Here is a 57,671-nt window from a genome sequence, read left to right on the forward strand (position 1 = left end):
ATAATCGTAAAAATTAACATTTTTAGGACTTTAACCTGAGAATGATTACTCTTTAAAATCAATACTTTTTCAAGGTCAGAAAACGGAAAAATCATTTGTATTTTGAACTTACATTTTCTGATTTAGTTACAATTTCTTGAATTACAGTATCTAATTCTTCGCTGGAAACAATTATACTGTCTATTAAAAATTCCTTTTCTTCTTCACTATTTTTATTCTCTTTAAGTAAGTTGGTTATAGCTAATATTCTGGATAAAGGGGTTCTAACCACATGCGATTGTATCCAAGTAATTTCTTTTAAAACGGCATTTTGAGTTTCAATTTTAGAAGTATGCTGGATATTGTTTTTAAAACTTTCCTCAAGGCCATTAAATAATTTAGGAACTAAGGAACAAATTAAAAAGCTGAGGAAGATTAAATTGGAAAAAACAGCGAAGAGTTCGTTGGTTTTAAACGTTACCAGATGTGAGGGTGTTAATTCAAGGTAATAAAGACTGATATATAAAATGGAGATGTATAAATTGATGAGTGCTGGTGTAAATTGATTTTTAAAGGTGTAAATAAAAGTAGATAAAAAACAGGCAGCTAGTAAATAGAGTGTACTATTTAAACCAACAAAATAGATAAGTGAAAAACTTAAGGTATAGACTGTTCCAATAAATAAGAGTTTACGTTTTTTAATCTTAATTCCTTTTTTAATACCAATGAACAATGCCATAGTAACGGATAGTAAATCAATCCAAACCATAGCATAGAGTTTGGCATCAATAGCCCAAATTACAGATGGGACTAGGGCAATAACACTTAGAGGGATGATGTAAACAATAGTATTGGCAAACATGTCATCGCGCCAAAATTTTAAATCCTTCTTTTCTTCAGAAGAAATTAAAACATTCTGTCTAACTACGGATATGTATTTATTCCATAAATTCATAACAAAACTATATTTATGGTAGGAAATATTGTAAATATAGAAAAAAAATGAATTAAAAGCGTTTTTTAAGTAGGAATTTTTAGATTAACGGATTTGCTCTATAAACAGTGATTTTGCCGATTAAATTCTTTTTATTAAAATAAAACTTCGAATAGATTAAGTCTAAAAAATGAATTAATTTTACACTATAATAATTAAAACCATTACAATGGATTGGATAACTGCTAAAGAATACGAAGATATCACTTATAAAAAATGCAACGGTGTTGCTAGAATTGCTTTCAATAGACCAGATGTTCGAAATGCCTTTCGACCTAAAACTACTTCAGAACTTTTAGATGCTTTTCATGATGCCCAAGAAGATACTTCGATAGGTGTTGTCTTGCTTTCTGCTGAAGGACCAAGTACTAAAGATGGAATTTGGTCGTTTTGTAGTGGAGGGGATCAAAAAGCACGTGGACATCAAGGATATGTAGGTGAAGATGGTTATCATCGTTTGAATATTTTAGACGTTCAAAGATTAATCCGTTTTATGCCAAAAGCAGTTATTGCTGTGGTTCCAGGATGGGCTGTAGGAGGAGGTCATAGTTTGCATGTAGTGTGTGATATGACTCTGGCTAGTAAAGAACACGCTATCTTTAAACAAACCGATGCTGATGTTACTAGTTTTGATGGAGGTTATGGATCGGCGTATTTAGCTAAAATGGTCGGGCAGAAAAAAGCCAGAGAAATTTTCTTCTTAGGACGTAATTATTCCGCTCAAGAAGCTTTTGAGATGGGAATGGTGAATGCAGTTGTTCCTCATGACGAATTAGAAGCTACCGCTTACGAATGGGCTCAGGAAATATTAGCAAAATCACCTACTTCAATCAAAATGCTAAAATTTGCCATGAATCTTACTGATGATGGTATGGTTGGGCAACAAGTTTTTGCTGGAGAAGCCACACGATTAGCTTACATGACAGAAGAGGCTAAAGAGGGAAGAAATGCATTCTTAGAAAAAAGAAAACCAAATTTTGAAAAGAAATGGTTACCTTAATTCAGTAAGCAGAATGCAGTTTTAAGTAAGCAGTGACTGAACTGATTATTAAACGAATCGATTTTTAAATTTTGTGCCTTTGTGGCAAGAAAAAAGAATATATGAAACACTGGATTGAAGCCGCGAGATTGCGCACTTTACCTTTATCGGTATCAGGAATTATAGTAGGAAGTATGTATGCTTTGGCTAATCCTACCGATGCAATATTAACACCAACAGAAGTATTTAATTGGAGACTTTTTGGTTTTGCGATTCTTACAACCTTAGGATTGCAAATTCTTTCCAATTTTGCCAATGATTATGGCGATGGTATGAAAGGAACAGATAATGAAGACCGAATAGGACCTAAACGTGCTATCCAAAGTGGTGTTATTTCGCCAACTGCTATGAAACGCGCTATTGTAATCACCTCGTTTTTGACTTTGCTTTCGGCAATTGCATTAATTTATTATGCTTTTGGATACGAGCATTTGTACTATTCAATTTTTTATTTGGTATTAGGAATTTTAGCGATTTTATCGGCTATTCGTTATACAGTTGGGAACACAGCTTATGGATATCGCGGATATGGCGATTTGTTTGTTTTTATTTTCTTTGGCTTAGTTAGTACTTTAGGCGTTAATTTTTTGTATTCAAAAGAGGCAGAGCCTTTGCTTATTTTGCCAGCAATGGCTGTAGGTTTTCTAAGTGTTGGGGTTTTAAATCTAAACAATATGCGAGATGAAGCCTCGGACAAAAAAGCGGGTAAAAATACCATTGTGGTCAAAATTGGAGGAGAAAAAGCTAAAAAGTACCACTATTTTTTAGTTGGTGGCGCAATGTTTTTAGTGTTCCTTTTTTCAGTTTTATTTGATTTATATGCTGATCCTTATCCAGGGCAAATTAATTTTGATTTATATCTTTTTCTTGTAGCTTATATCCCTTTAATTAAACATTTAATAAGGGTTTCAAAAAATAAAGAGCCTAGAGATTTAGATCCAGAATTAAAAAAGTTAGCCTTAAGTACTTTTGCGCTTTCGGTATTGTTGTCATTGTGTATGATTTACTTTTTCTCAGATATTATTGTTAATGCCTTTTTAGGCGGAAGATAAATTACAGTTTGCAGTTTTTAGTTTATGGTTAATAGTTATTAGTTAAATTATTCAATAAAAGAATATTTGTTTAAAAAATTAATTTTTAAAAATCTGCATAAATCTGCGTGCAAATATAAAATATAAAAAATATGAAAATAACCTATTACGGACACGCTGCTTTAGGGATTAAAGTAGGTGGAAAACACATTATTGTTGATCCTTTTATTTCGGCAAATCCATTAGCGGAACATATAGATATTAATGAATTAAAAGCCGATTATATTTTGATCACGCACGCACATGGAGATCATGTTTTGGATGTAGAAGCTATTGCGCAACGAACAGGAGCAGTTATCGTTTCTAATGCTGAAATTGCGGGTCATTATGCAGCCAAAGGTTTTCAGGCACATCCAATGAATCACGGTGGAAGTTGGAATTTCGACTTCGGAAAAGTAAAATATGTTAATGCGGTGCATTCTAGTTCGTTTCCTGATGGAACTTATGGGGGAAATCCAGGTGGTTTTGTAATTGAAGGCGAACATAAAAACATTTACATTGCTGGCGATACTGCTTTGACTATGGATATGAAATTGATTCCTATGCGAACCAAACTCGATTTGGCTATTTTCCCTATCGGAGACAATTTTACGATGGATGTTAAAGACGCTATTTTAGCTTCTGATTTTGTGGAATGCGATAAGGTATTAGGCTATCACTATGATACCTTTGGCTATATCAAAATTGATCATAAAGCGGCAATTCAGGCCTTTTTTGATAAAGGAAAAGACTTAATGCTGCTTGAAATAGGTGATAGCATCGAATTGTAATTTTTTTTAGGAGCTATTTCCAGATGGAAGTGAAAATCCTCTGGTGGCGAACCACGCCACCAGAGGATTTTCACTTCCATCTGGGCTAGTTTTGTATCGTTAATAAACTATATTTAGTGAAAAAAATAATTTTTGTGCTATTCGTTAGCATTTTTTGTCAGAGTGTTTTTGCTCAAAAAACCGGTTATTGGGACAAGGAAAGAGCAACCTATAAAGAAATTATGGTTTCGGCACGAGACCGAATTGTTGTAGAAACCGATGATTTTCCTGCAGGAACCACCGAATTAATTTACAGAATTACATTGCTTGATGATAATCAAAAAATGGCTGGAAGTCTGGTTTCTGTTTTGAAATCCATTCCGGACCCAACAGGGATTAGTCAGGGTTCGGCAGGAGCTGTTTTTTTGATGTCTAAAATCTCAGGAGATGATAAATGCAAATATGCTATTTTTTCCAAAAGTGATTTGGCTAAAAATTACGGAACCACAGGCGAAACTGTCGATGCTTGTTTGGTGCAAAATACCGCCATTAGTAAAGATGCTAAGCGACTTTCTATTGATAAATCGGCTTGTTTGAAATCCAATGCTACTAAATTGTATTTTGGTTTCGAAAGCTCGAATTGGATTATGAAACAAAAAATAGTGCTAGAAGTAGTGCCGTGGGTGGATGCAAAATTAAGTAGAGGATGGACACTTGAAAATAGAAAAAACATCATCAGTCAGTGTAAGACTTCGGCTTTAGCTCGAAAAATGGCTAATTCGGATGATTTTTGCGTTTGTATTGCCGAGAAAATCCAAAAACAATATACTTTTCAGGAATTCCAAAAACTTTTGCCTATGGAACAAACTAAGGCGTATAAGGATTTTGGAGCGAGTTGTTTTGAAGAAACCGGAATTGCTAAAACGATTTTTAATGATTTAAGAACGAAAGCTTCAGTTAATGTTCAAAAAGGAGATTTTGGTGCGGCTATTAAAAATTACAATGAAATAGTAAATCAAGGTAAAGCAACGGCTACGGATTATGCTAATTTAGGGAATGCATATTTATTGACGAAGCAATATGCTAAAGCAATCAAAGCGCTAAAAGAAGGCGAAAAAAAGGATGATACCGAATTGTTAGTCAAAATGAATTTAGCGCATGCTTATTTGTTAAATGGCGAATTTGCCAAAGCAAAAAGTATTTACAAAGAATACCAAAATCAAAATGTAACCGAAAGTTTAAGTTGGACTCAAAAAATCAAAGATGATTTTCAAGCTTTTGCGAAAGCGGGAATCCAAAATGATAATTTCGAAAAGGTTTTGAAGTTGATTAAATAATTATCTTAAACCATTAAGGAATTAAGTTTAGTTAAGGTTTTTGCTTAATTATCTTAAAATCTTAATGGTTTATTATTTATTAATTGTTAGTTCGAGCGTTGTAGGGAACGATATTAACCTTAGCGAAAAACTTTGCATCCTTTGCGGTAAAATATAATAAATGAAAGCAACATACCATAAATGCATCCTCAATTTTAAACGCCCATCCGGCACTTCTCGTGGTGTTATGAATGAAAAAGAAACCTGGTTTCTTGTTCTGGAAAAGGACGGAAAGCGAGGAATAGGAGAGTGCGGAATCTTAAGAGGATTAAGTGCTGATGACCGACCAGATTATGAGGAAAAACTACAATGGACTTGTGCTAATATTCATTTGGGCAAAGACGTGCTTTGGGAAGCATTGATTGAATTTCCCTCGATACAGTTTGGAGTCGAAATGGCTTTTCTATCCTTAGCAAGTGAAACACCTTTCTTGCTCTTTCCGTCAGCCTTCACTAATGGGGAGAAATCAATCGATATTAACGGTTTGATTTGGATGGGTGAGGCTGCTTTTATGAAGGAACAAATCGAGGAAAAATTAGCTCAGGGATTTGGTTGTGTCAAACTTAAAATTGGCGCCATAGATTTCGAAAAAGAACTGGAATTACTGCGTTATATTCGTCAATATTTTACTCCGGAGCAGGTTGAAATTAGGGTAGATGCTAATGGTGCTTTTGGTTTAGATGAAGCTTTAGATAAATTAAATAAATTATCTGGATTTCAATTACATAGTATAGAACAGCCTATTCAAAAAAACAATACTGACAGGATGTCAGAACTATGTAAAACTACGCCCTTTCCTATTGCTTTGGATGAAGAATTGATTGGTGTATTTTCATTGGAAGAAAAAGAACAATTACTGCAAGAAATCAAACCGCAATACATCATTTTAAAGCCAAGTTTTGTAGGTGGTTTTAAAGGAACTCAAGAGTGGATTGTCTTAGCGGAGAAATACAAAATAGGCTGGTGGATAACCTCGGCTTTAGAGAGCAATATTGGGCTAAATGCCATTGCGCAATGGACGTATACTTTGCAAAATCCGATGCCTCAGGGTTTAGGAACTGGAGCGCTTTATACTAATAATTTTGATTGCCCACTGGAAGTTTCAGCAGGGCAATTATGGTATAAAACAAATAAAATTTGGGATTTTGATTTTGAACAATTAGTTGTTTTATAGATTTTTACTTAGCTTAGTTGTAGTTATAATTGAACAGAAGTGATTTTAATTATCAAGCTGTATTTAAATGAATACTAAAAGTACTACCTAATCCAAGTTCGCTTTCAACACCAATAGTTCCATTTTGAGCTTCAATAAATTCCTTAGAAATAGCGAGTCCTAATCCTGTACCTGATTTATGACTGCCCGGAATTTGGAAGTATTTTTCAAAGATTTTGTTTTTATAGTGGCTATCAATTCCTTTTCCTGTGTCGATTACTTGAAAGATAATTTGATTGTTTTTTTGTTTTAATGCAACTATAATTTTACTGTTTTCAGAAGAATAGGTAATTGCGTTAGTTAAAAAATTGATTAACACCCAACTTGTTTTTTCTTTGTCGGCTTTGACTAAGGGTAAATTGGCTTCTGCGACAATGCTTATTTCAATTTGCTTTTGTTCGGCCTTTGTTTTGACGGCTTTAGTTGCATGGCTAACGATTTCGTAGGGATTGCTTTTCTCAATATTTAATTGGATTTTACCTGTTTCTACTTGGGATAATTCTAATAATTCCCCCGTAATTTTTAGTAATCGCTGACTATCGTCTTTAATACTTTCAATAAGTTGTTTTTGGTCTTCATTGATACCGCCTGTGTTTGGGTTTTCAAGTAATTGCAAACTCATTTTTATAGAGGAAATTGGCGTTTTTAATTCATGAGAAACCGTTGCTATAAAGTTGGTTTTCGCAAAGTCCAATTCTTTAAAAAAAGTAATATTGCGCAATATGATTACATTCCCAATTTCAATGGCTTTCTCTTCGCCTGTGGGAGTAATGGTAATATTTACCTGCTCTTTTTCGAAATAGCTTTCTTTCGAATCGGCATAAATTTTTATTGGGTTTTTTGAATTTTCTGTATTATTCAAAACAAGTGAACGCATCAAATCATTGGTTTGAGCAATTTCTATAGCTACTTTCCCAATACTATCTTCTTTTTTTAATCCTAAGATTTTCAGTGCTTCATCGTTGATGAATAGAATGATTCCTTCATTATCCAAACCAATAATAGGGTCGTGCATATTATTGATTAAGGTTTCCAAACGTTTTTTTTCAAAAGATAATTTATACAAGTTACTGTTGTGGTATTCTTGAAGTTTTTCGGCCATGGTATTGAATGATTTGGCTAAATCTCCAAACTCATTATGATGCCAAAAATGGACTCTTTCCGAGTAGTTTTTATTTGCGATTTCTTTAATACTGGCGGTTAATTCTTTGATGGGATTGGCTATGTTATTGGGCAAATTGACTAATAAGTTAAAAGCGATTAAAAAACACAAAGAGCCTACTACAGCAATAGTAAAATTAGCGGTTTCGGCGGTTTGTTTGGCAATATCACTTTTTACTTTAATGGCATTCATATTGAGCTTCATAATCTCAAAAATTGTTTGCCTGATTCGCGCTTTAATGGTTTCGCTGTTTTGGTTTTCTTTCAGTATATTAAAATCAGATTGTAATTTTTGAGTAACATGATCTTCATTTACTTCCGTAATATTGGCCATTTGTTTTTTGAGGTTCAATTCAAAAATAGCCACTGCTTTTTCTTTTTGTATAGGCATAGCATCCAAAGAAAGTAGCATGTTGCGTGAGTATTCCAGCGTATTATAATTGGCCGTTAGAATGTTTCCAGTATCTTTTTTAATTGAAAATACAGAGTAGGAACTAACCAAGGAAAGGATGAATATTAAAAGAAACAATAAGCCAACGCCTAAATTTAATTTGGTTTTAATTCTCATATGAAGAAAGTATTACAAGATCAACATTTGATTTCGCCAGCTTATTTAATAGCTTTCTGAAAATTGTTGTTGACAAAATTACCTTAAATAAACTAAAATGTGGTTTTCCAATACAAACAGTTGTGATGTTTTTTTGAGCAACGATTTTTAGAATTGCTTCACTGATGTTTGTATCCTCAACTTTGATGACTTCTGCTCCTAATTGAGTGGCTAATTTGAAATTATTGATAAGATGACGTTGTTTGTCTAATGCTATTTTATCGGAACTTTCTCTTGGTGTTTCTACATACAATACATACCAGCTCCCGTTGTAATAACTAGCTAATCGTGCTGCTTTTCGTATGACCACTTTTGCTGTTTTGTCATTGCTACTTATGCAGGACAATAGTTTTTCCTGTCTTAGCGTATGTTGTTGTGTTATTTCTGTTTCAACTTTTCGAACTACTTGGCTCGCAACCTCTTTTAGTGCTAATTCTCGTAATTGTAAAATTTGATCGGCTTTGAAAAAGTTCGTTAAAGCCGTTTGAATTTTGTCTGAAGAATAGATTTTACCTTCCTTCAGGCGATTGATTAAGTCTTCGGAACTCAAATCGATATTGACAACTTCATCAGCTAATCGTAAAACTTTATCCGGAATGCGTTCTTGTACGTCAATACCGGTAATTCGTTTGACTACAGGATTCAAACTTTCTATGTGCTGAATGTTGACCGCCGAAATGACATTGATTCCCGCTTCCAGAATTTCAAGAACATCTTGCCATCTTTTTTCATTTTTACTCCCTTCAATGTTGGTATGCGCTAACTCATCAACGATGACTACTTCTGGATGCAAATTGATAATGTTTTGCACATCCATTTCCTCTAAATTTTTTCCTTTGTAAAAAATATTCCTTCTGGCAATAATGGGCAGTCCAGCCAATAATTCCTGAGTTTCTTTTCGAGAATGGGTTTCAACATACCCAATCTGAATGTCGATTCCGTTTTTTAAAAGTGTATGCGCTTCCTGTAGCATACGATAGGTTTTGCCTACACCAGCACTCATGCCAATATAAATTTTGAATTTTCCTTTTCGTGATTTTTTTATTAAATCAAGAAAGTACTGTACATTATTTTCTTTGTCAGGATTCATCAAACAAAAGGAGTTAGCGTTGTTTAAAAGTGATTTAGATGATTTTTTTGGCTGTTTTTCTTATAATGAAATAGCAAGTGAAGTCGTTACAAAGGTATTATTGTCAGTTGGATGATTGTTTTTCATAAATAAGTTATCGGTACTTGACAAATTTCGGGCTTCCAATCGGAACATAACATTAGCTGCTACAAGATAATCAAAGTTCAATGAAAAGCCTTTGGTTTGAAAGCCATTTGCTGTTTCCGTAGTAATGATTACCCCGTTTTTATCAGAGTAATATTCGCCCCGAGCAGCAATCTGAATTTTAGGAGTTAGTTGCTGTTGTAAAATAACAATTGGAGTAAACCAAGTAAAATATCGATTACTGTTTTTATACTGTTGCTCAAATCCTATATCGAAACCTGCAGTTAAATTGGTTTTTGTTGATAGCTTAAATTGGCCGTAAAAATTATTAAAATACCGCCATTTTTTGATTTCTTCCGGAAATTCATTTCCTATGTAGGTACTCCAATTTAAATTAGTCTTTTCAGAAGGTTTATAACTAATTTGGGTTCCAAAAGCCGCCGTTTGATTCGAATCTACTTTTTGAATGCGCTGCCAGCCGTTTAAATACATAGCGGCTATATACCACTTTTCCGATTTTGAAACGTAGCCAATTTTGATACCGGATTCGTAATAGGGAGAGTTTTCGGCAAGAATACTTCTTGTTAACGTGGGACAATCTTTCCCAATAGCGCTTTCAAAACCAATATGAGCGGGCATGATTCCAAAATCAAGCCATAAATTTTGTGAGGGTGAAATTTTAATTCCCACATTGGCTTCATAAACATTTTTAAGTAAATCAGCTTCATTGGCTAAATTATATTGCGCATAAGTTCCAGTCATCAAAGCTAGATTAGCGCGAACATTTTCTGTGTTATAATTCACTTTTCCTAAGCCAAGGTTCAAGTTAACTTCATTCGAGCGATTGTAATTGTAAAGAAATCCTGGTCGGGTATGATTGTTTGGTTTTGCAAAATCATAGCTGTAATAAACATCTATATACGCCGAAAATTGTAATGGTTTTTGTGTATCTTGAGCTTGCGCTATTATCATATGGAATCCAATAACAGCACTAAGAATTATTTTTTTCATATCTAATAAGTGGGAGAATTAACCCTAAGTTCATTTGTTTTTTTGAAGCTATTTCCCGCTATTCGCTGCAATCTTTTGTGGGGAACGCCCCCACAAAAGGATTTTCGCTTCTATCGGGGCTAGGAAATACAATAGGATAAGTAAAATGATTTTGAAACGTATTCATTTTTTGCAAATAGGAATACTCTATTTTTATAAGTCATTAAGTGCGTCGAGAGCAACATTCAATTCCAATACATTAATAATTTCTGGACCCGCAATAGGGGATTCAATTTTAGACAATACTAAATTGGTCAGTTTAGCTTCGTCAATTTGTCTTGCTTTCGCAATTCTTTTTACTTGAATCAAAGCAGCTTGTGGGGAAATATTAGGATCTAATCCGCTTCCAGAAGCAGTGACCATTTCGCTAGGAATGTCTTTTTTTTCTAAATAGGGATGAAGCCTTAAAAAGTGGTTTATTCGTTGTTGCACTAGGGCTAAATAGGTTTCATTAGTTGCCCCTTTGTTACTTCCTCCGCTTCCTGCTGCATTGTAATCAACTGCCGAAGGTCTGCCCCAGAAATAATTAACTTGATCAAATTTTTGTCCTATTTTTTGGTAGCCTACTTTTTTGCCACCCACTGTAACAATTTCTCCCTTTCCCTGATTAGGCGCTAGCTGTGCGATTCCATAAATAGCTAAAGGATATATAACCGATAATAAAACGATTAATAATATGGTGAATTTGAATATTGAATAACTATTTTTCATTGTGTTTTATTTTGATTTTTAGATAAAAATGGCGACCACCAAGTCAATTAATTTAATTCCAATAAATGGAACAACTAAACCACCCAAACCATAAATTAAGAGATTTCTTTTTAAGATGGCTTCGGCACCAATGGGTTTATAATCCACTCCTTTTAAAGCTAGTGGAATAAGTATTGGGATTATAATAGCATTGAAAATTACGGCTGATAAAATTGCACTTTCTGGACTGTGTAAATTCATAATATTTAAACCTTGCAATGAAGGAATTGAAGCAATGAAAAGGGCAGGGACAATTGCAAAATATTTAGCTACATCATTCGCAATAGAAAAAGTGGTAAGCGTACCTCTGGTCATTAAAAGTTGTTTCCCTATTTCGATAATTTCGATTAATTTGGTGGGATCATTGTCAAGGTCTACCATGTTTCCTGCTTCTTTTGCTGCCTGAGTTCCGCTATTCATAGCGACTCCCACATTGGCCTGAGCAAGAGCAGGAGCATCATTAGTTCCGTCGCCCATCATTGCTACGAGTTTACCTAGCTGTTGCTCTTCAATGATATAATTCATTTTATCTTCTGGCTTGGCTTCTGCGATAAAATCGTCTACACCCGCTTTTTCAGCGATATATTTAGCCGTCAGCGGATTATCGCCAGTAACCATAACTGTTTTGACACCCATTTTCCGCAAACGTTCAAAACGTTTTTGCATTCCGGTCTTAATGATATCTTGTAATTCAATAACGCCTTGAACTTGGTTGTTTTTAAGAACCACTAATGGCGTTCCACCGTTTGAGGAAATTGCTACAATTTGTTCAGCGGTATCCTTTGGGAAAGAATTTCCTGCTTGAATAGTAATGTTTTTTGCAGCATCCTGAGCTCCTTTTCTAATAGTGGTTCCGTCCTTTAGTATTACCCCTGAAGTTCTAGTTTCGGCTGTAAATTGGATTAAAGTAGCGCCTTCGATAGAATACTGTTGGGTAATTTCGGTGCACACTAATTCAATAATACTTTTTCCTTCGGGAGTATCATCTGCAAGTGAACTTAAAACCATTGATTTGATAAAATCGGTTTCAGAAACCCCTTGTGTTACATAAAATTGAGTTGCTTTTCGGTTTCCTATTGTGATGGTTCCTGTTTTATCTAAAAGTAAAACATCAATATCACCTGCTGTTTCAACTGCTTTTCCCGATTTTGTGATTACATTAGCGCGTAAGGCTCTGTCCATTCCTGCAATTCCAATGGCTGAAAGTAAACCTCCAATGGTTGTAGGTATTAGACAGACAAACAGCGCAATAAAGGCCGCAATTGTTAGGGGAGCATTGGCGTAATCGGCAAATGGTTTTAAGGTAATACAAACAATTACAAAGATTAGTGTAAAGGCAGCCAATAAGATAGTTAAGGCAATTTCATTAGGTGTTTTTTGTCGGGAAGCACCTTCTACTAGAGCAATCATTTTGTCCAAAAAACTTTCTCCAGGTTCGTTAGTAACCCTTACTTTAATTTTATCAGACAATACTTTTGTTCCTCCAGTTACTGATGATTTATCACCTCCCGCTTCGCGAATTACAGGAGCACTTTCACCAGTTATGGCACTTTCATCTATCGTTGCAAGTCCTTCTATTATTTCACCATCCATGGCAATTAAGTCACCTGATTCACAAACAAAAATATCTCCTTTTTTTAATTCAGAAGAACTGATTTTTTGTATATCACCATTGGGTAAAAGTTGTTTTGCAGGTGTTTCCTCTCGGGTTTTTCGTAAGCTATTGGCTTGTGCTTTGCCTCGGGCTTCTGCGATAGCTTCAGCAAAATTTGCAAACAATAAAGTAGCAAATAAGATCAAAAAAACAACAAAGTTATAGGCAAAACTGCCTTGGTCTTTGGCACCTAGTAGTACTGAAATGCAAACAACAAACATAATTGCAGTGCCAATTTCTACCGTAAACATTACTGGATTCTTGAACATGCTTTTAGGGTTAAGCTTCGCAAAAGATTGTATTAATGCTTCTTTTACTTGTTTCTTTTCAAATAAAGAATTGGAATTAGTAGTAGTCATTTTTTATTATTTTAAGGTAAAATATTCGGCTAATGGTCCTAAGGCTAGAGCAGGGAAAAATGATAAAGCGGCAATAATTGCGATTACAGCAAAAACCATTATTCCGAAAATGCAAGTATCTGTTTTTAAAGTTCCTGCACTTTCTGAAACGTATTTTTTATTAGCTAATAGTCCTGCAATTGCAAGAGGACCAATGATTGGTAGGAAGCGACTTAGTAATAAAACGATTCCAGTAGAGATATTCCAAAACGGGTTATTATCGGCTAAACCTTCAAATCCAGATCCGTTGTTTGCGGCGCTTGAAGTAAATTCATATAACATTTCCGAAAAACCATGATAACCAGGATTATTGAGCCAAGAACCAGCATTTCCATCATACCAGAAATCCATTGGAGTAGTATTGGCAGCAAAATAAGAAGCCAAAGCAGTACCTGATAGGATTAATAAAGGATGTAATATTGCGATAAAAGCGGCAATTTTTACTTCGCGAGCTTCAATTTTCTTGCCTAGAAACTCTGGGGTTCTACCCACCATTAATCCTGAAATGAAGACTGCAAGAATAATGAAAATATAAAAATTTAACCATCCTACACCACAACCACCATAAAACGCATTGACCATCATAGCTAGTAATTCCATCGTAGCCGAAAGTGGCATAGAACTGTCGTGCATACTATTAACAGAACCGGTAGAAATTACGGTAGTTGCAATACTCCAAAATCCTGAAATTGGGGCGCCAAAACGCACTTCTTTGCCCTCCAAAGCACCTGATTTTTGATCAATTCCCATTTGTTCTAAGGCAGGATTTCCATTCATTTCGCTTATTACTGTTGGAATTACGAGCAGTAAAAATCCAATGGTCATTACTCCAAAAACCATGTATGCCAATTTCTTTTTGTTGAGATAAAAGCCCAAAGCAAAAAGCATCGCAAATGGAATAATCAATTGCGCCCAAAGTTCCACAGCATTACTAAAATAGTTTGGATTTTCTAGTGGATGAGCCGAATTCGCACCAAAGAAACCACCGCCATTAGTACCAATATGTTTAATTCCTATAAAGGCTGCAGCGGGTCCGCGAGAAACATCGATAGTATCACCCTGAAGGCTGGTAAACGTATCTTTGCCTTCAAAAGTCATTGGTGTTCCACTAAAAACTAATGCAATTGCTACCATACTTGCTAGTGGTAATAAAATACGAGTGCAGCTTTTGATAAAAAAGTTATAAAAATTCCCCAGTATGTCCGTTGTTTTTTCTTTCATGGCTACAAAAACCATAGCGGCAGCTGCCATTCCTGTTCCAGCCGAAACAAATTGAAGAAACTGTAACATAAGTTGGCTTAAGTATGAAAGTCCGCTTTCTCCAGAGTAGTGCTGTAAATTACAATTTACTACAAATGAAATAGCGGTGTTAAACGCCAGATCGGCCGTCATACTTGGATTATTGTCAGGATTTAATGGAAGGATCCCTTGGAAGATTAAAATAAAAAAACACAGAAAAAACCAAAGCGCATTTAGACCAAGCAACGCTTGTAGGTGTTGCTTCCAGTTCATTTCGGTTGTCGAATCGATTCCGCTTATTTTAAAAATAAGTTTTTCAAGGGGATTAAAAACAGGGTCAAGTAGTGTTTTTTCTCCTTTGTAAATTTTGGCAATGTAGTTTCCTAGTGGGATTGCTAAAATCACAGCAAGGACAAAAATCCCAATGATGCCTAATAATTCTGTATTCATGGATGTCATTTTAGAGGATGAGGTTAAAATTTTTCTGGTTTCATTAATACGTAAACCAAGTAGCCAAACACGGCAAGGGCGATGATAAAAAGTAAGATCATAGTTTAGATATTTTCAAAAAAGGGAATGATTTTAAAGCAAAAGGCAAATAGCAAAGCGGCTAATGCGAGTAATAGAATAGTGAATAACATATTGATTTTGATTTAATTTTAGAGTTTAGCAAGTTGGATTTGTTTGGTGTATTCTTCTTTTAAAGAAGCAGGAACCAGTTTAGAAATACTGCAATGTTTTAGTTCCATGAATTTGGTGATCGACAAAACGTAGCTGTTCATAATAGCAATTTTAGTGTCGTGATTTCCGGATTGAAATAATTGCTCAGCAACGTTGAAAAATTTCTTTGCTCGATGAATATTTCCAGTTATGATGGTTTTCTTAGTGATTTCAGCAAAGCGTTCTGCTTGTTTGTAAATCGAATTAACTTGATTTCGCATAAGATTTAATTTTTATTTTCTTCCCTTATGCCAAAAGATGTTCCAGAAAAAAATAAAAACAATAACTGCTTGTTTTTGAATGTTTTGTTTATAGCGTGCCAAAAATGCTCATAAAAAAAGCCTATCATTATGATAGGCTTTTTTCAAAGTGGTTGTATTTTTTATAAATGAATTTGGTATTCTTCTAATTTTCGGTACAAGGTAGCAATACCTATTCCTAGTAATCGTGCTGTTTCTGCTTTATTTCCTTCGGTATAGTTTAAAACCTTTTGAATATGTGATTTTTCTATACTTTGCATGGAAAAAGAGGAGGTGTTTTTAGTACTATTATTTTGTTGAAATTTAATTTCGAAAGGTAATAGGTCTTCTGTCAACAAATCGTCATTAGCTAAAATAACAGCTCGTTCGATAACGTTTTTTAGTTCACGTACATTGCCCGGCCAGTGATAGCTTTCTAATTTTTGAAGAAAATCAGCTGTTATGTCAAGTTTCTTTTTGTTGATTTTATTCGAGAATAATGCAACGAAATAGCTAGTTAATGGCGAAATATCTTTTACACGTTCTCGTAGCGGTGGAATTTTTATTTCGAAAATATTCAATCTAAAGTACAAATCCGAACGAAAGTTATGATTCTCACTTTCGGTTTTTAAGTCCCTATTGGTTGCGGCAATTAATCTAAAATTCGATTTTTTGGGAGTAGAATCGCCCACCGGAATGTATTCGCTAGTTTCTAAAACACGTAATAATTTGGCTTGTAAATCAATCGGTAGTTCGCCAATTTCGTCTAAGAATAAGGTACCACCATTCGCTTCTTCGATAAAGCCTTTTTTGTCTTTTAGTGCTCCTGTAAAAGCACCTTGTTTGTGCCCAAATAATTCACTTTCTAAAATCTCCTTACTTAAAGTACTGCAATTTAATGCTACGAATGATTTGCCTACACGGTTGCTGTTTTCGTGAATGGATTGAGCAAAAACTTCTTTACCAGTTCCTGTCTCACCAGTAAGCAAGACCGTCGAATCGGTTTTAGCGACTTTTTTAGACAAATCAATTACTTGTTCTAAGGCCTTTGATTTGCCAATGATATTATCAAAAGAATATTTATCTGAAATGCGTTTTTCTAGTTTTTGTACTTTTTTTTGAAGTTCCGATTTTTCAATGGCTTTGTATAACAGCGGAATAATTTTGTCATTATCATCCCCTTTAACAATATAGTCAAAAGCGCCATTTTTCATGGCTTGAACTCCATCGGCTATTTTGCCATAGGCCGTTAATAAAATAACTTCTACTAGCGGAAAGCTGCTTTTTATTTGTTCTAAAAATGCGACACCATTGCCATCGGGTAATTTTACATCACATAATACCACGTCGATTTCATTTTGTGTTAATTTTTTGAAACCTGATTTTAAGTCGGCTGCTTCAATAACATTAAAACCTTCCGATTTGACTATTCGAGCTAGGAGTCCACGAAGTTTTTCTTCGTCGTCAATGATGAGTACGTTTTTCAAAAGTCTAGAGAATTTTTTTTTAAGTAAAATTAGTCATTATTTCTAATGCTATTTATGGTGTAATACTTTTAATTTTTAATTAAAGTTCATTTACAATTTAAAAGCCGTAGTGTATTTATCATTTGAAAGTACAAACGAACTTTGAACATGATCGATATTTGGGATGTTGGAGAGTTTGTGTAGAACAAACTTTTGGTAGGTTTCCATATCTTGGGTAACTACTTTTATTAAAAAATCATAGTTTCCACCTATATGATAGACTTCCATAACTTCGGGCGTTTTGTTCATTTCTCGGATAAAATCTCCTACATGAATGGCTCCGTGATTCTTTATAGAAATAGAGGCAAAGACAATTAATTTTCGATCTATTTTTTTGGGTTGTAATAAACAAACGTATTTATCAATTATTCCGTGTTTTTCCATTCGACGAATGCGTTCAAAAATAGGGGTTGTGGTCATCCCTAATTGATCGGCTAAGGCTTTAGTTGTTATTTTTCCATCTTCTTGTAAGATATTTAATATTTTTTTATCGATAGTATCAAGTGTAATTGACATAAAAGAAAAAAGTTTTAGTGGAACGTTTGTTTCAAGATTTAAAAATAGCTTTTTTTCTTCAAAGTGTATTTTTTCTTTGCATATTTTCTTTAAAATGTTTAATTTGTATTGTATTACAATTTAAGGTTCTGTTTTTTAGGTAATTTTGGGTAGTTGTGAATTAATAAAAAACAGAATTATTATGATGGAATTACTCAAAAAATTTGAGGAAACGGCACCTGAAATTGTATTTGAATGGAAAGACAAAGAACTAGGAGCTGAGGGTTGGATGGTGATTAACTCTCTTAGAGGTGGTGCAGCAGGAGGAGGAACCCGAATGCGTGTAGGACTGGATCGTCAGGAAGTGGTTTCTTTGGCTAAGACTATGGAAATTAAGTTTACGGTTTCAGGACCCGCTATTGGAGGTGCTAAATCTGGAATCAATTTTGACCCTAAAGATCCTAGAAAAAACGAAGTCCTTAAAAGATGGTACCGCGCCGTCATGCCTTTATTAAAGAGTTATTATGGTACAGGTGGCGATATGAATGTAGATGAGATTCATGATGTAATTCCTATTACAGAAAGTTATGGTTTGTGGCATCCACAAGAGGGTATTGTTAATGGACATTATCAACCTGATGAAGCGCAAAAAGTGCATAAAATTGGAAAATTACGTTTGGGAGTTTCTAAAGTAATTGAAGATGCAGAATTTACTCCAGATACAAAAGGAAAATATACCATTGCAGATATGATTACAGGCTATGGAGTTTCTGAATCCATTAAGCATTTTTCTCATTTGTGGGCAAAAGATTTGAAAGGTAAAAAAGCCATTATTCAAGGTTGGGGTAATGTAGGTGCTGCTGCGGGTTATTATTTATCTCGATTAGGTGTAACTATTGTTGGAATCATCGATATTAGAGGTGGCTTGATTGCGTCAGAAGGATTTTCGGTAGATGAAATTGCTCAATTTTTTAAAGAAGGTTTGCCTAAAGAGCAACTGATTGATTTTGAAATGGCTAATAATACCATTTGGGATGTTCCTGCCGATATTTTTGTTCCCTGTGCAGGTTCAAGATTAGTAGAAAAATCGCAATTAGAACGTTTAGTAAAAAATGGTTTAGAGATTATTTCTTGTGGAGCGAATGTTCCGTTTAATGACAAAGAAATCTTTTTTGGAGAGACTTTAGCCTATGCCGATAGTCAAGTAACGGTCATTCCAGATTTTATTGCTAATTGTGGAATGGCTAGAGTTTTTGCATTTTTAATGAACGGAGAAGCTGAAATTACTGATGGTTCCATATTTGAAGACGCTTCTCAAACCATTTATAAGGCTTTAAATCGTATAAGAAATAAGCAAACAGATTCTAAAAATATCAGTAAAACAGCGCTTGAACTGTCCATCAGTGAACTGATGAATTGATACTATTAAACCAACCAAAAAATAAATAGTAATTTAATTTGAAATGCTATGCCCATTTACCACACTTTAGGAAACATCCCTCATAAAAGGCATACTGCTTTTTTAAAAGAAGGAGGCGGTTATTATTACGAACAGTTATTTGGAACAGTGGGATTTGACGGAATGTCATCCTTGTTGTATCATAACCACCGACCTACGATGGTCAAAGAAATGCGTGGTTCTCGTTCTATTGCACCCAAAGTTACAGAACGAACCAACACTCTTTCTAGATGTTTTATAGGTTTTAATGTAAAACCAGACCCGGATTATCTTTCCAGTCGAAAAGCGATCTTAGTCAATCAGGATTGTCAAATTGAATTGGCGGCACCTCAATCTTCGATGGAAGACTATTTTTATAAAAATGCCGATGAAGATGAACTTTTATTTGTTCATATTGGAAAAGGAGTACTAAAAACACTTTTAGGGAATTTAGAATTTTCATCAGGAGATTATCTTTTGATACCAAGAGGAATTATTTATCAAATTCATTTTGAAACAACCGATAATCGATTATTTATTGTTACATCTCATCGACCTATTTATACTCCAAAACGATATCGAAATTGGTTTGGACAATTACTAGAGCATGCACCTTATTGCGAAAGAGATATTCGTAAACCAAAGGATTTAGAAACTCATGACGAAATAGGTGATTTTACAATTATGGTAAAAAAACAAGGAATGCTGCATGAGTATGTTTATGCTTCACATCCTTTTGATGTAGTGGGTTGGGATGGTTACAATTATCCGTATGCTTTTTCGATTCATGATTTCGAACCTATTACGGGGCGCGTGCATCAACCGCCACCAGTGCATCAAACTTTTGAAACAGATGCTTTTGTAGTGTGTTCGTTTTGTCCTAGGTTGTACGACTATCATCCACAAGCAGTACCTGCTCCTTACAATCATAGTAATATCGATTCTGATGAAGTGCTTTATTATGTGGATGGTGATTTTATGAGTCGCAATCATATCGAAAAGGGCTATGTAAGTTTACATCCTTCGGGAATTCCTCATGGACCACATCCAGGAGCTATGGAACGTAGTATTGGACAAAAAGAAACAGCAGAACTGGCCGTAATGGTCGATACTTTTAAGCCTTTGATGGTTACGGAGTATGCTTATTCACTAGAATTACCAGATTATTATAAATCTTGGTTAGAATAAAATAAAGATTTAATATGTTATGAAAACAATGGAAATAGAAAAGATATTTAAAGAAGCAGCCGATTTTTTGCCAATTAATGGAACCGATTATATCGAAATGTATGTGGGTAATGCGCAACAAGCGGCTCATTTTTACCGTTCGGCATTTGGATTTCAGTTGGTTGCTTTTTCAGGGCTTGAAACTGGAAATAAAGAGAAGGTTTCTTATGTATTAGAACAAGGAAAAATCCGCTTAGTACTCACATCTTCTTTGGTGAAAGACGGTCCAATTAATGCCTTTGTCAATGCACATGGTGATGGAGTAAAAGTGGTGGCCTTATGGGTTGATGATGCAACCAAATCTTGGCAGGAAACTACCAAACGTGGGGCAAAATCCTATTTTGAGCCAAGAACGGAATCAGACGAAAATGGTTCAGTGGTTTTCTCAGCTATTCATACGTATGGAGAAACGGTTCATATTTTTGTAGAGCGTTCGGCTTATAATGGTGTTTTTCTACCTGGTTTTAAAGCGATTTCAGATGATTTTAAACCAGAAAGCATTGGACTTAAATATGTAGACCATATTGTAGGCAATGTAAAATTAGGTGAAATGAACAAATGGTGTGATTTCTATGCCAATGTGATGGGATTTACACAGTTAGTTTCTTTTGACGACAAAGACATTTCTACCGAATATTCAGCCTTGATGAGTAAGGTCATGAGCAATGGAAATGGAAGAATTAAGTTTCCAATCAATGAACCTGCTCATGGAAAAAAGAAATCCCAAATTGAGGAATACATTGAATTTTATAATGATGCCGGTGTGCAACATATTGCAGTAGCTACTGACGATATTATTCATACGGTTTCAGAATTAAGAAAACGCGGGGTGCAATTTTTAAACGTTCCAAGTGTGTATTATGATACGGTTACGGAACGAGTTGGGGAAATTGACGAAGATATGAAACGACTGAAAGAATTGAATATTCTAATCGATAGAGATGAAGAAGGCTATTTATTGCAAATTTTTACCAAACCATTAGTTACCCGACCAACACTCTTTTTTGAAATTATCCAACGAAAAGGTGCACAGTCTTTTGGAAAAGGAAATTTTAAAGCTTTGTTTGAAGCCATTGAAAGAGAACAGGAACTTAGAGGAACATTATAGGCATAGAATTATGAAAGAAATTAAAAGTTGGATTGAAATTCCTGAAAATTCCGATTTTACATTAGCTAATATTCCTTTTGGTATTTTTTCAAAAGCCAAAGGACATCATTCAGTGGCAACGGCAATAGGCGATTATGTGTTGGACATAGCGATTGTGCAAAAATTCGGGTATTTTGATGGTTTAGAAATACCGAAAGGCATTTTTGAGTCTCGTTATTTGAATCCTTTTATTGCTTTAGGAAAAGAAAAAACAAATGCTGTTAGAAAATGTATCCAAACATTATTAATTGAAAAAAGTAAAATAACAAAAGACAGTAAATGTATTTTTGAGGCTTTGCACAAACAGGATGAAGTGAAAATGTTATTGCCAATTGATATTCCTAATTATACTGATTTTTATTCGAGTATTGAGCATGCAACGAATGTAGGAATCATGTTCAGAGATCCTGAAAATGCACTTTTACCCAATTGGAAACATATGCCAGTAGGGTATCATGGGAGAGCCTCTTCGATAGTGGTAAGTGATACTCCAATCCATCGTCCTCATGGACAACTAAAAGATCCAGCTAAGGATAAACCTGATTTTGGACCAACAAAGCGTTTGGATTTCGAATTAGAAATGGGATTTGTCATTGGAAAAGAAACACAATTAGGCGATGTGGTTTCTGTAGAAAAAGCAACTGATTATATCTTTGGGATGGTACTTTTTAATGATTGGTCTGCCAGAGATATTCAGGTGTGGGAATATGTACCACTAGGACCATTTTTGGGTAAAAATTTTGCTTCTTCTATGTCACCTTGGATTGTAACTTTTGAAGCCTTAGAGCCATTTAAAGTTCCTGCACCAAAACAGCAAGTGGAAGTGTTACCTTATCTAAAAGAAACCAAAAGAGAAACTTTTGATATTCATTTAGAAGTAGCTATTGCGCCTCAGGAAAGTAAAGAAACAATTGTTTGTCAATCTAATTTTAAGCATCTGTACTGGACAATGGAACAGCAGTTAGCGCATCACACTATTAATGGTTGTAATATTCAAATAGGCGATTTATATGCTTCAGGAACCATTAGTGGGACTACACCGGATAGTTTTGGCTCTATGCTTGAATTGGCTTGGAAAGGAACAAAACCGGTTCTGTTAGAAGATGGATCTACTAGGGTTTTTATTCAGGATGGAGACCAAGTAATTATGAGAGGTCACGCAGGAGAAGGTCATGAAAGAGTGGGCTTCGGAGGTGTTCGAACAGCCATTTTACCAGCTAAGAATATTGAGTTATGAAAACACTAGATCCCAAACAGCTAGAAACAGCAGTAGTTCAGCAACTATTGTCGGGGGCTGTTGTGCCAAGACCTATTGCCTTGGCAAGTACTGTGGACTCAGATGGAAATGTCAATTTAAGTCCGTTTAGTTTTTTTAACTGTTTTAGTTCCAATCCGCCCATTTTAGTCTTTTCACCTGCGCGTAGAGTTCGTAATAACACAACCAAACATACGCTTGAGAATGTTCTGCAAACCAAAGAGGTGGTTATTAATATAGTGAATTATCAAATGGTTGAACAAACCTCTCTTTCTAGTGTCGAATTTGATCAAGGGGTAGATGAATTTGGAAAATCGGGTTTAACTCCTGTGGTATCTAAACGAATTGCACCTCCAAGGGTAAAGGAATCCCCTGTAGCTTTTGAATGTCGAGTGAATGATGTTATTGCTTTAGGAGAAGAAGGAGGAGCAGGACATTTGGTTATTTGTGAGGTGCTTTTGATCCATATTGACGAAAGTGTTTTAGATGATAATAACCGAATTTCGCCTTTTAAATTAGATGCTGTGGCCAGGTTAGGAGGGGATTGGTATTGTCGTACGAATGCACAAAGTTTGTTTGAAGTACCTAAGCCAGGAACCAAATTAGCAGTAGGATTTGAAACTTTGCCTAAAAGAGTTTTGAATAGTAACGTTCTTACAGCAAACAATTTGGCACGGTTGGCCTCTGTTGAGGTCATCCCTGTTATAACTGATGACGAACAGCAATCTATTTTCAACATTTTAGATGGATGTATCAGTCAAGAAGGAGAAGTATTGCTTCAACTTGTTGATGAGAAAGTAAAATATTATATCGAAAATGCCAACATGGAAATGGCATGGAAATTATTGTTAGCTGAAGAATCGTTCAAAGAAAAATAAAATGGACCAATTAAAGCAAATATATGAGGCTTATACTGAGGAAGAGCACAAAGTGTGGAAGCTTTTATTTGATCGACAAGTCCAAAATTTAAAGGATAAGGCTTGCGATGAATATCTAAAAGGCTTAGAGGTTCTTAAACCTGCACTTAATGCCGAACGTATTCCTGATTTTAGTGAACTTAATCCGCTATTAAAAGCGCAATCAGGATGGACAATTGAGGTGGTTCCTGGCTTGATTGAAGTGGATGCCTTTTTTGAATTATTAAGTCAAAAAAAATTTCCATCCTCTACTTGGCTTCGTAAAAGAGAGCAATTGGATTATTTGGAAGAACCCGATATGTTTCATGATATCTTTGGACATATTCCCCAATTAGTGCATGCTGATTATAGTAATTTCATGCAAAAGTTTGGCGAGATAGGATATAAGTACCACTATGATAAAGAGAAGGTTATCCAATTACAGCGATTGTATTGGTTTACAATCGAATTTGGTTTAATTGATACAGCTGCTGGACTTCGTATTTATGGAGCAGGAATCACATCTTCAGTTAAAGAAACCCAGCATGTTTTTGCAAAAGATATTACGGTAGCTCCTTACGATAAAAAACGCATCATGGATACGGATTATATTATTAGTGATATTCAAAACTTGTATTTTAAAATTACATCTTTTGGAGATTTATTCGAATCATTGTTGTTAGATTAAGTTCTTCGTTCATAAAGGAATGGATAATTAAAGCTCGATAAGTAAATTAAGACGTCATAATCTTTTATGGCGTTTTTTTTTGTGCCAAATTTGGAATTTCTTTTGAGAATCTTAGCAAATGGAAAACATTTTAGTAAAGTGTTTTAAAAAAAGACTATATTTCATCAATTATTCGATGGATAGGGAAAACCCAATGGACTATCGGAATTTAAATTAATAATTGTAAATTACTACTAGATTAATTTCGTTACCATGACACATGAATTTAAACTTTTAGTTGAGGTAGCCTACGGTAACCAACATATAAAACATGTATTAGCTACAGTAGTTAACTTGGATGGTTCTTCCTATAGAAAACCTGGTGTTCAGATGTTGATTTCGGAAGATGGAGCAATTGCTGGAGCTGTTAGTGGTGGCTGTGTAGAAAAAGAAGTCCAATTTCAAGCTTTACGTGTTTTTGAAACGCAAGTTCCAAAAGTAATTACTTATGATGGTAGTTTCCGATTGGGTTGTAAAGGTACTTTGTATATTTTAATAGAGCCTTTTTCAATTTCTGATGTTACTTATAAACTTATTCAAAAGGAGTTAAAAGCTAGAAAAACACTTGAAATAACCTCTTTTTTTGAAAAAGAATATACTGAAAGTGGTTGTTTTGGTAGTGTTTTAAAAATTTCTAGTAATCAAGAACTTACTTTTAGAGAAAAATATATTCCAAATAAAAACTTAAGTCAATTCAAGCAAGTTTTGACTGCCATTAGTCAGTTGGTCATTTTTGGAGCAGAACATGATGCGGTTGCTTTGAGTAATATGGCTGTTCAAATGGGTTGGGAGGTACGCATCGTAACATCTCCTAGAGATTCAAGAGGAATTGAAATTTTTCTGGGTGCCAATCAAATTTCTTATTTAGACCCCGAAATGCCTTTTGATTTTATAATTGATGAGCAAACCGCTGTAGTTTTAATGAATCATAATTATGCTCGTGATTTGCATTTTTTGTTAAATCTTCAGAAACAAAATGCATTTTACATTGGAATCTTGGGTTCTGCCCAACGACGAGAAAAGTTAATGCATGATTTAATAGAATACAATTCGGAATTAGTTTTGAACTTTATGGAAACAATTTACAGTCCTGCCGGAATTAACATAGGAGCGATTACACCGCAAGAAATAGCCATTTCGATCATTAGTGAAATACTAGCTATTAAAAATAAAAAAGAAGTACCTTCATTACGACATTTAATGGGACAAATTCATAATAATAAATAACCAAATGAAAGTTGCTATTGTTGTTCTTGCTGCAGGAGCAGCCACGCGAATGCAGCGTATTAAGCAATTACTTCCGTATAAAAAATCTAGTCTTTTAGATCATGCTATACATTCAGCGAAATGCTCAAATGCGAGTGAGATTATTTGTGTTTTAGGAGCTAATGCAGTAACGATTCAAAAAGCTATTAAAATTGAAACTATTTCAATTACTATTAATGAAAATTGGGCTTCTGGACTAGGAAGCTCTATTGTTCATGGAGTAAATTATGTAGAAAAGCATTTTCCAGAAATAGAGGGCATCCTATTTACTTTGGCCGATCAACCTTTTGTAACAACAAAATACCTCAATTTGATTTTAGATATAGCTGTGGATGCAGAAAAAATCTATGCAAGTTACTATCACGATACTTTTGGAGTACCTGTTTTATTTCCTAAAAAATATTTTGAAGATTTGAAAAAATTAGAAGGAGAACAAGGTGCTAAAAAATTGTTGCAAATTCATCAGCACCAAGTTATTCCAGTTGTTCCGGATTTTATCAATTTAGATATTGATACTCAAGAGGATTATGAAAAGATTATTCGTTAAAATGATCCATCAAAGGTAATTTTCGAATTCTCTTTTTAGTCGCGGCATATATAGCATTAGCCACAGCTGCTGCAACGGGTGGTAAGGCAGGTTCTCCTAAGCCTGTTGGAGCTTCATTGGAAGGAACAAATTGTACTTCGATATCCAAGGGAGCATTTTTCATTTTTAGAAATTTGTAGCTGTTAAAATTGGTTTCTTTTACAGCACCTTCGACAAAAGTTACTTTAGGATATAAGGCATGACAAATTCCATCTACAATTGAACCTTGGACCTGATTTTCGGCACCACTAAGATTGATTACCGTTCCGCAATGAACAGCACAATACACTTTTACCACGCGAGGTTTTCCTTTTTCCAATCGAATATCCACTACTTGAGCTACATAGGATCCAAAGGAATACCAGGTTGCAAAACCTCTATATATTCCTGGTTTTGAAGTTCCCCAATTGGATATTTTTTGGACAAGTTTAATTACACTAAGGTATTTTTCAGGTTCATAGCCTAAGTTACCTACAGCAGGATTTTTGGCATTTTCAAAGAGCTGAATTCGAAATGCTATAGGATCTTTTTTGAGAGCGATGCATACCTCATCCATAAAACTTTCGGCAGGAAAGGCTAGTGCATTGGCACCGGGCGCTCTCCACCATCCAGTAGGAGTGTTGCTGGTATAACCTTGTCCGCTGGAGCGATAATTTTTAAGAATTCCAGCAATATAACTATCCCCACGCATTCCTCTACCAATTCCTACTGCTGATTGATACCATCCTAGTATTTCGTTTTTAGAAAGTGTAGCTCGATAACGGTACATGGCCGAAGGGCGATAGAAATCATTTTGCATATCATCTTCTCTGGTCCATTGTACTTGAACAGGACATTTGGCTGCATGCGAAATTAAAGCAGCTTCAACAGCATTGTCGTTCATTAATTTTCTACCAAATCCACCTCCTTGTCTAGGCATACTAACACTAATGTTTTCGGGAGCGATGCCTAATTTTTTGGCTACATCATTGCGTACACTGCCTGGAACTTGAGTTGGACCAAATAAATCAGCTTTGTTTTCGGAAACATCTGCGTAGAAGTTTAATGGTTCCATTTGTCCATGCGATAGGGTTTGTATGAAATAGCTAGCATCTAATACTTTTGTAGCGGTATTTTTGGTTAATTCAAAATCGCCATCATTTCTTGTAAAGCTTTCGCTTTCTTTTTGTAAAATGACTTCATAATCTTTGATATGATCGGCTGTGTTTTCAAGTTTAACAGGAGCATCCCATTTGATAATTAAGGCATCTCTCCCTTTTTTGGCAGCCCATGTTGAGGAGGCTAATACCGCTACGGCATTTTCAATTTGGACTACTTTTTTTACTCCATTTACCTGTAAGGTTTGACTATCGTCATATTCGACTAATTTTTTTCCGTGTGCAGGAGGACGCACTACCATGGCATATAACATTCCTTCTTTTCGGGTATCTATTCCATATAAAGCTTTTCCTTGTGTAATCGCTTTTGCATCAACATCTTGAATACGTTTTCCTAAATATTTAAACTCAGAAACCTCTTTTAATTTAGGTTTAGTAGGAACTTCAAGCGTGGCAGCTAGACTGGCAAGTTCACCATAAGTAGCTACTTTAGAACTTGCTTTATGAATTATACTACCATTTTCGGCAATGCATTCATCTACAGGGACATTCCATTTTTTGGCAGCAGCATTAACAAGCATTTCTCGGGCCGTAGCACCTACTTGTCGCAACGGCATAAAGCGATTTTTAACAGACCCACTTCCTCCAGCTGTTTGATTTCCAAATTTACCGTTCAGAGGCGCGAGTTCGACATTGATTTTTGTCCAGTCTACACTAAGTTCTTCCGCAATGATTAATGGCAATGATGTTTTTACACCTTGACCAATCTCTGGATTGGGAGCCATTAAGGTTATCGTGTTATCTCCGTTAATTTTTATGAATGCATTAGGACTAAAAGTGAATTCTGTATGTTCGTCCTCTTTTCCCATAGCATTTAAAAATGAAAAACTGAGTAACATTCCGCTGCCCGCAATGGCTGAAACTTTAATAAAAGAGCGTCTTGAAATTTGTGAATCCATATTAGTGCTTTTCTGAAGTTAATTGGTTGGCTGCTTGATGAATTGCTTTTCGGATGCGAACATGTGTACCGCATCTACAGATATTACTTATTTCGGAATCTATATCTTCGTCAGAAGGTTTGGGATTGTTTTTCAATAAGCTAGCAGCCGCCATGATTTGACCTGATTGGCAATAGCCACATTGCGAAACATCGAGTTCTTGCCAAGCAATTTGTAATGGGTGTTCGCCTTTATCATCTAAGCCTTCTATGGTGATAATTGGGTTGTTTTCTACTGCTTCAATCGGGATTAAACAAGAACGTGTGGCAGTTCCATTTAAATGCACCGTGCAAGCTCCACATTGTCCTACACCACAACCATATTTGGTTCCTACAAGATTAAGATTATCACGAAGAACCCATAACAGCGGTGTATCTGCATCCGCTTCAACAGACATCAAGTTGTTGTTGACTGTAATTGAATATTTAGGCATTAGCTTCCGATTTTAGTTGATAATGAAACTTTATTTTTGAAATTATTAAGTTCAAAAGAGTTACTCTTTTGAAAACTAGCTTAATCCAAAGAATTAAGAATTTAAATATAATCAAATTTATTATAGTTACAGAATCTATTCAAATTGTTTTATCGAGTTGATAATCAATTTTTAATCGAATCGGTATCAATTAGGATGGTTATTTTTGGAGAAGCATAAAGTATGTGAAAAAGAGTCTTCGTCTAACGAGGATTCTCTACTTTTGTATGTAATGAATAACACGTTTTTTAATTTTTTTATGAGTAATCTATTTGCGAATTATATTCAAATTGGAACCGTTTCAACATTCTCAGAACTTGTACAGACCGATTTTGAAGGAGAAATGAATGCCTTATGCTGGTATCGGAAATTGGAGGGGGATTTTGCTGAAATTGTCGCTAAATTATCTTTGAAAGATACTATAACCGAAGTTGCTCAAGAAGATTTGCAAGCGCTTCAATTGTCTAATGAAGGAGATAAAGCAAGAGCTATTATCTTGAAGGATATGCAGTTATTAACTGATTTTGGAGCATCACCATCGTTAAATTTGTTGAAGTGTTATGAACGCGATGATGAATTCGATTTTATTTCTACCGATGTGTATTCTTATCATGTCGATCGTTCACCTATTGCAACAGATACCTTTTTATGTACTTATCATGGAGCTGCTAGTGATATTATAGCAAACGATCAAGCGGAACAGAAAGTTAAAATTCCCGAAATTAGAGAAAAGCTTAAGAAACTTTACAATGGAAAAGAGGAGGAATTTGAATTGTTTTTAAAGGATAACTATTTTGATTTGCATTATCAGCCTAAAGAGGGTTCGGTGCCAATTAATTTAGGTATAGGTCATTTATGGCGATTAGCAGTTGATCATCCCGAACAAAAAGTATGTCAAATATAAGCATAATTGTTTGAATATTAAAGTGTCAAGGCTAAAAAATGAACTAGTAGTTTAAGTGTTTAGTTATGCGTATCCTGATTAAAATTTGTCTAAAGTGTTTTTAAATTTTAACCAAAAATCAAGTGAGTTACTTGTTCATATTTTATACCTGAATAGATACAGAACTCATCAATCGTTAGGAACTCATTTTCGAGCTTATTGAGGTCTTTTTTTATTTTTTGCATCAATCTGGTGCTTTGACGATAACTTTTTCCTGTTATACGCTGTATGTCCTTTGGATAGATGCACACCCTCTGGGTATTTGTTTTCATACTTTATCCTTAACTTTGATATAGCTATGCTATACTTCTGACGTGCAGAAATTCCAATGCAATTTAGTTATAATTCTTCATACTTATTTATCGTGTTTTTAAGTTCATTCTAGACACTTATGTCATTTTTGGACATACGGTACACTTGTGGTTTTTCCTTTTGAAAAATGCTTTGTAAACTTTGCTATAATCATTCAAAATGTGGTTGCAACTGATTAATAGAATGAAGTGATTTTAGATGAATGTTTAATAAAATTTTGAAGTTATGGCAAGGCAAAAAGGCATAATTAAATTGAAAGGTACTATCGGAGATATTACTTTTTATAAAACGCAGGATGGGCATTTGGCGAGAGAAAAAGGCGGAATTGACGCTAACAGAATCGCAAATGATCCTGCGTTTCAAAGAACACGTGAAAACGGTTCTGAATTTGGAAGAGCAGGGAAAGGGGGTAAGTTGTTGAGAACAGCTTTACGTGTATTGTTGCTGAATTCGGCGGATAGTCGCATGGTGAGTCGTTTGACGCAATCTATGGTTAAGGTGATTCAGGCGGACACCACCAGTGAGCGTGGTTTAAGAAACGTGATTGATGGTGAAGCCGAATTGTTAACCGGATTTGAATTCAATATTCGAGGGAAATTGGGAACCAGTTTGTTTGCTCCTTATACCGGAGGCATCAACAGGGTTAGCGGTGAAATCTCAGTGGATATCCCATCATTTATCCCGTTGAATATGATTGCAGCTCCCGGAGGAACTACTCATTTCAAAATTATTTCGGCTGGTGTTGAAGTTGATTTTGAAAATGAAAGTTTTGTTGAGCAACATTCAGAGACAGCGATCATAGCTTGGGATGCAACACCTACGGCTGTTATTAGCCATGTAAACACTGTTACTCCTAACAGTACTAAACCGTTATTCCTGGCTTTAGGATTGGAGTTCTACCAAGAGGTGAGTGGAAATATGTACTCTTTGAAAAACGGTGCTTACAACCCTTTAGCGCTTATCGTAGTTAATGGAGGTGTGTAATCTGAAGTTAGGATTTAGAAATCAGAATTATGGTTTTGTTTTTAACTAGAACTTATTTCCCTGAAGGAACAAATGGTAAACTCGAATGCGAAGGTAAATTGATTTGTCATACAATTGAATTGCCGTGGAAGAGAAACGAAACGAAGGTTTCCTGTTCCGGAAGGGAAATATTTTATAAGAAAGCGATACAGTGCGAAGTATAAATGGCATTTGGAATTGGTGGATGTACCCAATAGAAAGTATATCCTTTTTCATCCTGCTAATAATGCTCAAAAGGAATTGCAAGGCTGTATTGCTCCGGTAACTAAATTTTCTGGACCTGGACTTGGTTTGATGTCCCGAAAAGCTTTTACGAAGCTGAAAGACTTTGTTTATAAAGCTTTGGACAATAAAGAAAGTGTCGAAATACTAATTCAATCTTAACGATTAGATTATGAAAAAAATTATCAATAGAGCTTCGGCTCCCACTCCAAAGTTTTTTAAAGTGCTTCGAAATGTTGGTTTGGCATTAGCTGCCGTTGGAGGAACAATTTTAGCTGCTCCAATTGCGCTGCCTGTAATAGTAACTACTATTGGAGGTTATGTTGCTGTAGCCGGAGGTGTTTTGTCGGCTGTAAGCCAACTTACTACAACTGATGACAGCCAATAATCACACCTTAATGGGAACTGCCGGAGGCACATTTTTAAGTATCGTACCTAATATTCAATCTGAAGATATTGTAAAAACGGTTGTTTTGGCTACTGTTGGAGCAATTGTCAGTTTTACTATTTCGTTAGTGCTTAAAAGCCTAAATAAGAAGCACAAAAAATAAGTTTAGCCCTAGTTGTGGTGACCTTTTGGGTTAAACAAGATGAAAGCCTGGTCGAAAGACCTGGCTTTTTTTGTGGTTATTGAAATTACTATTATAAAAAATCTCCGTACTATTTAGTGATCAACTTGCGCAAAATATTTTCTTTTTGCCGAATTAGATGTATCTCCAAAACTTGATTCCCACCAGTTATCAATTCGTAATGGTTTAGGAGCTTCATCTATCTTACGCCACTGTAAAGATTCACGGAAAGAAAAGTGAGAGAACAACCGCATAAATTCACCTAAATAGATATCTGCTATTCTTGTATTGCCTCTTACTAATAGCATGTTTTCGTCATTTTTAATTGTGGAAGCATCACTAAAATTTGCTGAACCACAAATTACAATCGGATCATCACTCAAAGGATCTATCAACATAAATTTATTGTGTACATAATTTACATTACTATTTAAACCTGTTAAGCTCTCTTTTACCCAACCATCAAATTTATTGGTTCTAACAAAATTACCAACGGCAAAAACATTTTCTACCATGTCTCTAAGTTCCTGTATTTCCTGTTCATCTGCCAATTTTGCTGCTTCATCATCAGAATCGTATGGTCTTGTTTTTTTCTCTAATAATGCCAAACGAAAACCGGCTTCAGAATTTCTATAAACTTCTTTGAAAGTTTTGTTCATTCCAAACGCAAAAGTCATAAACAACCCTTTTTTGGCTGTTAATGCAAGATTACCATAGTAGTTTAAGGCATCGAGGGACTTTCTTGGGCTAAATAATACTGAAGTGCCAACAGGTAAATCAATAGGAGGTATAGTGCTAATATTTTCCACTGCAACGGGTAGGTCTTTATGATCAAGATCTTGTTCAAGAGCATTCCAATATTTAAGGAACAAGCCGGTTATATTTGATTCTTCTACTACATGGGCAACATTAGAGTGTCCAAAAATTCCCCCATCAGAAAAATTTGTTCCTCCTGTCCATACAGCAATTGGATTACCATTCTCTAGTTTTACAATAAATTTGTTATGAGAAATGCCGGATGGATAAGTAGTTCTTGGGGTACTAACATTATCCAAATGATATGTAGCAACTAACTCTTTATTCTTTTCTCCAGGGACTTTCTTTTTTGCATCATACACTATTTTTATATCAACTCCTCTAGCGATAGTCTCTTCTACTAGCTTGAGTAATGGCTCATAATTAAATTCATAAGCAGCAATTCTTAAAGCATGTTTTCCAGGTTCACAAGAAGCGATGAATTTCTCCAAAGCCTCATATAAGCCTCTTGAAAGCCATTTAAATACTTTTTTTGGATCTGTTGCTTTATCTGGCTCCACATCACCAAATCTGCGTATATATTCCTGTGAAGCTGCTGTCCCCCTGTTAAAATAAACATCCTGATTACCACCTTCAGGATCTTCAGTTGTTACTTCTACAGTGCATTCATTAAAAGATGTGAGTGCTGTTGGACTCCCTTTTAGTGCTGTTACTTTATAGGAATAGGTTTTTCCAGGTTCAGCACTATAATCAGCCCATTGAAATATTTGTATAGGATGATCATTTGATGGGTACAATGCTCCTGCCGGAAAACCCGGATCTGTTTCTTCGAAACATTTCATACCTTCCAAAAACTTTGCGACTCCTTTCTCATCGGTTCGTAAGATAGAAAAACCTAAAAGTCCATTACATTCTGTTTTTGGCAAATCAAAGCCAAGAGTTACTACATAAGTACCTGCGATAGCATTTACTTTTAAATTATTATTTGTTTTTGATGTTCTCATTACAATTAATATTGGTTTTAGTTAATATGATTTGAACTGAACGACTTAATAAAGCAGTATATATCTTTCTGAACAAGATTAATTAGTACTTCTCTTTTGTAGCTAATTATTTGTTATTAATTTTATTTGAAAATTACAAAAAAAATATATTAAGATTTGTTATGGTATTGTAAAATATTTGAAAGTCAGTGTTGTATAAGTAGCATATTTGGATTTTTGAAGAAAAAAAGCCCCCTTATCAGTGGGGGCAAGTCGGAGTGTTAGACTTTTTTTGTTTTTAGATTTCACCAAATTGATTAAGTTGTACCTCAACGACTACCACTTCGGAATTGTGGCAGTATAAATCGTTGTATTTTGCAAAGTCAATTGCTTTGTTTCTGCTGTCAAAAGCACCAAAAAAAACTCTTGAAGCTCTTGATTTCCAATTGTCAGTCTGGAATAATAAAAAAATGCTCATAGAAGTAATTTTAAGAGTTAATAAAACAAATTATTTATTGCAGTAGCGATGTAAAATAGCACTACGCATATCGTTTATGAGATTGATATTTTCGTGAAATTGCTTTTCTTTTTGTTCCAGGAGTTTTAAAGCTGCAATTTGCTTTAGATGTTCCTCGTATTCTTGCATTAATAATTTTGATTTCGAGAAAAACTTTTTTTGAAATCAGGAAGACGTAAAAACGAAATAACAGAACCTACTAAATGTTGGTGCTAAAACTTCGATTTCCACAAACTGTATGCTATCCAATACATATTTTCACAATCTTCGTTAGAGTCAAATATGATTACAAAGCTGTTGGTAAATGGTTCTTTGGATGGCTTTCCGCTATTCATTCCTTTGTTCAGTATAAAGATTCGGCTTCCACTGTAGGCAGTGTGTTTTTGATGGGTTTTGATGATGAAGTTCGGCATGGCTAGGCTGTTTTTAAAATCCAACATTATTTTTCTTTTCGATAAAATGCAGTTACGTGACTGGGAACGTGAATTAAACACCCCCAAGCACCGCAGGGAGCAAAAAAGGCGTTAAGCGGTATGGCATATAAAAAAGCCTTTTTTTGCGGACGAGGAGCGCCGTGGCGGTGTTGCGGCAATCGAACAGCCACGCTAGACCGGGAACGAAATGAAGCGGTAGCGTAATTGAGAGAAGGGCTAGCAGCGTGTAACGGCGGGCTAACTATAAACTCGCCGCCTTTTGGCGGTTACATTGATTTAGGGCAAAGTGAGGTTTTTACCGAACGGAGCCAAGCCCGATGGCTGGGCGAAAGAGCAACCGCCCAATTAACAAGGGGCGGCAGACACAAATACTGCCGGAATGTAGTGGAGCATCCTTCGGCTGCGCTCAGGGTGACGGATTTTATGCACTAATGAAAATGAAGTTCAAATGGAAAAGATATTTCTTGCGCAGACAAGGGAAGCGAAACGAAATGAGGCTGTATTGTGGCTGCAGTAGCCCCGACGAACGCAGGAAGAGAGCGTGTGAAGATGAGGGGGAGGAAGCAAAAATAAAGGCGGCTTATTTTCAAGCTGCCTTTATGGTTGCTGACGACCGTACTGTGGAACGGAGTCCCGCCTTTTGCGGGACGACTGGAACAGCCGAACGGAACAAAGCGAACGACCGGAGAGAGACCGATTGATTGCGTGTGATTTTTAAAAATTATTGATATGGATAAAGTAATTTTTTTAATTTATCGTATGCTTCCTTGTGTTTATTAGAAGGTAACTTTTCTAAATTAATCATTTTCCAACGAACCGATGGAAGATTTGAAATTACAGCAGCATTTTCCATTTCCAGCAAATTCCAATCAGGAGTTTTATTTTTGAAAGACAAAAGAAATTTCTTTTCATTATCTGTCATTTGAGAGTTGATTTGGTGAATCAGGTTTTCTCTTGCTTCTTCCAATTGTTCCAGAGGAACATCAACTTGTGCCATTTGCATAAATTCTGACACATAAATTTCACTGATGTCTTTGCGGTTTGGAGCTAAGAGTTCAGCCATAGGCCTTTGATGACTTATTAAAAATACTAAAAATGTTTTGCGAAGGTTTTCGGTTAATCCTTCGTTTTCAAGAAGAAACTTTACATCGAATAAATCTCTGGGGTGCTGTCTGTCTAAGGCTGCGCATAGTTTTCCGGCATATAAGTCTGGTAAAGAAGCGACTTGCATTTCGACATAACCAAATGCTGCTTCTACTTCTTCGGTGACTTCCATTCTTTCTTCAGGGAAAACAGTCCCTCTTATTACCGGAGATAACTCTACCTTAATTCTCACATCTCCTTGACTTACGATAAGTCTTAACGCATCGCTTTGTTCGTGTGCATCCTGTACTTTGCTACCAGGTATTGTTTTTAAGATGAGTTCACTGATTCGTGATAAAGCTGCTCTAATATTTTTTAAAGCTGTTTCACGATCATCCATTGGAATGTAAAGTAAATCAATATCTACAGAAAGTCTAGGTAATGCTCTGTAGAATAAATTGATTGCGGTACCACCTTTTAGTGCAAAGCATTTTTCGGTATCTACTAATGGTAAAACCCGTACTAAAAGTTGTACCTGTTTAGCATATATGTTGTTAGCGTCTATAGCCATTGTGGAACTGTTATTTTATATTTATTATCTAATTTTCCCCCTTTTACTATCATTCGATTTCCAGAGCCTAATGTTATTGTTTCTCTATTGATTTTATTTAACCAAACATAATTTTGGCGGTCTGCAAACCAAAAGAAAAGTCGTTTCACTTTTACATTTTGACATTCCTCCAATACTTTTTGAAGGCTTCGCGGTGATAATGTAGTTAGTCCCTGCATTAATTGGTCGGCATGCTCAAAAGTCACTTTTTGAGGTACATCTAAAAGCACTTCAAGGTATGCTCTTTCCGGAGTAGATAGTATTAATTTTCTATTATTATTATCCCAATCCCTTTCTGATGTGAAAGGATATAATTGTTTGTTTTTTTCCAGATTCTCAACAAATAAACTGTTGGTAGTATGTCTAAGAAATTTTATATTCAAATCTAAATTGCTAACCCATCTTGGCAACAGATCATTTCCGAATAAATGCACTATTTTATTTTCTGATAGAGATAAGTAATGTGATAATCCCTGCATTTCAAGTGCTGTTAAACCGCCTACAACCAAATCGGTTTTCAATATCGATTGCAAGGAGAAAACCACGGATTGCCAAGTGATTTTGCTGATATTTCTAACATAAACTCCTTTGCTTATAGATTCCAGTTGATTGCTTTTTACCAAATTGTCTATAGCGTGACGGCTAAAATTATTTTCCATAAGCCATTTATGAGTGGTTACTAACCCCTCGGGCATTATTTCATATAATTCTTTTCTTCGTATTACATTTATAGCCATAATTTAAATATTTATCTCATTACGGCGTTAATCGCCGTAATACAAAGATAATGTAAATTAATTGATTTACATAAATTAATGTTAACGGAGATAATCGCCGTTGTTTTTATTTGATTTAAACTTTAATTATAGCGTGTGTGTTTTAAAAGAAGAAACTGAATGTGATATAAATACTAATCTCATAATTTATTTTTTTCAAAAGAATAATCTTTTAAAGCTTCATCAATAAAAACTCTTAATTGATTTTTTAAAATTTCTATATTTTCTTCTTTGTAATGATCTTTAATATTAGGATGGAACAAAATTTTTAATCCTTTGTAAAACCTAAATATTCTATCCACAACTATTTTAGTTTCTATAAATTCGGTTTTTGTTATTTCTATTTGTGGAATTAATAGCCTATCTCTGAAATCAACATAAAATCCCTGATTCTTTTTATTATCGAATTCAGTTAGTATTTTTATTCTTTCTACTGAATTTTCTAATGGTTTGCTTGCCAAAGCAATTTCGAAAAGCCCATTAAGTAATCCATTCCAAAAATCACTTTTTGTTTTTATTAAACTAACCGGTTCATTAGATTCTTTTTTATTAAAACTTTCCAAAAGACCAATTGACAATTCTATTAATTGTGCGATTTGATGTCTAATTCTATGATCTCTAAAAAACTTTTTTGAATCTTTTATTAGATAGGTTTTGTAACCTTGACTGTGCAGTAATACCAATATTGATTTTATTACTTCTTCTGAGCTTAAAACAAGCAAAGAAGTAGCAGACGAAAAGGATTTGTTATTTTCAGCAATTAGTAGTGCATCTTTTCTTAATTGACGTGCATTTTTATAAATACTGTAGTCAATACCTTTTGATTTTTGAGCGGATAGATTGATAAAAGTATTCATGACTTAGATATATCGTTTTCAAATTTTAAATCTTTGTACACACTTGATATTATTTGATTATAACTTAACTCTTTAATAGGATTAGCAATATTATACTCGTCTAAATTTTTTTTAAAATTTCCTTTTTTATCTTCAATTCGTAAAAAATCATCCAATCCATAGTACGTTTTAATTGATTCCAAAATTATGTGTGAAAAACTATAATTTTTTTCATTCTTTGGATTAAAAAAATGATTTGCAAGTTGTATTAAACTATAACTATATCCAATTACTTTTTTCTCTTTAATTGATAAAATTGCGACCAAAACTCTTTCAATTCTTGGAAAGTGTTTCAAGTAATCTGGATTACTCTTTAATTTTGTTTGAATTATTACCAATGATAAAAAATATAGAATTGAGTTTCTGAATGGTGTTTTGTAATTGTCTAATTCGATTTGATATTCAATTTTGAGGAAACTTATATCTCCTTTGGTTGGATTATAACCATTTCTAAATAGTTCATCTATTTTTGTGTGAATTTCATTTATTCCAGAATTGAATGTAATTTGTAAAGGGCTTAAATTAGTATAATCTCGTTTTAATCTCTCAAAGAATAAAGCATTTTTAGTTTCATAATCTAGTTGTTCCTCATCTATTGCTTTTTGTCTTTCTGCTTTATTTTTTTCGTATTGCTTTTCTCTTTCAATTTCTTGTAAACGTAATTCTTCTTGTTCAATTTCAATCAGTCTTTGAGCCTCTTTACGTTTTTCGATTTCTTGTAATCTTCTTTTCTCCCGTTCTTCGTTAAGCAATCTTTCCGCTTCTTTTAGCTCTAAAACTTTTTTATCAATTTCTAATTTAACTTCATTTTCAGCTTTATCAACATCAAAATAATAAACTTTATAATAATTACTATCAAAAGTTAATTCACTTAAATTTATGTACTTACTATCCCACTCGTACTCAATGTTTTCTTTATTAGCTTTAGGCTTTTGATATTGGCATAATAAAAATAAATCATTATTAATTCTGGATAAATTAATTGCTTCTTGATCTAAAATAAAAGCATTCCTATTATTTGAATAGAATATATCTTTTTGAGTGAATCGCTGTTTGTCTGTTTCAATTTCAAAGTTTTTAAAAACCCAAATTATAAAAGTTTTGTTTTCTTTATAGAAATGCTGTCTTTCGCATATAACATCTAAAAAAGTAGTTGCAAGTTGAATTTCAAAAACTAATTTCTTTTCTTTAAATACGGAAGTTATATCAGGTTTTTTCCATTCAAGATAGTTTCTTTCACTTTTATTAACCATTTCTAGTTTAGCAAATGAAATCTCTCCTTTAGTATTTTTGTTTAAACATAAAAAATCATAAATAAGATTTTTGGTTTCAATATGTAAAGCTCCTTCATGCTGACCATTAAATTTACCTTTTAAAATGTCTTCTCGGGATAATTTTGTATCGGTTTTAATTGGGCAATCTTTACTGTCTTTAAGGTGCTTAAAGTATTTAATTTTTCCATTTATACCTTTTCCACCACTTATTTGTACCATTTGACCACAAGTATCACAAACAAGAAAAGGATCTCTTTTTTTCTTATAGGCATCTTGACATTTTTCTCTGTAAGGAAAAACAATATGGTCACTTAATTCCAAAAAAATATTAGCATCAATTATTTGTCCTGTATCAAGATTTAATACGGTTTCAATTGTTCTTATATTTTCTGTTTCTTTCTCCAATGATACTATTTTACTATCTGTTTAAGATTATTTGGTCATAATGTTTTTTAAAATACTTAAGTTCATTAATTGCAATTAATGAGGATTTATCCAATTTATCATTCCAAATATTATTGTAATTATGATATACTACATCATATACTTCTGTGTCTTTTTGAATTTCCCAAGCAATACCTATTACAACAGCCGATTTATTCATTAAAAAGGCAGCAACCATACATCTAATCTCTAATTCTTTTAATCTTTCTTTTTGGTTATTAAATTTTCCAGAAATAAATACATAAATGACGTGATTAAATGAGGGTGAAAAATAAATTCTTGCTCTGATATTAGTTTTAATTACCTCATTTAAATTGTTTACTAATTTTACTCTTTCAAATCTTGTTTCTTGCGCCATAATCTCATAGGCTTTCATCAGATTATTTAAAGATTTGGTATTATAACCATTTTGGGTAAAATGATTTTGAGCAGAATGATTAATTATGAAATCCCAGATATAACTTTCTTGTCTTTCCTTTTTTTCTTTAATATAAAATTTATCTTTTTTGAGGCTTTTATATAATCCTTCATCAAAAACTAAATATGTTTTATCTGGAAAATTAAATTCATTGAATAAATAATATGCTAACAAATCTTCTTCTCCATTACCTGTAAAATAAACATTTGATAGTTTGGTTTGCTTCTCTCTTAAATAACTAATGAAATCTGTTATTGTATCAAGTTCCAAAGTAATTGAATGAAATGAAACTTCATCCATAATGTTAACATATCCATTATTTCGAATAGATTCTGGAATAGGAAATTTGCCTCTTCCTCCAATTGCTAAAGCTATTTTATAAAAGTTTTTTTCTATTGGTAATTCAATCTCTTCCTCTGAACCTTTTAATTTAAACGAAGAAACGGCTTTTAGAAAGCGTTCTGCTCCATTTAATTGTTTTATAGAATCTTCAATGGCTCGTGTATTCCATCTGTTATAATCAACGTCATAGTTATCAGTTAGATTGATATTAATTTCTTTTACAGATATTAATACTATATCCTTGCCACAAATAATAATAACATCGCAAAGCTCTTTCCCTTTTTTACCAATGGGATTTACAAAGCTAAACAGTGAGAAAAAAGAATTTCTACATAAATTATAAGCCCACTCTTCTGATTTAGTCATTAAATATATGATTTTTAAAAGTATTATATTCCTCTTTTTATTAATCTAAACAAACTACATTGTCAGCTCCAAATAATTCTTTTGCCTTTTCAATAACAGTTGGTTTAGGATTATGATAGTAAACGGCTAAATTTTCTTTTGCTCTTGTGCAACAAACGTAAAATATTTTTTGTGTTCTTTCCAAAACACTAGGTGTGCCACTATTTAAAAACAAATATTCAAAGTTGTAATCATTCCATTTACCATTATCCAGAATAACTAATACATTGCTAAATTCATCGCCTTTTGTTTTATGTTGTGTTGAGAATGGTGTTGTACCTTCTAAATAATCATATAGCTTCTGAAATTCAGTAAATTTTATGTTTTTCACCCGATTATAAACATATTCCTTTTCAGTAATAAATTTCAGTAAATTATCATCAACAAGACAAATTCCTTTTTCATTAGCTTCTATAATTATTTGTTCAATGGTCTTGTCTTCCACATTAGTTAAATCGATTATGCTTTTTTGCAATAATCTTTTTTGCTCTATATTTTTTAAATTATGTCTGAAATCCGTAACTCTTAAAAACTCATTATACTGCTTGTTTTTATATAATGAAATATTATTTTGAATTTTAAAAAGATGCTTTATTAAATGGTCTCTTTTCGACCCTTTTTTATTTTCATCTTCTTTATCTTGTTTTTTATCATCTAATAATTGGTCCTTGTCTAAATATATTTTTCTAAAAATTGAAAATGGATAATTTCTTGCAGTTGTATATAAATCATTATTTTCAGAGATAAACTGCCCAACTTGTGTTGAAGGTTTTACAGTCAAATTTACCTGATCAATAATTTCACCAAATGTTGCTTCTTCAGAAATTTCAATATTATCCTCCTTAATTTTCTTTGTGATTTTATTTTTTAGTTCAATTATTTTATCACGATCGTATATTTCCATTAAACCTCTAAATCCTGCTTTTCCTGCAATTAGATTATGGGTTAAATTTAATTCTTTTGTTTGCTTTGAATCTGAAAAATCCCAGCCTAGATAGTCTCTGAAAGTTTGTAAATTACCATCATTTGAATAAGCAAATTTTATATTACCATCTTTTACAATTCCATTCAGCATATTGGGTGCATTATCATCATCTGAATGAGTTTGAACTAAACCATCGGTATTAACTCTTAATCTGTTCGCTAATTCATATACTAATTTAGGATTTCTTCTATTTTGTTCTTTCTTAACTTCTTTTACTTTTCCAGCTTCATCACCTTTATAATCATCTAAATTACCTATACCATCCGGATAAATAGATTGCATAGCATCACCAAAAAAACCAATTATGTTTTTCTTTTTACTTTGATTTAAATAGGTAAGAAATATTTCAATTGCTTCTTTGTGAGTATCTTGATACTCATCAATAAATATAAATTGGTATCTGTCTTTTAAAATATCACATAGTTTTGGAAAACTTTGAAACATACTATTGGCAACAATCAATAATTCATCGTGAGAAATAATTCCTTCTTTAAGTCGTAAATATTCTTTGTATTGAATAGCTTCTTCCAAACTATCAAAATAATCAGAAGACACCGTTTCATTATCAATTTTTATTTTTGTTTCACTTTCATCATTTATTAATTTTATTAAAGTAGATTTTAGTTCTTTTTGAAAATGTTTAATATTGTCCCAAAGAAAATCGTGAATAGTGGTAACATTTAAATTATCATGATTTACCCTTTCTTCAATCTCTTTAACTGCTGCATTAGTATATGTCATACAAGCAACTTTAGAAGTTGGATTATCTTCAATTACTTGTTTAATTACTTGTACAAGAGAATAGGTTTTCCCGCTTCCGGCTCCACCACTTAAAAGAAAGTTATTACCATTTCTGATGTGTTCCATTATTTCTTGAAACTCATCTTTTTTTTCTAAAACTAATCCTGTTTCAACCATAACAATCCTTCTTTTATATATCCTGGTATTTGCCAATTACTAAAATCATCGTTACTATGGTATAGTATATCCAAAGCAAAATGAGTTTTTTTCTTAATACAATCTTCTGCTAATTGATAAGCATTATTAGCTGTATCATCAAAATTTGTTCGATTTTGTAAACCTTTAAATTCATCTTTTAATGGAGTGATAAATTCTCTGTTTAAATGAATAAATGAATCTTCAAAACTGCGAGAAATAAAACCGTTTTCTAGTATTTGGTAAACAACACATAATTTACCATTAGGATCAATATTCCATAAACCATTTTTATTACTAAAAGTTTTATTTTGAATAGTAAAAACTTTTAAATCAAGTAGTGTCGGATTATTGAAAAAGAAGCTTAAAGCATCGTTAGAATAGTTAACGCCAATCGATGGTTCACATTTTTTATTATCTAAACCAATAGTATCTAAATCGGTAATAACTAAAGTTTTTATGCCAATAAATTCTATGAATTTTTCAAAAATTTGGGAATATGCTCCAACTTCTATAATTGAAATGTTTTGAGAAAGAAGAGGAAGTGAATCATCAATTGTTCCAAGGTTTTTATGTTTTTTTTCTTCGTCTATATCATATTTTTTCATCAAAGTTGGAAACAAAATTCTTTCTGTATCACCTTCAATTAATATTGCTTTGTCAGCAAAAAATATCTCGGCTCTATTGATTGTGAGATATTGTTTTAGAAATTCATACAGTTTAGTATTTGCTTTATACTCTTCTTTTAATTCCTTTAAGTTTTTTGCGATGACAGAATTATTGTGGTTCTTTTTTAAGTATTTAATATCATCAAAATTACTTTCGGAAACAATATGTGAAGAATGTGTGCTTATTATTGATTGCAATTCTCCATTTTGACCATCATCCCTTTTAATTCCTTGTTTTAATAAATCTTTAATGTTTTTAATAAATACATATTGCATCTGTGGATGAGTATGCGCTTCTGGTTCTTCAATAAATAGTAAATTTATATCCGAAGGTTTTTCATCTTTACTGTTTTTAAAATCTTGAATAAGTATTTCAATTTCGAATATCATACTTATTAAATTCATATATCCAAGACCATTGTAATGTTCCGGTAACGAACTTTCGTTATGACTGTACATAACGGTTGTATTGCCTTCCAGTAGCTCGCGATGCTGTAATGTTGAAATTATTTCAATAATTGAATCGTCTTTTTTGATACCACCAAAAGTTTTGACTTTTTCAATAACATTCTTAAATAGATTTGAATAAATATCACTTAATACAAAATCAGTATCACTTAATTTATCTTTAAAATCATCAATTGCTTCTTGTTGTTCATCACTTGCTTCTGTTTTTTTGTAAATTTTTGAAGTCTGAATTGATAAAGTTTTATCAACTTCTTTGTTAGAAACCTCACGTTTAGCACTAATAAATTTAAAATTAATTATTTCTTTGATGCTGATTTTTTCTTTTATTAAATCGATAAAATTCAGCTCATTTTCTTCATTAGTACTTAAATCAAACTCAATGGATTTTTTAGCGAACGTAAAGTAATCTTGGTGATTTGCTTTTAAAAAATAAAATAAATCTTTCAAACACTTGGGTTCATTGTCCTTTTTCTTTTTTAATTTTTATTGCTTCTTTTTTTGTGAATTCATTATAATCAATTCTTAACTTATTTAATTTTTCGAAATCAAGAACGTATTCAAACCCTAAAATAATAAAGTTATTATTTGGATCTAAATCCATCATTACCCTTGATATATTTGACAAATCATCGTCTTCATTGTACTCAATAAATAGTTTTAATTTGATACCTTTTTGTTCAAAAACTTCAACATCTTCGGAGGGATTCTCAACAAGTGTTTTAATTTCATTTTTAAAATCTATATTAAAATCATCAAATGAAAATTTAGTTTTATCTGACTGATTTAAAAATTTATCCAATACAGCCAATAATGAGGTTTTACCACAATTATTTTTACCAATAACTAAAGAAAGTTCATTTTCAAGGTCTAATTGAAAGTTTTTTAGAAGTCTAAAGTTTTCAATTTTTATTTTATTTATCTTCATAATCCGTCGTTTATAAGGATTACCAAAATAGCAAATAATTCTGATTAATATTGTTTATCTACTTTTGACTTGTTAACTTACTTATCAAACTCTTTTATCAATAATATTTCTTTCAAACCCAATCAAATTAATCATTTCTCTTAATCTACTACGAACTCGATTCCCATACACATTCTCAATTTCACTTGCTGATAGATTTGTAGTTATATGCGTTTGTATTTTTTTAGAAGTAAAAATATCATAACGACTTAATAGAATTTCAGCCATTACGTTGCATTCGTTTCCGTAGTATTTTAGGTTGTTTTCTATTCCTAAGTCATCAAAGCATATTGTTTTTGGTTGTGATTCATATAATTTCCCGATACTGTATTTGTGAATGATTTGGTAGCCGTCCTGGATAAACTCAAAACTAATGTCCCGGCAGGGTTTTACTAAAAATTTATGTTCGGTAGAAGTGAGGTGTTTCATTAAATTCATTAAAGATGTTTTGCCACATCCAACTGGTCCAGAAAGCAGGATTCCTTTGTTGAGGTTAATCCCGTATTGGAAACATGTAGGCTCGTCTTTGAGGAAATAGGCAATGAGTTTGTAAATAATGGGATAATCGCTTTCAAGGATTTTAAAATGATTGCCATAGAGTTCGATGCCTTTTTTTTCGAGCCAAGTAATTACATCGGGGTAACTATAGTGGGATTTGATTTCATTTTTCATAATTTTTTTAATTTAACCGTGAAGGGCATAAACTAATTTGACTAAGCTCAGTGTGACAACGCAAGATTTGCAAAGAGAGATTGCTTCGTTCCTTGGAATTACAGTTTATGAGAACCTGAAACAAGTTCAGGTTAAAGCGGTTCTGAATAGTTTTTGTCGATTCCTGTGTTGAGGTGTTTGGCTCGATCTATTGGTGTTGTAGTAGTGTTGTGATTGAAGTTTATACTGTTGAGTATCCAATTTTGTGCCGCTGATTGCCAATCGACCATTGGAATTTTGCCCCCAACTAACCAACCCACACTGGAGAAATAATTGAAAAACTTTTGGGCTTCGAGTTCCGGGAAGTTATTTTCGAGGAAATAGGTTTTGATTTCATTGATTGTTGGATTGAGTTCCCTCGACTGCGCTCGGGATGACAAATTGGAATTTTCAATTTCATTCTTTTGCCGACTTTTTTCTGTTTGACTTTTATCGGAGTCGGCGAATGTTAAAAACATTTCTTTTTTCGCGGAACTTTTTTCTTTTTTAGCAGCTTCTATTTTTAAAAAATTGTCATCATTTTTATTTTTTTTTTGCTTGCTCGTCCAAGTTTACAATCTTTAAATCGTTTGAATTGTTTGGTATGTTTGTATTGTTTATATAAGATACTAAAGCTTGTTCAGTACTAGTCTCATTAGTTGTGTCACTACTAGTTCTCGACTTGTTCAGTACTTGTTCATTAACTGGTTCAAAAACTGGTTTGCTTTTTGGTATTGATGTTTTTTCGCTTTTGGGAATTGGCTTTAAATCGTCTGAAAAATTGAATAAATAAACATGACTTCCTTTGAAAGGATTGTAAGATGGTTCGTAATTGATATATCCCAGGGTATGTAAATTTTTCAGACATTTATGATAAGTAGTTTTAGAACTGATTTTACTAATTCGCATCACTTCATCACGGGAAATGCTGATTGGATTTTTAAATCGATTGCAGTTCCAGAATTGGAATAAGGCAACATACAAACTTACGTGGGTTGGATTGAGGGTTTTGTCAATGGCTACTTTCTCAAAGAAACCAGTGAGGTGTTTAATGTAGTTCATCGGACAAGCCATTTTGGATTGAATAAAGTAACTGTAGCATCCACTTTATTAGCTTCCAGTAATTTATCTAAATCGGCACTAGAGTAGTATATGATACCGCCAATTTTAGTATAAGAAATAATTCCATTGATGCGAAGGTTTTGTAAAGTACCTGGAGAGATGTTTAGAAGCTTACGGACTTCATTGGATTTTAGCCATTGTTTTGTTTGCTCCGGTTTAGATTGCAGGATTTCTTTTAAATCGTTTAATAAAAGACTTCGGAATTCGTTTAGATCTTCTCTTGTAATAACTTCAATTGCCATAATTTTCTATTTTAAGTTGGTTACAAATAGAATTCATTATGCTTTATCAAACCAGTTGCAGGGGTTGTGCAACCCCTATCGAATAGTAGCAAAACAAACTATTTAGATGAAAAAAGATTTTAATAATGGCTTTAGTGATTGTATTTAAAATCATTTATAACTAGATTTGCTTAATAAATAAAATATAGGGGTATACCCTAAAAGATATATTAGCGAAAGTTATTTCGAGCATCAGAAAACCGCCAAAGATTCTACAAAAAGCTCTACAAATAAACTGTCGCCTACGCAATGCGTGGGCTCGGTTTATCGGAGCTGTGGGTGCTTGGCGGTACCTCTGATGCTGGTGATCGATGTCCCACGCAGTTGTTTTATAGCACTACTGAATGGCATTGATAATTTTAGTTTTAAATTATTTAAAATTGTGAATGATATGCAGGAAGCTGTTTCGCCAGAACTTCAAGAATTTATAAATACAAATAAAATAACAAGTATTGCTGCTCTATTGCAAATAGAGGCTGAGCAATTACTGGGGATGGAAGGTTTTGGTTGGCGATTAATGAAGGAAGTTTTAAAGCTTCGTGCAATTTAATAAATCTATAATTTTTTCCCTCACGGCATATTTTGTTGCAGTTTCTACATTGTAATATTTTGAATTTAAACTATCCACTGAAATTCTATCGGTTATCTTAGTTTTGAAATGATTGGATATAAATCTAAATATTGCACGCTGCGTTTTGGGTTGCAAAATTCCTGTCTGAATTAGTAAACTAAAAAAATAGCTGAGTTGAGGTACCGATAATCCCGTGAGAATTTTGTCATTTATCTCTTGATTTTCAGGTCTGGAAATTGGATAGGGTTCAAGAATTCTCTTTTGATTTAAGTAATATATTTCCTCTTCAATCCATCCTATAATTTGTTCCTTTGTAGTAGGTAGAATTTTTATTAATTTACGTTGTGTATATAAAATTTTTTGATTTGTAGACTTTAGATATTTATAAAGCAATTTAATTTTTTCAATATCTGTTTCCTGCTCTTCTAATGCAGTGTTTATTTGATCAGTATAATAATTGAAAAAATCAAGTGTGTTAAAATTTAACATGATTAAACATTCTTCCAATTCTGTTGTGGATGCCAATACTTTTTTGTTATTGGCAAAATCCAAAAGTCTGGTTATAAATTCTACGCTATAAAAAAGCTCATGATAGGTAATCGATTGAGGTATTTTTAACTCAATGATTTTTGACAAATTTTCTTCAATTAGCATCATCAATTTTTTATTAAACTGTAAATCAGTACTTAGTGTTTTAATACTATTGTATTGATCTTCAATTTTGGTTTTTGTTTTAATAATTGCTTTTATTGGTACCGGACTGTTTCTATCCAGATATTTATAATAATCTTTTTCGATATGACACATTAACTTTTCAATATAGATGTATGTTAGTTTTATACAATCTATTTCAATATCATTAGTTGAAAATTCATAAATATCTGAAACTGATTCCGGATTAATTTTTTGAAGTAATTTGTTTAAAAAACATTCGATATTGGATTGTTTTTTATGTATAAAATCCTGAATTTGTATTTTAGTATTTAACTTTGAAATAATTTCTTTAATCCTTCTCTTTACCAGTTCCGCTTCAGTTTTTAAAAGCCAATTGTAATACAGGAAAAATAGGTTTTCTTTTGGAAGTTCTTCTAATTTACAATTTACTACAATGTATAATATAGGGTTATCATTGTTCCATATATAGTTTTTATTTTTATCCTGAAGTTCTAATTGTTTTTCAATTTTTGGTAGCCATTTTAATAATTCTTTAGCAGGTGCTGACTGAACCTTTTTCAAAGCAGGTGCATTAGGATGCAGGTTGTGTATGGCTTTCCTAATTTTGTATTGAATTTTATCAGTAGTTTTTACAAAGTCGATTTGATAAATTAAATAGCTTTGAGGGACTACGTTCTGTAATTGCGTAATAATTTGCTCATTAGAGAACTTTTTATGATTTTGTATTTCAATGATTAAAATGTCAAATATTTCCAGTAAGTATTTGTACTTCATAATTGTAATAAACTATTTTTTGATATGTAATTTATACAATTGAATAGTTCTAATTTGGATACTTTCAGTTATGAAGATATAATTGGAGTTTAAGGAAACCCGATTATAAAAAAATGTGAAGTCCTAAAATAGTAATCAATTGTTTTCAAACTTGTTTGATTATTTTACATTTTGGACAACTGTAACTTACATAAGGAAATAGTAGCACATAGTCAAATGACTACTGCTTTCCTAAATGATAAATCCGTGGTATTTAGTTGGACTTTTTATGTACGCTCTTTTTGAGGAGTCTTTGTAATAGACTAAGTTATTTTAACTATAATCTGTAGAAATTAATAATATGAATAAACTAAATTTTATCGTGTTTTTCTATCTATCCTAGTTAACGAAAAGAAAGGAGACAAATTAAAATTATCTCCTTCTTTTACCGAACAACCAAATGAACTAACTAACTAAGTCTATTATTAATAACAAACGTTATTATATTCTATTTTTAAATCTACTTTGATTAATGCCTTTCAATAAAGCAAAATCTGATCGATTACAACACCTTCATCAATAGCTGTAATTATCAGCTGATGAGTTGCTAGTTTGCTAACCGGAAACTTCAATTGTTTGATTGCCTGGTTTCGCAAAACGTTTTCTTTCCATTCTTCACTGCGCCCTTGTGTTTCGTATGATAAAGTTTGCGGTGTGCCACCATCCAATGATACTGAAAAACGCAATCGGTCGCCCTGTACAGGGTGGTTAGGTAATAAATGAATTTCTATTTCTACCGTATTTTTTTTCCAGTCATTGAAAGAATAAGTGAGTGAAGTACTTTTACTCACGCCAACGGCTTTTCCTGCATAACCCAACCCTTCAAGCAGAAGGGATTTACCATTTATACATTCGACTCCATTCAGGGTGATTACAGGATTCCTTTCCTCAACCATTGGATTTAATAAAAGTTCACGCTTCACTTTTTCAAACACTGGCAATTTGTGTGGTTGAAAATCCATAATTCGGTTCCATTTTCCCTTATTATAAATCCGCGTCAGGCTCACAATACTATCGTACGCTAAATCGGACTCTGTCCATTCGGCCTTTCCATAACGTGCTAGTTGTCCTTTCAGCAGTTTATTATTCATCTGAGTAGCTGCTTGCACGGGGTATTTTACCAATTGAAAATAACTTTCATTACTTCTTTCCTGAATCTGACCGGATAATTGTTCAACTTTGTCTGATAACTTTTTGTATGCATTCAAACGATTATGGATATAGGATTCACTCCAAGGTAAATCTTTAATAACTTTATATGCAGGGTCTTTCTCTTCTTCCCGCGTATTTCCCATAAATTCGGGTTTTCGTATATAGGCTAACCTGTAATATTCCTGCATTACAGAATTGAGTTCTTTACCCATATTCATGCCGAATTCCCGTTCCAGAAAATGTCGCTGATGAGCAATTACACCTTCATTTGTAACAGCATCTATGTCCCAGGCCATGTCCATAAAAAGTTCAATCTGGTATTCTAATGGTTTTATATCGCCTACATTGAGAATCCATATTTTTTGAACACCTTTATCATACGCTAGTTTCATTTGTTGATAAATCAGGGATGGATGAGCAGTGCCTAACCACAAATAGTCGTGGGGACGACCCCAGTAAGAAGCATGATAATAGACTCCATTACCACCTTGACGGGTTTTTTCTTTTTCAGTCGGGAAATGATGGATATAGCCGTAATTATCATCACACCACATCAATGTTACATCATCGGGTACTTGTAAACCAGTATTATAGACATCAAGTACTTCTTTATATGGAATAAATACCTGAGGTACTTTAGTGACATCTTTATTTACATATTTGACAAGAAGTTCTCGTTGGTCTTTAAAAACTCGATCTAATACGGTCTTTTGTTCCTCAACTGTTTTCGCCCCCTGCATTTGACCGTCATGCACTCCTCGCATTCCTAATGTATAAAGGATATTTTGTCCAGCTACTTCTTTTATCCGATCTTCCCAGAATTTAGCTACCGAACTGCTATTATTCACATAATCATAATCACCGTTACCTCTGCGTTTCCATTCACCGGCTGCGTTACATGCCATCGGTTCACAATGTGATGAACCGATATAAATTCCATATTTATCTGCAATTTCCCGGTTGCCCTCCGTCATGAAAAAAGGAAGTGTCACTTCATGCATAGCAGGCCAGTAAGTATTAGCTCGTAAACGAAGTAACAACTCAAAAATACGTTCATGAGTACGAGGACCAATATGGCCTTTCACACTTGAAGGTTCATAAGTCTGGTTACTCCAGGGTAACAATCCCCAATCTTCATCATTAATAAAAATACCTCTAAACTCGACTTTTGGGGCTTCCATTTTACGGAAACCGAAAGGGAGTTTAAATTCATCTTTCTTTGCAGGAATAGCATCTGCCCACCATTCCCAAGGGGAAATACCTATCAGGCGTGAAAGCTCCATGATACCGTATGCTGTTCCTAACTGATCACTTCCAACAATAATTAATTTACCATTGGAGGTAACGGTTAGCAAGAACGCTTGCTTTTGTGCTTTTATCGTTGATAAGTTTATTTTATTATCTTTTGCCAAACGGTTTATATCTTTATTTAAACCTATTGTGCCAATCAGAATATGACTACTCTTAAAGTTATCCGATATTTCAAGCTTTCCCCCGAAAATGGCATTGACATCTTTTTGTAAAAGCGATATCGCAGTTTTTACAACAGTTTTTTCCTTTTTATCAAAGTTAATATAAGTGGTTTCACTATGTTTAAACAAGGTAGATTGAGCTTTTAGTGAAAAGGTCGTAGCTACCATTATCATTAATATAAATGTCTTTTTCATTTTATAATCTATAATCTGGATTTTTCTATTTAAATGCAATTTATAATGTTGGAGTAACGGGTTTAATAGAACCGTCTTCGTTAAATTCGAGTTTATCAATACAAACTTCACGGTGATAGCCGGCTGCCCAACCCATTTTTATAGCATTAGGTCTGCGAAAACGATGATATACTATGTACCATTCATCTTTTCCTGGAATTTGTAGAATCGAATTATGACCAGTTCCATATATTCCCTTCAGGGGATTCTTTGATAATATCAGATTGTTTTCAGGAATAGTAATTGGCCCCATAGGATTATCTGAAAATCCGTATCTTACGCGGTAGTCTTCACTGCGGGTATCATTTTCCGACCACAGGAAATAATATTTCTCCTTTCGATGAAATACATAAGTTCCTTCAGTAAAATGCGGAGGAGTTATCATCTTCGCAGTTTCCTTCTTTATGGTTAACATATCCTCATTTAATTCGGCAACTGCCATATATCCACATCCCCAGTACAAATAATCTTTTCCCGTTTTTGGATCTGTAAAAACATCCGGATCTATTTGCTGACCACCTTTTTGTCCCATCAGTTTATAGTCAATCAGGGGTTTTCCTGAGTCTTTAAACGGACCTATGGGATTGTTACTAACAGCTACTCCTATCTTTTTATCTGCGGTATAATAGTAATAGTATTTATATTTTTGATTGATTTTCTTTTCTATAATGCAGGGAGCCCAGGCAAACTTTTTAGCCCAAGAAACATCTGTTTTCAGATTGAGTATGACACCTTCATCTTTCCAATCCTTCAAATTGGCAGAAGAGTATGCTTTAAAGTAATCTCCACTCCATCCATGAAAGCCATCGCTGGTTGGGTATATGTAATATTTTCTTGTTTTGTTGGAATACATTACTTCAGGATCAGCATAGTAGCCTTCAATTACCGGATTATTTTTATTATCGAAAGGGGTGTAGCCTCTATCAGCACCTTCGCTACTCATTTCTATCTTTTTGATAGAACCATCAGTGTTGTATTGCATAAATTCGGCGCAAACTGATCGGCTATAGTTACCGCCAGTTTCCTCTAATCCTCCATTGTGATAAAAGAAATACGATTGTCCCTTAAATTCGGTAATTGAAATATGATTTGTATTGCTATTTCTGGCGACTTCAAAAAGAAGTCCCTTGTATTCGTAAGGTCCTTCAATTTTATCAGCCATGGCGTAAGCAACTTTTTCAGGGTATCCAGTTGCATAAGTCAGATAATATTTTGCCTTGTATTTATGTATCCGGGGAGCTTCCGAAAAGCGAAACCCATCAAAGTCAAGTTTTTTTACCGAGCCGTCTAATTCAGTCATATTCTCCCTGAGTTTGACATAATAACATGATTTGCTTCCCCAAAAGAGCCATGCCTGGTCATCATCGTCAATAAAAACGGAAGGATTAAGACAAACTCCTGATTGCGTTGTATTACCACAGTCCCAATCTTTAAGCAGTGGTTTCCCCAATGCATCTTTGAATGGTCCTTGAGGACGGTTTGACACTGCCACTCCGATTCCTGATCCGTTAGAGCTCATGTACCAATAATATTTTCCATTTCGTTTTATGATTGCTGAAGCATTAGTTGTTCCGGTTTTTTCCCATACAAAATCGGATTTTTTCAGGGGGAGGGGATACTCAGTCCAATTTATCATATCTGTTGTTGAGAATACACTCCAATTTTTCATATTGTATCCATTTTGATGTTCAGTTATATCATGTCCAGTATATAACCAAAGTGTATCATCGACAATTAACGTTGCCGGATTAGCCGTAAATTTGTGTCGGATAATCGGATTACCATTTGATTTGAAACGATAAATTTTATCCTGAGCATTTGATTTCATTGTCAATGCTGACAACAAAAAAAGGACTAAAATAAGTTTGATTTTATATTTTGATTTCATCAAGAATAAATTACTAAATATATTAATTTAAAGGGAGTTTAGTTTGCGATTAGATTATTTATAGTTATAAAGCAGTCATCGCTCCCTAATCGTGTTCCATCTTTTTTGTACCAGACCCCACGATCTCCGGTTACTTCAATCTTTAAAAAATACTTCCCATGAGGTAATTGAGGACTTATAAAACGAATACCTTTATCAGGAACTTTACAGTAAAAATCAACGAGAGAACTGAAGAACTGAACACCTTGTTGATCAACAATAGTCATTCGGGCATAACCTCCATGTGGATTAATTTCCCCAAAAACGGAAATCTGACTTCCGGAAAATGGGTACTCAAAAGTTTCTCCTTTTCTGTTGGAACGAAACAGTGTCTTGCTATCTTTTGCTTTGTTTTGGGTATAGCTATAGCTATCTGCTGTGGAGAGAGTCCCAGACAATACGTCCCAACTCTCTCTGTATTCCGGGATTGACAATTTTGTACGATCGGTCTGCATAGGTAGCCAAACATAGGTAGCAGCAGAGGCTTGGCGGGGGTACGACCAACGATCTCCCATATACATTGGAATTGTATCATTGCCTCGTACTAAGGGGAATACAAAAGAGCTTTGAGAATTCCAGGTTAGGGATCCTGCCGGACAAAAAAAACCTTGTTTTGTCCATGGGCCTTCTACTGTTGGCGCAGTGTAATAAAAATTATCGTTACGTTCCCAGCTTGTCAGATTGGAGTATATCAGATAGTAAATACCATTTTTCTTAAACATAGTAGGTGATTCACCTGAATCGGGGATATGGTCAGCTACTATCGTTTCAGCGGACTTATAATCATTACTAAGTCTGTAGTTTATACCATGATGTATTAACAAATATCCTTTTCCATCCGTATCTTGAAAAGTTCCCATATCCCATTTCTTAATAGGTTTTCCATTATACATTAATGGCCCCTGAAATTTATACTCTCCGGCAATCGTTTTAGAAGTGGCATAACCAATATAGGGATCGTTGTATTTCAAATCATCGCAATGCATATACATCACATATTCCCCTGTTGAGGGGCAGTGCATAACTTTGACACGTTCTCCGATACGATTTGGACCCAATAAGCCCTCTTTTTGCGGAGATAACACAATCCTCTCAAATTTCCAGTTCACCATATCGGGTGAAGAATAACAACTAAAACCGATAAATTTATTGATGCTATCAGTTTTGTACTCGCCAAACAGATAATACTTCCCATTTTCCTGCAACAGACAAGCACCGTGGGCATTCACCGTATTACGGTTATTATCATACCAAGGAATACCATTATAAATGAGATTCTTATTGTATTTGATATTTGCTTCAGTTACATTTTCAGCATTCACCACATTTTTGGTAAAGTTGTTCACCTTTTCAATATCCACATTCCGTATTTCCACATTCCGTATGGGCAAGCGGGGATCTCCTTTTAGTTCATAAATAGCATCAGTTTTTTTACAACTTACATTTTTCAGGTGAATACCATCAATTTTTGTAATCTTGGTTTCGTATGTAGGTACGAGGTCTTTCCACTGATAAAGAACATCTGTGTCAATTTCGAGGATACGCTGTGTACTTCCCGATTGAACATTTTCCATATAAATATTTTCAATAAAGCCTCCGCGACGATGATTAGTTTTTACAAAAAAGAAGCGGCGCACATCCCGTGCTTTACAGTTATACATATATACATTCCGGATACCTCCTGAGATTTCACTGCCTATTCCCAGCATAGTATGACCATTAATAATATTGCAATTTCGAATAACAATATTTTCGCTAGGCGTATGTAATCGCCATGCATCACGGTTACGACCAGCCTTGATGACAACGGCATCATCTCCCTGATCGAAAGTGCAATTCTCAACCAACAGGTTTCGACTCATTTCCAAATCTATTCCATCGTTGTTATGTCCGTGGGCTTTTACGTCTAGATTTCGGGCAATCCCTCCGTTACACATATAGAGATGTACTGTCCAAAATGGGCTTTCACGTATCTTAAAACCATCCAGCAAAACGTTTTCGCAACGATTGAAATGAATCAAATGAGGACGTAAATTATTTTCACCTACTGCCATTTGTCGCTCTACGACAGGTACATCAGTAGATGCTTTTGTATATAGTTCTTTCAATGCGTTCAGGTGAGTTTCCGGACGGGCAAACCATTTTTTCCATAGATCCATCTCCGGCTTTAACGTTCCTGTTCCTGTAATGGCTATATTTTTACATTGAAAAGCATAAATAAGGGGTGAATAATTGTAACATTCCATTCCTTCCCATGAAGTCAACACAGCCGGAAGATAATCTTGTGGATTGTCTGTGAAAGATAAAACAGCATTTTCTGCCAAATATAAATTGACATTACTCTTAAAATGGATTGGGCCGGTCACCCAGATACCAGCGGGAACGATCACCCTGCCACCACCGGCGGCATTGCAGGCTTCGATGGCTGCGGCCATCGCTTTGGTATTAACCGGTCCATCTTTTTTTGCACCATAATCAGTAATCATAAAGTCTTTCTTAGGAAATTTATATATTCGAATTGGCATCATTGGGAATGGCGCTTTAACTTTAGTATAACTATACTGATTTGTATTAGTTTGCGAAAAATCAAAACCATATACGAATAAGCTGAGTAAAATAATTAGTGTTTTTTTCATAAAGTTGTAAATGATTTTATCATTTTTATTTGTTGTTTATTATTTAAAATAATGTTTTCTCTTTTTGCCAGATATCTGTTGTTATTTAACTTTAATAGTTTAAATAACTGTCTTTAAGAGCAAACAAAAACAATTCTATTTATAATAGTGATACAAAAATATTGTCACATAGTTGAATAAAACAGAGGTAAATCAGTCTAAAAGAGGGGTAATATTGAACACCCCCATTTTTTTAAACAAATAAAACTCAATATTCATAAAATTGAATTTTCTTATTATTTGCTTAATAGGGCATGCCTTCAAGATTTTTAGTTTTTCAATATTTAATAAGTCAACTTCAAACTTATTTAATGAAACTAATTTATTGAATCAAAAAAAAGTCACTCTAAGAACTAACTCAGAGTGACCTTCATTGTAATATTATTTTTATTGCTGGGCTGGTTTATCTGCTTCAGTTGGCCAATAAGGGTTTTGATATATTGGTGAATTTGCAATTGTTACTCCATCGGGAGCAGTTAATTGAAATTGTTTAATCATTATCGGTTGCAGATAATGTGCCATTTTCCATTTAAACCCACTATATCCTTTTTGTGAAGCTCTTAAACGGTACGGTCGAAGATATTGACTATCAGAACTAGGCGAAACATTCGCACTAGTTGAACCATCTGCCTTTAAATTCGTGTACCAAGACTGCATTGGAGTGTTCCATAAATGGAAACCTTCAGGAATATAAGGAGTAGTAATCATTTGGTCCATTGCTCTCCAACGACAAACATCCATAAAGCGCAATCCTTCGGATATAAATTCTGAACGACGTTCACGGCGGATATTATATAATGTAGCATTAATTAATTGTCCTCCGGAGTAAGCCCCCCAATCATTTTCTGCTTCTTTAATCATATTAGTAGCAGCAATAGTAGCATCAATATCATCATTTACTTTTGCACGTTGACGGATTATTTTCCAATATTCACGTGCTGAGGCATCCAATGTACTATTTCTTTCATAACTTGCTTCCATATAATTCAATAAGGCTTCAACAGAACGGTACAATACAAGAGCTGTAAAACCTTGATTTTGTCCGGGATAATATTTAGTGGTCAAAGCCCCGCCTTTTCGAAGCGCATATCCGGTAGTATAACGTGTCTGATCAGCACCGTCTGTAATTCTCGGGAAAGGTTCTGTAAAGAAAAGAGCAAGAGGGGTTGTACCATTATCAAGAATATTTTTCTGCGTTGGCTCTTTCAAAAACAAGGATAAACGGGAGTCTCTATTTGTACGAACATCTGCAATAGTTTTATCACCTTTGTAATATCCATCTCCATCGGCATAAGTTCCGTGTGTATAAACGGGTTTACCATCAGCCATCAAGTAATTCTGAATCAAAGAACGTGTTACACCAACTCCCCAGTTACCTTGATTAGCTGCAAGAGATATGTCATTTGTTGCAATTCCCTGTGCATATTGG

52 protein-coding genes and 1 pseudogene (1 of these 53 only partly in view) are annotated in these 57,671 nt (G+C 33.9%); 19 read left to right on the plus strand and 34 right to left on the minus strand.

The genetic code is table 11. From position 1 onward, the window contains the following. Positions 1 to 91 precede the first annotated feature (91 nt). Complete coding sequence (locus tag ACFPTQ_RS08620; RefSeq protein WP_379776384.1) at positions 92 to 934, minus strand: hypothetical protein; 843 nt, start codon at positions 932 to 934, stop codon at positions 92 to 94. A 208-nt stretch (positions 935 to 1,142) separates the two neighbouring features. Between ACFPTQ_RS08620 and ACFPTQ_RS08625 the strand changes: the two genes are divergently transcribed. From ACFPTQ_RS08625 to ACFPTQ_RS08645, 5 genes are all read left to right on the plus strand, one after another. Then, the gene (locus ACFPTQ_RS08625; protein WP_188493539.1) at positions 1,143 to 1,973 is read left to right on the plus strand and encodes a 1,4-dihydroxy-2-naphthoyl-CoA synthase; all 831 of its coding nucleotides are present in this window, start codon (positions 1,143 to 1,145) and stop codon (positions 1,971 to 1,973) included. Between the two features lie 101 nt (positions 1,974 to 2,074). Continuing rightward, positions 2,075 to 3,064, plus strand: coding sequence for a 1,4-dihydroxy-2-naphthoate octaprenyltransferase (menA, locus tag ACFPTQ_RS08630; RefSeq protein ID WP_379776389.1), 990 nt, complete (start codon positions 2,075 to 2,077; stop codon positions 3,062 to 3,064). A gap of 131 nt (positions 3,065 to 3,195) precedes the next feature. Continuing rightward, positions 3,196 to 3,873 (plus strand): metal-dependent hydrolase, encoded by a 678-nt coding sequence (locus ACFPTQ_RS08635; protein WP_379776391.1) that lies wholly within the window; start codon positions 3,196 to 3,198, stop codon positions 3,871 to 3,873. A 116-nt stretch (positions 3,874 to 3,989) separates the two neighbouring features. Further along, positions 3,990 to 5,189, plus strand: coding sequence for a tetratricopeptide repeat protein (locus tag ACFPTQ_RS08640; protein ID WP_379776394.1), 1,200 nt, complete (start codon positions 3,990 to 3,992; stop codon positions 5,187 to 5,189). 160 nt (positions 5,190 to 5,349) lie between these two features. Further along, a complete protein-coding gene (locus ACFPTQ_RS08645; protein ID WP_379776396.1) occupies positions 5,350 to 6,402 on the plus strand; it encodes an o-succinylbenzoate synthase in 1,053 nt (350 codons plus the stop codon). Between the two features lie 52 nt (positions 6,403 to 6,454). Here ACFPTQ_RS08645 and ACFPTQ_RS08650 read toward each other — a convergent pair whose 3' ends face one another. From ACFPTQ_RS08650 to ACFPTQ_RS08695, 10 genes are all read right to left on the minus strand, one after another. Next, complete coding sequence (locus tag ACFPTQ_RS08650; protein WP_379776399.1) at positions 6,455 to 8,170, minus strand: sensor histidine kinase; 1,716 nt, start codon at positions 8,168 to 8,170, stop codon at positions 6,455 to 6,457. Then, positions 8,160 to 9,299, minus strand: a complete 1,140-nt coding sequence (locus ACFPTQ_RS08655; protein WP_379776402.1) for a sensor protein KdpD — start codon at positions 9,297 to 9,299, stop codon at positions 8,160 to 8,162. Before ACFPTQ_RS08655 ends, ACFPTQ_RS08650 begins: the two co-directional genes overlap by 11 nt. 60 nt (positions 9,300 to 9,359) lie before the next feature. After that, a complete protein-coding gene (locus ACFPTQ_RS08660; RefSeq protein ID WP_379776405.1) occupies positions 9,360 to 10,433 on the minus strand; it encodes a porin in 1,074 nt (357 codons plus the stop codon). A 192-nt stretch (positions 10,434 to 10,625) separates the two neighbouring features. Beyond that, positions 10,626 to 11,183, minus strand: coding sequence for a K(+)-transporting ATPase subunit C (locus ACFPTQ_RS08665; RefSeq protein ID WP_379776408.1), 558 nt, complete (start codon positions 11,181 to 11,183; stop codon positions 10,626 to 10,628). An 18-nt stretch (positions 11,184 to 11,201) separates the two neighbouring features. Beyond that, positions 11,202 to 13,235: a potassium-transporting ATPase subunit KdpB gene (kdpB, locus tag ACFPTQ_RS08670; protein ID WP_379776411.1), complete on the minus strand. Its 2,034-nt coding sequence runs from the start codon at positions 13,233 to 13,235 to the stop codon at positions 11,202 to 11,204. 6 nt (positions 13,236 to 13,241) lie between these two features. After that, positions 13,242 to 14,963 (minus strand): potassium-transporting ATPase subunit KdpA, encoded by a 1,722-nt coding sequence (gene kdpA, locus ACFPTQ_RS08675; RefSeq protein WP_379776413.1) that lies wholly within the window; start codon positions 14,961 to 14,963, stop codon positions 13,242 to 13,244. Positions 14,964 to 14,986: 23 nt separating this feature from the next. After that, entirely contained in the window at positions 14,987 to 15,064 is a 78-nt protein-coding gene (gene kdpF, locus ACFPTQ_RS08680) for a K(+)-transporting ATPase subunit F (RefSeq protein WP_379777195.1), read from the minus strand. A gap of 108 nt (positions 15,065 to 15,172) precedes the next feature. Next, positions 15,173 to 15,454: a DUF7674 family protein gene (locus ACFPTQ_RS08685; protein WP_379776416.1), complete on the minus strand. Its 282-nt coding sequence runs from the start codon at positions 15,452 to 15,454 to the stop codon at positions 15,173 to 15,175. Between the two features lie 161 nt (positions 15,455 to 15,615). Then, the gene (locus ACFPTQ_RS08690) at positions 15,616 to 16,959 is read right to left on the minus strand and encodes a sigma-54-dependent transcriptional regulator (protein ID WP_379776418.1); all 1,344 of its coding nucleotides are present in this window, start codon (positions 16,957 to 16,959) and stop codon (positions 15,616 to 15,618) included. Between the two features lie 90 nt (positions 16,960 to 17,049). Further along, complete coding sequence (locus tag ACFPTQ_RS08695) at positions 17,050 to 17,514, minus strand: Lrp/AsnC family transcriptional regulator (protein WP_379776420.1); 465 nt, start codon at positions 17,512 to 17,514, stop codon at positions 17,050 to 17,052. A gap of 181 nt (positions 17,515 to 17,695) precedes the next feature. On the opposite strand from ACFPTQ_RS08695, the gene ACFPTQ_RS08700 reads away from it, so the two are divergent. The 8 genes from ACFPTQ_RS08700 to ACFPTQ_RS08735 all read left to right on the plus strand — a co-directional run bounded on the left by ACFPTQ_RS08700 (position 17,696) and on the right by ACFPTQ_RS08735 (position 25,996). Continuing rightward, entirely contained in the window at positions 17,696 to 18,913 is a 1,218-nt protein-coding gene (locus ACFPTQ_RS08700) for a Glu/Leu/Phe/Val dehydrogenase dimerization domain-containing protein (protein WP_379776423.1), read from the plus strand. 48 nt (positions 18,914 to 18,961) lie between these two features. Then, positions 18,962 to 20,119, plus strand: coding sequence for a homogentisate 1,2-dioxygenase (locus ACFPTQ_RS08705; RefSeq protein ID WP_379776426.1), 1,158 nt, complete (start codon positions 18,962 to 18,964; stop codon positions 20,117 to 20,119). Between the two features lie 19 nt (positions 20,120 to 20,138). Continuing rightward, positions 20,139 to 21,266, plus strand: coding sequence for a 4-hydroxyphenylpyruvate dioxygenase (hppD, locus tag ACFPTQ_RS08710; protein WP_379776429.1), 1,128 nt, complete (start codon positions 20,139 to 20,141; stop codon positions 21,264 to 21,266). A gap of 19 nt (positions 21,267 to 21,285) precedes the next feature. Continuing rightward, positions 21,286 to 22,542: a fumarylacetoacetase gene (fahA, locus tag ACFPTQ_RS08715; RefSeq protein ID WP_379777198.1), complete on the plus strand. Its 1,257-nt coding sequence runs from the start codon at positions 21,286 to 21,288 to the stop codon at positions 22,540 to 22,542. Beyond that, positions 22,539 to 23,438, plus strand: a complete 900-nt coding sequence (locus ACFPTQ_RS08720; protein WP_379776432.1) for a flavin reductase family protein — start codon at positions 22,539 to 22,541, stop codon at positions 23,436 to 23,438. The genes fahA and ACFPTQ_RS08720 overlap by 4 nt, the downstream gene beginning before the upstream one ends. Before the next feature lies 1 nt (position 23,439). Beyond that, entirely contained in the window at positions 23,440 to 24,144 is a 705-nt protein-coding gene (locus ACFPTQ_RS08725; protein ID WP_379776435.1) for a phenylalanine 4-monooxygenase, read from the plus strand. A gap of 252 nt (positions 24,145 to 24,396) precedes the next feature. Then, positions 24,397 to 25,410, plus strand: coding sequence for an XdhC family protein (locus ACFPTQ_RS08730; RefSeq protein WP_379776438.1), 1,014 nt, complete (start codon positions 24,397 to 24,399; stop codon positions 25,408 to 25,410). 4 nt (positions 25,411 to 25,414) lie between these two features. Beyond that, on the plus strand, positions 25,415 to 25,996 hold the full coding sequence (locus ACFPTQ_RS08735; protein WP_379776440.1) for a nucleotidyltransferase family protein: 582 nt from the start codon (positions 25,415 to 25,417) through the stop codon (positions 25,994 to 25,996). Here the strand turns inward: ACFPTQ_RS08735 and ACFPTQ_RS08740 are convergent. Together ACFPTQ_RS08740 and ACFPTQ_RS08745 are read right to left on the minus strand one after the other, a co-directional pair. Next, a complete protein-coding gene (locus ACFPTQ_RS08740) occupies positions 25,986 to 28,091 on the minus strand; it encodes a xanthine dehydrogenase family protein molybdopterin-binding subunit (RefSeq protein ID WP_379776442.1) in 2,106 nt (701 codons plus the stop codon). The two genes, ACFPTQ_RS08735 and ACFPTQ_RS08740, sit on opposite strands and share 11 nt — an antisense overlap. A gap of 1 nt (position 28,092) precedes the next feature. After that, a complete protein-coding gene (locus ACFPTQ_RS08745; RefSeq protein ID WP_379776443.1) occupies positions 28,093 to 28,563 on the minus strand; it encodes a (2Fe-2S)-binding protein in 471 nt (156 codons plus the stop codon). 298 nt (positions 28,564 to 28,861) lie between these two features. On the opposite strand from ACFPTQ_RS08745, the gene ACFPTQ_RS08750 reads away from it, so the two are divergent. The 5 genes and pseudogenes from ACFPTQ_RS08750 to ACFPTQ_RS08770 all read left to right on the plus strand — a co-directional run bounded on the left by ACFPTQ_RS08750 (position 28,862) and on the right by ACFPTQ_RS08770 (position 31,653). Beyond that, positions 28,862 to 29,506, plus strand: coding sequence for a DUF1826 domain-containing protein (locus tag ACFPTQ_RS08750; RefSeq protein WP_379776446.1), 645 nt, complete (start codon positions 28,862 to 28,864; stop codon positions 29,504 to 29,506). A 576-nt stretch (positions 29,507 to 30,082) separates the two neighbouring features. Beyond that, the gene (locus tag ACFPTQ_RS08755; protein WP_379776449.1) at positions 30,083 to 30,841 is read left to right on the plus strand and encodes a hypothetical protein; all 759 of its coding nucleotides are present in this window, start codon (positions 30,083 to 30,085) and stop codon (positions 30,839 to 30,841) included. A gap of 29 nt (positions 30,842 to 30,870) precedes the next feature. Continuing rightward, positions 30,871 to 31,264: pseudogene (locus ACFPTQ_RS08760) on the plus strand (DUF5675 family protein). 10 nt (positions 31,265 to 31,274) lie between these two features. Next, complete coding sequence (locus ACFPTQ_RS08765; RefSeq protein WP_379776452.1) at positions 31,275 to 31,490, plus strand: hypothetical protein; 216 nt, start codon at positions 31,275 to 31,277, stop codon at positions 31,488 to 31,490. Next, positions 31,477 to 31,653, plus strand: coding sequence for a hypothetical protein (locus tag ACFPTQ_RS08770; RefSeq protein WP_379776454.1), 177 nt, complete (start codon positions 31,477 to 31,479; stop codon positions 31,651 to 31,653). Before ACFPTQ_RS08765 ends, ACFPTQ_RS08770 begins: the two co-directional genes overlap by 14 nt. Positions 31,654 to 31,766: 113 nt before the next feature. On the opposite strand, the gene ACFPTQ_RS08775 is transcribed toward ACFPTQ_RS08770, so the two are convergent. The 16 genes from ACFPTQ_RS08775 to ACFPTQ_RS08850 all read right to left on the minus strand — a co-directional run bounded on the left by ACFPTQ_RS08775 (position 31,767) and on the right by ACFPTQ_RS08850 (position 46,684). After that, a complete protein-coding gene (locus ACFPTQ_RS08775) occupies positions 31,767 to 33,431 on the minus strand; it encodes a phospholipase D-like domain-containing protein (protein WP_379776457.1) in 1,665 nt (554 codons plus the stop codon). Positions 33,432 to 33,708: 277 nt separating this feature from the next. Beyond that, the gene (locus ACFPTQ_RS08780) at positions 33,709 to 33,888 is read right to left on the minus strand and encodes a hypothetical protein (protein WP_128195562.1); all 180 of its coding nucleotides are present in this window, start codon (positions 33,886 to 33,888) and stop codon (positions 33,709 to 33,711) included. A gap of 30 nt (positions 33,889 to 33,918) precedes the next feature. Beyond that, positions 33,919 to 34,056 carry a DUF6943 family protein gene (locus ACFPTQ_RS08785; RefSeq protein WP_379776459.1) on the minus strand — a complete coding sequence of 46 codons (138 nt, stop codon included), beginning with the start codon at positions 34,054 to 34,056 and terminating at the stop codon, positions 33,919 to 33,921. A gap of 83 nt (positions 34,057 to 34,139) precedes the next feature. After that, positions 34,140 to 34,367, minus strand: coding sequence for a DUF6943 family protein (locus ACFPTQ_RS08790; RefSeq protein ID WP_379776461.1), 228 nt, complete (start codon positions 34,365 to 34,367; stop codon positions 34,140 to 34,142). Positions 34,368 to 35,082: 715 nt separating this feature from the next. After that, the gene (locus ACFPTQ_RS08795) at positions 35,083 to 36,015 is read right to left on the minus strand and encodes a nucleotidyl transferase AbiEii/AbiGii toxin family protein (RefSeq protein WP_379776463.1); all 933 of its coding nucleotides are present in this window, start codon (positions 36,013 to 36,015) and stop codon (positions 35,083 to 35,085) included. Continuing rightward, entirely contained in the window at positions 36,006 to 36,791 is a 786-nt protein-coding gene (locus ACFPTQ_RS08800) for a type IV toxin-antitoxin system AbiEi family antitoxin domain-containing protein (protein ID WP_379776466.1), read from the minus strand. Before ACFPTQ_RS08800 ends, ACFPTQ_RS08795 begins: the two co-directional genes overlap by 10 nt. Positions 36,792 to 36,970: 179 nt before the next feature. After that, positions 36,971 to 37,687 carry an AbiV family abortive infection protein gene (locus ACFPTQ_RS08805; protein ID WP_379776468.1) on the minus strand — a complete coding sequence of 239 codons (717 nt, stop codon included), beginning with the start codon at positions 37,685 to 37,687 and terminating at the stop codon, positions 36,971 to 36,973. Further along, entirely contained in the window at positions 37,684 to 39,405 is a 1,722-nt protein-coding gene (locus ACFPTQ_RS08810) for a DUF6035 family protein (RefSeq protein ID WP_379776471.1), read from the minus strand. Before ACFPTQ_RS08810 ends, ACFPTQ_RS08805 begins: the two co-directional genes overlap by 4 nt. 13 nt (positions 39,406 to 39,418) lie before the next feature. Further along, the gene (locus ACFPTQ_RS08815) at positions 39,419 to 40,570 is read right to left on the minus strand and encodes a hypothetical protein (RefSeq protein ID WP_379776474.1); all 1,152 of its coding nucleotides are present in this window, start codon (positions 40,568 to 40,570) and stop codon (positions 39,419 to 39,421) included. Between the two features lie 40 nt (positions 40,571 to 40,610). Next, complete coding sequence (locus ACFPTQ_RS08820; protein ID WP_379776477.1) at positions 40,611 to 42,512, minus strand: UvrD-helicase domain-containing protein; 1,902 nt, start codon at positions 42,510 to 42,512, stop codon at positions 40,611 to 40,613. Next, positions 42,494 to 44,113 (minus strand): ATP-dependent nuclease, encoded by a 1,620-nt coding sequence (locus tag ACFPTQ_RS08825; protein WP_379776480.1) that lies wholly within the window; start codon positions 44,111 to 44,113, stop codon positions 42,494 to 42,496. The genes ACFPTQ_RS08820 and ACFPTQ_RS08825 overlap by 19 nt, the downstream gene beginning before the upstream one ends. A 10-nt stretch (positions 44,114 to 44,123) precedes the next feature. After that, positions 44,124 to 44,591 carry an AAA family ATPase gene (locus ACFPTQ_RS08830; RefSeq protein WP_379776483.1) on the minus strand — a complete coding sequence of 156 codons (468 nt, stop codon included), beginning with the start codon at positions 44,589 to 44,591 and terminating at the stop codon, positions 44,124 to 44,126. An 84-nt stretch (positions 44,592 to 44,675) separates the two neighbouring features. After that, positions 44,676 to 45,302 (minus strand): AAA family ATPase, encoded by a 627-nt coding sequence (locus tag ACFPTQ_RS08835; protein WP_379776486.1) that lies wholly within the window; start codon positions 45,300 to 45,302, stop codon positions 44,676 to 44,678. 131 nt (positions 45,303 to 45,433) lie between these two features. After that, a complete protein-coding gene (locus ACFPTQ_RS08840; RefSeq protein ID WP_379776489.1) occupies positions 45,434 to 45,799 on the minus strand; it encodes a hypothetical protein in 366 nt (121 codons plus the stop codon). 64 nt (positions 45,800 to 45,863) lie between these two features. Continuing rightward, entirely contained in the window at positions 45,864 to 46,382 is a 519-nt protein-coding gene (locus ACFPTQ_RS08845; protein ID WP_379776491.1) for a hypothetical protein, read from the minus strand. Beyond that, on the minus strand, positions 46,379 to 46,684 hold the full coding sequence (locus ACFPTQ_RS08850) for a helix-turn-helix domain-containing protein (RefSeq protein ID WP_379776494.1): 306 nt from the start codon (positions 46,682 to 46,684) through the stop codon (positions 46,379 to 46,381). The genes ACFPTQ_RS08845 and ACFPTQ_RS08850 overlap by 4 nt, the downstream gene beginning before the upstream one ends. A gap of 430 nt (positions 46,685 to 47,114) precedes the next feature. Between ACFPTQ_RS08850 and ACFPTQ_RS08855 the strand changes: the two genes are divergently transcribed. Further along, positions 47,115 to 47,273 carry a hypothetical protein gene (locus ACFPTQ_RS08855; RefSeq protein WP_379776497.1) on the plus strand — a complete coding sequence of 53 codons (159 nt, stop codon included), beginning with the start codon at positions 47,115 to 47,117 and terminating at the stop codon, positions 47,271 to 47,273. Here the strand turns inward: ACFPTQ_RS08855 and ACFPTQ_RS08860 are convergent. The 5 genes from ACFPTQ_RS08860 to ACFPTQ_RS08880 all read right to left on the minus strand — a co-directional run. Continuing rightward, the gene (locus ACFPTQ_RS08860; RefSeq protein ID WP_379776500.1) at positions 47,253 to 48,743 is read right to left on the minus strand and encodes a hypothetical protein; all 1,491 of its coding nucleotides are present in this window, start codon (positions 48,741 to 48,743) and stop codon (positions 47,253 to 47,255) included. The two genes, ACFPTQ_RS08855 and ACFPTQ_RS08860, sit on opposite strands and share 21 nt — an antisense overlap. Positions 48,744 to 49,261: 518 nt before the next feature. Beyond that, a complete protein-coding gene (locus ACFPTQ_RS08865) occupies positions 49,262 to 51,601 on the minus strand; it encodes a glycosyl hydrolase 115 family protein (RefSeq protein ID WP_379776503.1) in 2,340 nt (779 codons plus the stop codon). 40 nt (positions 51,602 to 51,641) lie between these two features. Then, positions 51,642 to 53,528, minus strand: a complete 1,887-nt coding sequence (locus tag ACFPTQ_RS08870; protein ID WP_379776506.1) for a family 43 glycosylhydrolase — start codon at positions 53,526 to 53,528, stop codon at positions 51,642 to 51,644. Positions 53,529 to 53,566: 38 nt separating this feature from the next. Beyond that, positions 53,567 to 56,203, minus strand: a complete 2,637-nt coding sequence (locus ACFPTQ_RS08875; RefSeq protein ID WP_379776510.1) for a glycosyl hydrolase family 28 protein — start codon at positions 56,201 to 56,203, stop codon at positions 53,567 to 53,569. Between the two features lie 426 nt (positions 56,204 to 56,629). Next, a protein-coding gene (locus tag ACFPTQ_RS08880; protein ID WP_379776513.1) for a RagB/SusD family nutrient uptake outer membrane protein crosses the window boundary here: on the minus strand, positions 56,630 to 57,671 show its 3' portion. It continues 983 nt past the right edge of the window; 1,042 of the gene's 2,025 nt are visible here — the last part of the coding sequence; its start codon lies beyond the right edge, outside the window; its stop codon occupies positions 56,630 to 56,632.

This window comes from Flavobacterium sp. GCM10022190, assembly GCF_042656445.1.
Taxonomy (GTDB): Bacteria; Bacteroidota; Bacteroidia; order Flavobacteriales; family Flavobacteriaceae; genus Flavobacterium; species Flavobacterium nitratireducens.

What these genes read in the sequence shown, in the direction of transcription:
- ACFPTQ_RS08620 (WP_379776384.1), bottom strand. Translation starts at nt 934, where the DNA reads ATGAATTTATGGAATAAATACATATCCGTAGTTAGACAGAATGTTTTA.
- ACFPTQ_RS08625 (WP_188493539.1), top strand. Translation starts at nt 1,143, where the DNA reads ATGGATTGGATAACTGCTAAAGAATACGAAGATATCACTTATAAAAAA.
- menA (WP_379776389.1), top strand. Translation starts at nt 2,075, where the DNA reads ATGAAACACTGGATTGAAGCCGCGAGATTGCGCACTTTACCTTTATCG.
- ACFPTQ_RS08635 (WP_379776391.1), top strand. Translation starts at nt 3,196, where the DNA reads ATGAAAATAACCTATTACGGACACGCTGCTTTAGGGATTAAAGTAGGT.
- ACFPTQ_RS08645 (WP_379776396.1), top strand. Translation starts at nt 5,350, where the DNA reads ATGAAAGCAACATACCATAAATGCATCCTCAATTTTAAACGCCCATCC.
- ACFPTQ_RS08650 (WP_379776399.1), bottom strand. Translation starts at nt 8,170, where the DNA reads ATGAGAATTAAAACCAAATTAAATTTAGGCGTTGGCTTATTGTTTCTT.
- ACFPTQ_RS08655 (WP_379776402.1), bottom strand. Translation starts at nt 9,299, where the DNA reads ATGAATCCTGACAAAGAAAATAATGTACAGTACTTTCTTGATTTAATA.
- ACFPTQ_RS08660 (WP_379776405.1), bottom strand. Translation starts at nt 10,433, where the DNA reads ATGAAAAAAATAATTCTTAGTGCTGTTATTGGATTCCATATGATAATA.
- ACFPTQ_RS08665 (WP_379776408.1), bottom strand. Translation starts at nt 11,183, where the DNA reads ATGAAAAATAGTTATTCAATATTCAAATTCACCATATTATTAATCGTT.
- kdpB (WP_379776411.1), bottom strand. Translation starts at nt 13,235, where the DNA reads ATGACTACTACTAATTCCAATTCTTTATTTGAAAAGAAACAAGTAAAA.
- kdpA (WP_379776413.1), bottom strand. Translation starts at nt 14,963, where the DNA reads ATGAATACAGAATTATTAGGCATCATTGGGATTTTTGTCCTTGCTGTG.
- kdpF (WP_379777195.1), bottom strand. Translation starts at nt 15,064, where the DNA reads ATGATCTTACTTTTTATCATCGCCCTTGCCGTGTTTGGCTACTTGGTT.
- ACFPTQ_RS08685 (WP_379776416.1), bottom strand. Translation starts at nt 15,454, where the DNA reads ATGCGAAATCAAGTTAATTCGATTTACAAACAAGCAGAACGCTTTGCT.
- ACFPTQ_RS08695 (WP_379776420.1), bottom strand. Translation starts at nt 17,514, where the DNA reads ATGTCAATTACACTTGATACTATCGATAAAAAAATATTAAATATCTTA.
- ACFPTQ_RS08700 (WP_379776423.1), top strand. Translation starts at nt 17,696, where the DNA reads ATGATGGAATTACTCAAAAAATTTGAGGAAACGGCACCTGAAATTGTA.
- ACFPTQ_RS08705 (WP_379776426.1), top strand. Translation starts at nt 18,962, where the DNA reads ATGCCCATTTACCACACTTTAGGAAACATCCCTCATAAAAGGCATACT.
- hppD (WP_379776429.1), top strand. Translation starts at nt 20,139, where the DNA reads ATGAAAACAATGGAAATAGAAAAGATATTTAAAGAAGCAGCCGATTTT.
- ACFPTQ_RS08720 (WP_379776432.1), top strand. Translation starts at nt 22,539, where the DNA reads ATGAAAACACTAGATCCCAAACAGCTAGAAACAGCAGTAGTTCAGCAA.
- ACFPTQ_RS08725 (WP_379776435.1), top strand. Translation starts at nt 23,440, where the DNA reads ATGGACCAATTAAAGCAAATATATGAGGCTTATACTGAGGAAGAGCAC.
- ACFPTQ_RS08730 (WP_379776438.1), top strand. Translation starts at nt 24,397, where the DNA reads ATGACACATGAATTTAAACTTTTAGTTGAGGTAGCCTACGGTAACCAA.
- ACFPTQ_RS08735 (WP_379776440.1), top strand. Translation starts at nt 25,415, where the DNA reads ATGAAAGTTGCTATTGTTGTTCTTGCTGCAGGAGCAGCCACGCGAATG.
- ACFPTQ_RS08740 (WP_379776442.1), bottom strand. Translation starts at nt 28,091, where the DNA reads ATGGATTCACAAATTTCAAGACGCTCTTTTATTAAAGTTTCAGCCATT.
- ACFPTQ_RS08745 (WP_379776443.1), bottom strand. Translation starts at nt 28,563, where the DNA reads ATGCCTAAATATTCAATTACAGTCAACAACAACTTGATGTCTGTTGAA.
- ACFPTQ_RS08750 (WP_379776446.1), top strand. Translation starts at nt 28,862, where the DNA reads ATGAGTAATCTATTTGCGAATTATATTCAAATTGGAACCGTTTCAACA.
- ACFPTQ_RS08755 (WP_379776449.1), top strand. Translation starts at nt 30,083, where the DNA reads ATGGCAAGGCAAAAAGGCATAATTAAATTGAAAGGTACTATCGGAGAT.
- ACFPTQ_RS08765 (WP_379776452.1), top strand. Translation starts at nt 31,275, where the DNA reads ATGAAAAAAATTATCAATAGAGCTTCGGCTCCCACTCCAAAGTTTTTT.
- ACFPTQ_RS08770 (WP_379776454.1), top strand. Translation starts at nt 31,477, where the DNA reads ATGACAGCCAATAATCACACCTTAATGGGAACTGCCGGAGGCACATTT.
- ACFPTQ_RS08775 (WP_379776457.1), bottom strand. Translation starts at nt 33,431, where the DNA reads ATGAGAACATCAAAAACAAATAATAATTTAAAAGTAAATGCTATCGCA.
- ACFPTQ_RS08780 (WP_128195562.1), bottom strand. Translation starts at nt 33,888, where the DNA reads ATGAGCATTTTTTTATTATTCCAGACTGACAATTGGAAATCAAGAGCT.
- ACFPTQ_RS08785 (WP_379776459.1), bottom strand. Translation starts at nt 34,056, where the DNA reads ATGCAAGAATACGAGGAACATCTAAAGCAAATTGCAGCTTTAAAACTC.
- ACFPTQ_RS08790 (WP_379776461.1), bottom strand. Translation starts at nt 34,367, where the DNA reads ATGTTGGATTTTAAAAACAGCCTAGCCATGCCGAACTTCATCATCAAA.
- ACFPTQ_RS08795 (WP_379776463.1), bottom strand. Translation starts at nt 36,015, where the DNA reads ATGGCTATAGACGCTAACAACATATATGCTAAACAGGTACAACTTTTA.
- ACFPTQ_RS08800 (WP_379776466.1), bottom strand. Translation starts at nt 36,791, where the DNA reads ATGGCTATAAATGTAATACGAAGAAAAGAATTATATGAAATAATGCCC.
- ACFPTQ_RS08805 (WP_379776468.1), bottom strand. Translation starts at nt 37,687, where the DNA reads ATGAATACTTTTATCAATCTATCCGCTCAAAAATCAAAAGGTATTGAC.
- ACFPTQ_RS08815 (WP_379776474.1), bottom strand. Translation starts at nt 40,570, where the DNA reads ATGACTAAATCAGAAGAGTGGGCTTATAATTTATGTAGAAATTCTTTT.
- ACFPTQ_RS08820 (WP_379776477.1), bottom strand. Translation starts at nt 42,512, where the DNA reads ATGGTTGAAACAGGATTAGTTTTAGAAAAAAAAGATGAGTTTCAAGAA.
- ACFPTQ_RS08830 (WP_379776483.1), bottom strand. Translation starts at nt 44,591, where the DNA reads ATGAAGATAAATAAAATAAAAATTGAAAACTTTAGACTTCTAAAAAAC.
- ACFPTQ_RS08835 (WP_379776486.1), bottom strand. Translation starts at nt 45,302, where the DNA reads ATGAAAAATGAAATCAAATCCCACTATAGTTACCCCGATGTAATTACT.
- ACFPTQ_RS08840 (WP_379776489.1), bottom strand. Translation starts at nt 45,799, where the DNA reads ATGTTTTTAACATTCGCCGACTCCGATAAAAGTCAAACAGAAAAAAGT.
- ACFPTQ_RS08845 (WP_379776491.1), bottom strand. Translation starts at nt 46,382, where the DNA reads ATGAACTACATTAAACACCTCACTGGTTTCTTTGAGAAAGTAGCCATT.
- ACFPTQ_RS08850 (WP_379776494.1), bottom strand. Translation starts at nt 46,684, where the DNA reads ATGGCAATTGAAGTTATTACAAGAGAAGATCTAAACGAATTCCGAAGT.
- ACFPTQ_RS08855 (WP_379776497.1), top strand. Translation starts at nt 47,115, where the DNA reads ATGCAGGAAGCTGTTTCGCCAGAACTTCAAGAATTTATAAATACAAAT.
- ACFPTQ_RS08860 (WP_379776500.1), bottom strand. Translation starts at nt 48,743, where the DNA reads ATGAAGTACAAATACTTACTGGAAATATTTGACATTTTAATCATTGAA.
- ACFPTQ_RS08865 (WP_379776503.1), bottom strand. Translation starts at nt 51,601, where the DNA reads ATGAAAAAGACATTTATATTAATGATAATGGTAGCTACGACCTTTTCA.
- ACFPTQ_RS08870 (WP_379776506.1), bottom strand. Translation starts at nt 53,528, where the DNA reads ATGAAATCAAAATATAAAATCAAACTTATTTTAGTCCTTTTTTTGTTG.
- ACFPTQ_RS08875 (WP_379776510.1), bottom strand. Translation starts at nt 56,203, where the DNA reads ATGAAAAAAACACTAATTATTTTACTCAGCTTATTCGTATATGGTTTT.